This window comes from Hymenobacter bucti (assembly GCF_042681145.1).
Taxonomy (GTDB): Bacteria; Bacteroidota; Bacteroidia; order Cytophagales; family Hymenobacteraceae; genus Hymenobacter; species Hymenobacter bucti.
Genome location: NZ_JBHUFD010000003.1, coordinates 445,954 through 503,624 on the forward strand (window position 1 = coordinate 445,954; position 57,671 = coordinate 503,624).

General features: G+C 62.9%; 46 protein-coding genes (1 of these 46 running past the window's edge). 18 read left to right on the forward strand and 28 right to left on the reverse strand.

Going from position 1 to position 57,671, the window contains the following annotated elements; genetic code table 11:
• The 14 genes from ACFSDX_RS09555 to ACFSDX_RS09620 form a co-directional block, all read right to left on the reverse strand.
• A partial coding sequence (locus ACFSDX_RS09555) for a contractile injection system tape measure protein (protein ID WP_382313124.1) occupies positions 1-2,312 on the reverse strand: 2,312 nt, incomplete at its 3' end.
• A 6-nt stretch (positions 2,313-2,318) separates the two neighbouring features.
• Complete coding sequence (locus tag ACFSDX_RS09560; RefSeq protein ID WP_382313125.1) at positions 2,319-4,610, reverse strand: hypothetical protein; 2,292 nt, start codon at positions 4,608-4,610, stop codon at positions 2,319-2,321.
• A 177-nt stretch (positions 4,611-4,787) separates the two neighbouring features.
• On the reverse strand, positions 4,788-5,672 hold the full coding sequence (locus ACFSDX_RS09565; protein WP_382313127.1) for a hypothetical protein: 885 nt from the start codon (positions 5,670-5,672) through the stop codon (positions 4,788-4,790).
• Between the two features lie 51 nt (positions 5,673-5,723).
• Positions 5,724-9,479 (reverse strand): hypothetical protein, encoded by a 3,756-nt coding sequence (locus ACFSDX_RS09570; protein WP_382313128.1) that lies wholly within the window; start codon positions 9,477-9,479, stop codon positions 5,724-5,726.
• Positions 9,479-9,916 carry a GPW/gp25 family protein gene (locus tag ACFSDX_RS09575; RefSeq protein ID WP_382313129.1) on the reverse strand — a complete coding sequence of 146 codons (438 nt, stop codon included), beginning with the start codon at positions 9,914-9,916 and terminating at the stop codon, positions 9,479-9,481. The genes ACFSDX_RS09570 and ACFSDX_RS09575 overlap by 1 nt, the downstream gene beginning before the upstream one ends.
• Before the next feature lie 5 nt (positions 9,917-9,921).
• Entirely contained in the window at positions 9,922-10,221 is a 300-nt protein-coding gene (locus ACFSDX_RS09580; RefSeq protein WP_382313131.1) for a PAAR domain-containing protein, read from the reverse strand.
• A 52-nt stretch (positions 10,222-10,273) separates the two neighbouring features.
• Positions 10,274-12,022, reverse strand: coding sequence for a type VI secretion system tip protein VgrG (gene vgrG / locus ACFSDX_RS09585; RefSeq protein ID WP_382313785.1), 1,749 nt, complete (start codon positions 12,020-12,022; stop codon positions 10,274-10,276).
• Positions 11,934-12,749 (reverse strand): CIS tube protein, encoded by an 816-nt coding sequence (locus tag ACFSDX_RS09590; RefSeq protein ID WP_382313132.1) that lies wholly within the window; start codon positions 12,747-12,749, stop codon positions 11,934-11,936. Before ACFSDX_RS09590 ends, vgrG begins: the two co-directional genes overlap by 89 nt.
• A gap of 58 nt (positions 12,750-12,807) precedes the next feature.
• On the reverse strand, positions 12,808-12,987 hold the full coding sequence (locus ACFSDX_RS09595; protein ID WP_382313133.1) for a DUF5908 family protein: 180 nt from the start codon (positions 12,985-12,987) through the stop codon (positions 12,808-12,810).
• 12 nt (positions 12,988-12,999) lie between these two features.
• On the reverse strand, positions 13,000-13,458 hold the full coding sequence (locus tag ACFSDX_RS09600) for a phage tail protein (protein ID WP_382313134.1): 459 nt from the start codon (positions 13,456-13,458) through the stop codon (positions 13,000-13,002).
• A 2-nt stretch (positions 13,459-13,460) separates the two neighbouring features.
• Positions 13,461-13,925 (reverse strand): phage tail protein, encoded by a 465-nt coding sequence (locus tag ACFSDX_RS09605; protein WP_382313135.1) that lies wholly within the window; start codon positions 13,923-13,925, stop codon positions 13,461-13,463.
• Positions 13,926-13,978: 53 nt separating this feature from the next.
• A complete protein-coding gene (locus ACFSDX_RS09610; RefSeq protein ID WP_382313136.1) occupies positions 13,979-16,000 on the reverse strand; it encodes a phage tail sheath C-terminal domain-containing protein in 2,022 nt (673 codons plus the stop codon).
• Positions 16,001-16,038: 38 nt separating this feature from the next.
• A complete protein-coding gene (locus ACFSDX_RS09615) occupies positions 16,039-17,229 on the reverse strand; it encodes a hypothetical protein (RefSeq protein ID WP_382313137.1) in 1,191 nt (396 codons plus the stop codon).
• A gap of 5 nt (positions 17,230-17,234) precedes the next feature.
• Complete coding sequence (locus ACFSDX_RS09620; protein WP_382313138.1) at positions 17,235-17,810, reverse strand: Pvc16 family protein; 576 nt, start codon at positions 17,808-17,810, stop codon at positions 17,235-17,237.
• A 381-nt stretch (positions 17,811-18,191) separates the two neighbouring features.
• Here ACFSDX_RS09620 and ACFSDX_RS09625 point away from each other — a divergent pair, with 381 nt between their 5' ends.
• The gene (locus ACFSDX_RS09625) at positions 18,192-18,950 is read left to right on the forward strand and encodes a GAF domain-containing protein (RefSeq protein WP_382313139.1); all 759 of its coding nucleotides are present in this window, start codon (positions 18,192-18,194) and stop codon (positions 18,948-18,950) included.
• Positions 18,951-19,032: 82 nt separating this feature from the next.
• On the opposite strand, the gene ACFSDX_RS09630 is transcribed toward ACFSDX_RS09625, so the two are convergent.
• Positions 19,033-19,365, reverse strand: coding sequence for a hypothetical protein (locus ACFSDX_RS09630; protein ID WP_382313141.1), 333 nt, complete (start codon positions 19,363-19,365; stop codon positions 19,033-19,035).
• A gap of 744 nt (positions 19,366-20,109) precedes the next feature.
• Here ACFSDX_RS09630 and ACFSDX_RS09635 point away from each other — a divergent pair.
• Positions 20,110-20,391 (forward strand): hypothetical protein, encoded by a 282-nt coding sequence (locus tag ACFSDX_RS09635; protein ID WP_382313142.1) that lies wholly within the window; start codon positions 20,110-20,112, stop codon positions 20,389-20,391.
• Positions 20,392-20,413: 22 nt separating this feature from the next.
• Here ACFSDX_RS09635 and ACFSDX_RS09640 read toward each other — a convergent pair whose 3' ends face one another.
• Genes ACFSDX_RS09640 through ACFSDX_RS09650 form a run of 3 tightly spaced genes read right to left on the reverse strand, consistent with a single transcriptional unit; the run spans position 20,414 to position 21,484 of the window.
• A complete protein-coding gene (locus ACFSDX_RS09640) occupies positions 20,414-20,815 on the reverse strand; it encodes a hypothetical protein (RefSeq protein ID WP_382313143.1) in 402 nt (133 codons plus the stop codon).
• 26 nt (positions 20,816-20,841) lie between these two features.
• A complete protein-coding gene (locus ACFSDX_RS09645) occupies positions 20,842-21,213 on the reverse strand; it encodes a cupin domain-containing protein (RefSeq protein ID WP_382313144.1) in 372 nt (123 codons plus the stop codon).
• Between the two features lie 10 nt (positions 21,214-21,223).
• A complete protein-coding gene (locus ACFSDX_RS09650; RefSeq protein WP_382313145.1) occupies positions 21,224-21,484 on the reverse strand; it encodes a Kazal-type serine protease inhibitor family protein in 261 nt (86 codons plus the stop codon).
• Positions 21,485-21,650: 166 nt separating this feature from the next.
• Between ACFSDX_RS09650 and ACFSDX_RS09655 the strand changes: the two genes are divergently transcribed.
• Positions 21,651-22,235 carry a CsbD family protein gene (locus ACFSDX_RS09655; protein WP_382313146.1) on the forward strand — a complete coding sequence of 195 codons (585 nt, stop codon included), beginning with the start codon at positions 21,651-21,653 and terminating at the stop codon, positions 22,233-22,235.
• Between the two features lie 149 nt (positions 22,236-22,384).
• On the forward strand, positions 22,385-22,807 hold the full coding sequence (locus ACFSDX_RS09660) for a YtxH domain-containing protein (RefSeq protein WP_382313147.1): 423 nt from the start codon (positions 22,385-22,387) through the stop codon (positions 22,805-22,807).
• Positions 22,808-23,173: 366 nt separating this feature from the next.
• Here the strand turns inward: ACFSDX_RS09660 and lysS are convergent, their stop codons facing one another.
• The 3 genes from lysS to ACFSDX_RS09675 all read right to left on the reverse strand — a co-directional run bounded on the left by lysS (position 23,174) and on the right by ACFSDX_RS09675 (position 28,543).
• Entirely contained in the window at positions 23,174-24,700 is a 1,527-nt protein-coding gene (gene lysS / locus ACFSDX_RS09665) for a lysine--tRNA ligase (RefSeq protein ID WP_382313148.1), read from the reverse strand.
• Positions 24,701-24,963: 263 nt separating this feature from the next.
• Positions 24,964-26,070, reverse strand: a complete 1,107-nt coding sequence (locus tag ACFSDX_RS09670) for a hypothetical protein (protein ID WP_382313150.1) — start codon at positions 26,068-26,070, stop codon at positions 24,964-24,966.
• 328 nt (positions 26,071-26,398) lie between these two features.
• The gene (locus ACFSDX_RS09675; protein WP_382313151.1) at positions 26,399-28,543 is read right to left on the reverse strand and encodes a carboxy terminal-processing peptidase; all 2,145 of its coding nucleotides are present in this window, start codon (positions 28,541-28,543) and stop codon (positions 26,399-26,401) included.
• 245 nt (positions 28,544-28,788) lie between these two features.
• Here ACFSDX_RS09675 and ACFSDX_RS09680 point away from each other — a divergent pair, with 245 nt between their 5' ends.
• Positions 28,789-29,763 (forward strand): ADP-ribosylglycohydrolase family protein, encoded by a 975-nt coding sequence (locus ACFSDX_RS09680; protein ID WP_382313153.1) that lies wholly within the window; start codon positions 28,789-28,791, stop codon positions 29,761-29,763.
• Between the two features lie 60 nt (positions 29,764-29,823).
• Here the strand turns inward: ACFSDX_RS09680 and ACFSDX_RS09685 are convergent, their stop codons facing one another.
• The 5 genes from ACFSDX_RS09685 to ACFSDX_RS09705 all read right to left on the reverse strand — a co-directional run bounded on the left by ACFSDX_RS09685 (position 29,824) and on the right by ACFSDX_RS09705 (position 36,526).
• Positions 29,824-30,696: an EamA family transporter gene (locus ACFSDX_RS09685; protein WP_382313154.1), complete on the reverse strand. Its 873-nt coding sequence runs from the start codon at positions 30,694-30,696 to the stop codon at positions 29,824-29,826.
• Positions 30,697-31,279: 583 nt separating this feature from the next.
• A complete protein-coding gene (locus tag ACFSDX_RS09690) occupies positions 31,280-31,537 on the reverse strand; it encodes a VOC family protein (protein WP_382313155.1) in 258 nt (85 codons plus the stop codon).
• Positions 31,538-31,770: 233 nt separating this feature from the next.
• Positions 31,771-35,223 (reverse strand): gliding motility-associated C-terminal domain-containing protein, encoded by a 3,453-nt coding sequence (locus ACFSDX_RS09695; protein WP_382313156.1) that lies wholly within the window; start codon positions 35,221-35,223, stop codon positions 31,771-31,773.
• A 642-nt stretch (positions 35,224-35,865) separates the two neighbouring features.
• Positions 35,866-36,003, reverse strand: coding sequence for a hypothetical protein (locus ACFSDX_RS09700; protein ID WP_382313157.1), 138 nt, complete (start codon positions 36,001-36,003; stop codon positions 35,866-35,868).
• Positions 35,951-36,526: a hypothetical protein gene (locus ACFSDX_RS09705; RefSeq protein ID WP_382313158.1), complete on the reverse strand. Its 576-nt coding sequence runs from the start codon at positions 36,524-36,526 to the stop codon at positions 35,951-35,953. Before ACFSDX_RS09705 ends, ACFSDX_RS09700 begins: the two co-directional genes overlap by 53 nt.
• A gap of 602 nt (positions 36,527-37,128) precedes the next feature.
• On the opposite strand from ACFSDX_RS09705, the gene ACFSDX_RS09710 reads away from it, so the two are divergent.
• From ACFSDX_RS09710 to ACFSDX_RS09745, 8 genes are all read left to right on the forward strand, one after another.
• On the forward strand, positions 37,129-39,672 hold the full coding sequence (locus ACFSDX_RS09710; protein ID WP_382313159.1) for a BamA/TamA family outer membrane protein: 2,544 nt from the start codon (positions 37,129-37,131) through the stop codon (positions 39,670-39,672).
• Positions 39,673-39,772: 100 nt separating this feature from the next.
• A complete protein-coding gene (locus tag ACFSDX_RS09715; protein WP_382313160.1) occupies positions 39,773-40,219 on the forward strand; it encodes a MarR family winged helix-turn-helix transcriptional regulator in 447 nt (148 codons plus the stop codon).
• Between the two features lie 209 nt (positions 40,220-40,428).
• Positions 40,429-41,748: an inositol-3-phosphate synthase gene (locus ACFSDX_RS09720; RefSeq protein ID WP_382313162.1), complete on the forward strand. Its 1,320-nt coding sequence runs from the start codon at positions 40,429-40,431 to the stop codon at positions 41,746-41,748.
• Between the two features lie 25 nt (positions 41,749-41,773).
• Positions 41,774-42,223 (forward strand): phosphatidylglycerophosphatase A family protein, encoded by a 450-nt coding sequence (locus ACFSDX_RS09725; protein ID WP_382313163.1) that lies wholly within the window; start codon positions 41,774-41,776, stop codon positions 42,221-42,223.
• Positions 42,224-42,227: 4 nt separating this feature from the next.
• Positions 42,228-42,611 carry a GtrA family protein gene (locus ACFSDX_RS09730; RefSeq protein WP_382313164.1) on the forward strand — a complete coding sequence of 128 codons (384 nt, stop codon included), beginning with the start codon at positions 42,228-42,230 and terminating at the stop codon, positions 42,609-42,611.
• Complete coding sequence (locus tag ACFSDX_RS09735; protein ID WP_382313165.1) at positions 42,608-45,181, forward strand: DUF5686 and carboxypeptidase-like regulatory domain-containing protein; 2,574 nt, start codon at positions 42,608-42,610, stop codon at positions 45,179-45,181. The genes ACFSDX_RS09730 and ACFSDX_RS09735 overlap by 4 nt, the downstream gene beginning before the upstream one ends.
• A 13-nt stretch (positions 45,182-45,194) precedes the next feature.
• Complete coding sequence (locus ACFSDX_RS09740) at positions 45,195-46,499, forward strand: DUF4833 domain-containing protein (RefSeq protein WP_382313166.1); 1,305 nt, start codon at positions 45,195-45,197, stop codon at positions 46,497-46,499.
• A gap of 24 nt (positions 46,500-46,523) precedes the next feature.
• On the forward strand, positions 46,524-47,465 hold the full coding sequence (locus tag ACFSDX_RS09745) for a phosphatase PAP2 family protein (protein ID WP_382313167.1): 942 nt from the start codon (positions 46,524-46,526) through the stop codon (positions 47,463-47,465).
• Between the two features lie 137 nt (positions 47,466-47,602).
• On the opposite strand, the gene ACFSDX_RS09750 is transcribed toward ACFSDX_RS09745, so the two are convergent.
• Together ACFSDX_RS09750 and ACFSDX_RS09755 are read right to left on the reverse strand one after the other, a co-directional pair.
• Complete coding sequence (locus ACFSDX_RS09750; protein WP_382313168.1) at positions 47,603-49,066, reverse strand: S41 family peptidase; 1,464 nt, start codon at positions 49,064-49,066, stop codon at positions 47,603-47,605.
• 72 nt (positions 49,067-49,138) lie between these two features.
• The gene (locus ACFSDX_RS09755) at positions 49,139-49,774 is read right to left on the reverse strand and encodes an MOSC domain-containing protein (protein ID WP_382313169.1); all 636 of its coding nucleotides are present in this window, start codon (positions 49,772-49,774) and stop codon (positions 49,139-49,141) included.
• An 89-nt stretch (positions 49,775-49,863) separates the two neighbouring features.
• Between ACFSDX_RS09755 and ACFSDX_RS09760 the strand changes: the two genes are divergently transcribed.
• The 5 genes from ACFSDX_RS09760 to ACFSDX_RS09780 all read left to right on the forward strand — a co-directional run.
• On the forward strand, positions 49,864-51,114 hold the full coding sequence (locus tag ACFSDX_RS09760) for a M1 family aminopeptidase (protein ID WP_382313171.1): 1,251 nt from the start codon (positions 49,864-49,866) through the stop codon (positions 51,112-51,114).
• A gap of 270 nt (positions 51,115-51,384) precedes the next feature.
• Positions 51,385-53,472 (forward strand): glycoside hydrolase family 97 protein, encoded by a 2,088-nt coding sequence (locus ACFSDX_RS09765; RefSeq protein WP_382313787.1) that lies wholly within the window; start codon positions 51,385-51,387, stop codon positions 53,470-53,472.
• 159 nt (positions 53,473-53,631) lie between these two features.
• Positions 53,632-54,204 (forward strand): DUF4112 domain-containing protein, encoded by a 573-nt coding sequence (locus ACFSDX_RS09770; protein ID WP_382313172.1) that lies wholly within the window; start codon positions 53,632-53,634, stop codon positions 54,202-54,204.
• 235 nt (positions 54,205-54,439) lie between these two features.
• Positions 54,440-57,454 (forward strand): glycosyltransferase family 117 protein, encoded by a 3,015-nt coding sequence (locus ACFSDX_RS09775; RefSeq protein WP_382313173.1) that lies wholly within the window; start codon positions 54,440-54,442, stop codon positions 57,452-57,454.
• Between the two features lie 206 nt (positions 57,455-57,660).
• Positions 57,661-57,671, forward strand: the 5' end (the start) of a protein-coding gene (locus ACFSDX_RS09780) for an acyltransferase family protein (protein ID WP_382313174.1). Its footprint extends 1,102 nt past the window's final position; 11 of the gene's 1,113 nt are visible here — the first part of the coding sequence; its start codon is at positions 57,661-57,663; its stop codon lies off the right edge, out of view.

The following is a 57,671-nucleotide window of genomic DNA, read 5'->3' on the forward strand; positions in this document are numbered from 1 at the left end:
CTGGGCGCCAGCGCGGCGGCGGCGCTGGTAGGCGCAGCGCTGGCAAAAGCTAGGTAAGCCTCGCGCAGAAATTGGCCCAGGCGAGCTCCCCCGGCCGCCTGGCCGAGGTAGCGGTCGAGGGCCGCCAGGGCGGGGCGGGCCACCTGCCGCCGCCCGCGCCCCACACCAGGGGTCGGCAGTAGGGCGTGCAGCAAGCTAAAATCGGCCAGCCGGGCCAACTGCTGCTGCACGGTGGCCTCGTGAGCGTGCTGCCGCAAAAACCCGTGCAACACTGCCGGCTGCCGGGCCAGCTGCTGCAGCGTGCGCCCTAGGGTCTTGGCCGCCACGGGGGCCGGCTGCCACCATGGGGCCTGCCCGTGCCGCAGGTAGTGCAGTAGCAGGTTCTGGGCCGCTAGCGCGGGCGCCGCCTGTGGCCCTGCGCCGGGCGGCTCCGTGGGTGGCGCGGCCCGCAACAGCCCGGCAAAAGGCGCGGCCGCTAGCGCTGGCCACTGCGGGGTCAACCCGCTGAGCTTGTGCCAAGTAGCTCGCCTAGGTAGACCCTGGGTGGCGGCCAGCTGCCATACCACTGCCTCCGACAACGCCCCGGCCGGGCCGAAATGGGCGATTAGGTACAGCGTTTTTAAGAAAGCCGCTAGGCGCGGACTACCTACCGCGCCCGTGGTCAGCGTTGCCAGCCCGGCCGGGTCACCAGCCCGCCGGCCGGCCCGCACCGGGCCCGCCAGCAGCAGATGCAGCGTTGCCCCGTTGGCTACGGCCAGCAAGCGCGGCCACACCGCACTGGTGGCCGCTTGCCGCCGTAGCAGCAAGGCCACGGCTGCCGGCTGCCGTGCTACCACCCAGCGCATCAGGGGCCTTAGCCAAGCCAGCGTCGCCGTGGTCCCGCCCGCCAGCAGGTAGCGAAAAACGGCGGCCTGCGCCTCGGTCAGGCTGCCCGTCCCGGCTAGCTCGTAAGCCGGGGCGGGCACAAAGCGCTTGGCCGGCCGTAGCAGCCGCCCTAGGGTGGCGCGACGGGCCATTTCAAAGCTGCTAGCACTCCGCGGGTTGCTAGCAGATAATGAGTAAGTCTCCGGCGACAGCAGCGGCGTGGGGAGCGGGCGCTCAGGTCGGCTTTCTAAATGGCTGCCGTACCCGCCAGGCGGCGGCAACGTGGGGCGCGGGGCTGGGTGCAGCAGTAGCTGCTGCTGGGCCGGGGGCAAGGCCCCCGCCAGGGCGAGGGCGGCGGGACCTAGGCCGCCCACCTGCTGCCCCAGCCGCCCCAGCGCCAGCCGGCCCCGGCGCAGCACAGCCGCCAGCGTGGCCACCAGGGCCGCCTGCGTCAGCGGCGGGCCGACGGGTGGCAGCGAGCCGTGCCGCAAGTAGTAGACCAGCGCCGCGTAGTTGTCGGTTGCGGAAACAACATTTCCGCTAACAAGTAGCTGGCTGGTGGCAGCGTGCGAAACTTCAGCTGCGGCCTGCGCCTTTTGCAGCCCCTGAATGATGCCGGGTAGCGTGGCTGCCCTGGCGGCTACCGGCAGGCTGACCAGGGCGTAAGCAGCCGCTAGCTGGCGTAGCAGGGCCGGGTAGCTCAGGTTGTAGCGCGTGGCCAGCTGGCGAAGCTGACGCTCCACAAAAGCCGACCGGTTGAATTGGGTTTGCCGGCCCAGCAGGTCGGCCAGTGCCAGCTCGTGCAGCACCCGGCGCAGGGTCACGGTGCTAGCCGCCAGCAGCGGGCGGTGGTAGTGGGCCAGCAGCGTGTCGCGCAGGTAAGCTTGTACGAAGGCCGCGTGCGTGGGCTCTACCAAGCCTAGCAACTGACCCAGCGTGGGCAGCGCCAGCTGCTGGGCCAGCCGCTGCCGAGGCGGCAGCCAGCGGCCCACCTGCGCCAGCAGCGCGCGCAGCGCGGCCGGCTGCTGGCGTAGGGCGTGGTCGATGGCCGTATCCAAGTCAAAATCAACGGCATTGGTTGACCAGGGCAGCCGGCCATTCAGCAAGAAGTAGCGAAGCGAAACCAGCCCCTCAGTGGCCAGCGCGGCGGGGTTGGCGGCGGGCGCGGGGGGCAGTGCCGCCAAGGCTTGGCGGAGCGCGGTGCGGAGGTAGTCGGGCAGGTCGAGGGCCAGGCGGTGGGCTGCCACGGGCGGCAGCTCCAGCACTAGCTGGGGCAGGCGCAGCAGCAGGTCGTGCAGGTCGTGCTGGGTTAGCTCACTGCTGAGCACGGCTAGCAGGCTAGCCTGAAAAAGCTGGCTGAGGCGCTCGGGTAGCGGCCGGGCTAGAGCGGCATCGGGGGCGCCTACTTCCAAGCGCACCTGCTGGATATGAATGCGGGACGGGGCCATGCGGGGCTACGCGGGGGCGGCTAGCCGTGCTAGCCGTTGCAGAAAGTGGTGGGCGGCGGCCTGCGCGGCGGGTAGCGCCGCCTGGTCTTCGCCGCTGGCATTGAGCAGGCCGCTGGCGGCGGCCAGCGCCGCGTACAGCGCCTCCCACTCGCGCATGGCCGGGCCACCGAGCCACCGAATATTGACCAGCATATAGGCCGGTGCATGCTGCCGGATGAGCTCTTCGAGAAAAGCCTGGCTGTCGGCCACCCGCGGCGCGCCCGCGCCCGCTGCCTCGGGCTGAAAGCGGCCGGCCTCGGCCGGCAGCAGTACCGTGGCTTGGTAATGGTAGAAATCGGCGTGGTCCGCGTCCGCGTTGTCGTCGGGGGCAGTTTTGGTGGGCCCGGGAGCCGGCGCGGCTGCTTCCGTATCGGGCAGTTCGGCCGCCGCTGCGGGGGCGGGCAGCTCGGCCGTAGGCTTGAGTACTAGGTGGTCGAGCAGGCTGAAATACTCGTCCTCAGCCTCGCGCTCGGCCGAAGCCGGGGCCGCCGCTTTGCGTGGTAGCGGCACCAGCCCCGTCAACAAAAACAGAAACAGCTCCAAGCCCGATTCGGCGGTAGCGCCGGCCTCGGTAGTGGCCGGTAGCCGCGCCGCCGCCCGGTGGTAGGTGGCCCGGTTGAGGTGGTGCAGCAGCTGCTCGTAGGCAGCGTTGGTAGGGTCGGGGTCGGTGGCCGGCCGGTGGCCCTGAGTAGCGGGCCGGTGCAGCTGCGCGGTGTAGCCGAAGCGGGCCAGCAGGTGCGCCAGAAAGCGGTGGCGGCGGTCAGGCGCGTCGTGCGTAGTGGCGGCCGCTATCCTAGGTAGGCTCTGGCGATAGGCGTTGGCCGGCTGGTCTTTATACGCCTGCCAGCGGTCCTCGGCGGCGGGGTCGCGCTGCCAGCTTTCGTCGGGGCTGATGCCGGTGCCCGGTAGCAGTGGGGCCACGTAAGGCACCTCATAAAGTGAGCCCGGGTAGTAGGTAGCCGGCTGCGGACGGGCCGAAAAAAAGTCGCCCACGTGCTCGAGCTGCGCGCAAAAATCGGCCAGCAGCTGGTCAAACAGCAGCAAATACCCCTTGAGCTGCATGATGTAAGCGCGGTCGGGGGCCGGGGCCTGGGGAGGCGGCCCCTCTTCGCCCACGCCGTAGAGCACGGGCAGCAGCCGCTGCACCGAGTCGTACTGCCCTAGGGCGGCGTACGGGGCCGCAGGCAGGGGCGGCAGGCGCAGCTGGTCGGGCCGAGCCAGCAGTACCCGGTTGGCGGTGCTGCGCAGCTTACCATAAGCCCGCAGCACGCGCGCGGGGTCGAAGGCCAGCGGCAGGCCGTGCTGACTGACGCGCAGCTGCTGCAAGGTGTCGGCCGCCGCCAGCTCACCTAGCTCGGTGGGGCCCAGCGTGAGCCGCGCTACTTGGGCGGGGCGTTGCGAGTTAGCCCCGGGGGTGATGAAGTGTAGCTCGTGCAACAAGTAGACGCCCGGCACCTGCTCCACTTGGCGCAGCAGCGCGCCCACTTCCAGGTTGGTGGGGCGGGGCGCAAAGAAATTCTCCGCAAGCAGCAGGTAATGGGCCCGCGGCCCGGCAAACAGCTCGTCGGGCGTGTGGCCCTGGGCCAGCAGCTCAGCCACTGTGGTGGTGGGTACGGCGGGGGCCAGGGCCTGGCCCAGGGCCAGCAGCAGCTGGGCCAGCACCGGCGTGGGCTGGTGCCCGGCCGCCAGCTCGAGGTGGCCGCCCACCACCACCGGGCGGGGTTGCAGCACCGTGGCCCGCCCAAACAGCTCGCCTAGGTTGCGATGCCGGTTGAGAAAGCCGAGCACCTGGGCCGCCAGCGCGCCGTCCGCCACCACGTCCTCACCGGGCAGCGGCGAGCGCCGCGCCAGCACCACTTCGTAGTGGCCGGGGGCGGCCGGGGCCGCCAGCACGCTCACCCAGGCATTGCGGAGCTGGCCGGGGAACTGGTCGAGCAGCAGCTTCTTGTAGTCGTTGGGCGTGACGGGGTGGTTGGCGAAGGCGTGGTGGGCGGGCACCAGCAGGCCGGCGGCGGGCGGCCCGGGGGCGGCCGGGGCCAGCAGGGTGGGCACCGGCAGCGCGGCCCGGTAGCCCACATCGGTGAGGGCAAAGCACAGGGCTTCGAGCAGCGTCACGCCGGGGTCGTGGTCGTTGTAGTCCGTCCAGGTCTGGCCGCTCAGCCGCTGGAGGCAGGCCAGCCCTTCGGCCCGCAGGGCGGCGTAGTCCAGGGCCGGCGGTAGCGCCTGGTCTTTGATAATGGGCTGGTAGGAGTGGAGCACAGGAATAGCGTAGAGGGCGGAAAAGCAGCGAAAAATGACCCTATGCAATGTTCGAGATGGTGTACACCTCTTTGTTGAATTAAAAATTAAGAATGATAGATTAAAAATTTATAGCTCAATGACTTGCGCTTTTTTAATTTATCATTTTTAGTTCTGTTTATGAAGGTAAAAACCACCCTAGGTGGTCGCTGGTGCGGCCGGCGCGTTCGGGGCCGGGGCCGCCCAGCCGGCCGGGCGGCGGTCATCAAAAAGCTGGGTGATGTGGTACACGATGGTGGAGCCCTCGCCGAAGTTGCTGGCCGTGCGCATTTCCAGGTTGTAGCTGTGCATCTCGCCGGTCCAGCAAAACTGAATTTTCTGAAACCAGCCCCAGAACCAGGCATTCTTGCGGTAGACGCGGCTGCGCGACTTGCCAAAGGCGCTCAGCGCAATGGCGTGGGTGAGGGCGTAGCGGCCCCGGCCCTCCTGGCCGTAGGCGGCGGCCACTATCTCGAAGGCGTGCAGGCCGTTCAGGTTTGTCAGAATCGGGTGCCACTCGCCGTCGGCTTTTACTTCGGTGGGGCGGTTGGCATCCAGGTAGTTGCCCATGCGGCCCTGGCTGGCCACAAAGCCCCGCACATCGAGCTGCTCAGCCGGGGCGGCGGTGCCCACGCCCACTTTGCCGTCGGCTTGCAGGTGCAGCCGGGGCTCGGGGGTAGGCAGTGGGGTGTCGGCGGTGCCGGGGGCCGGCTCGCCGGTCGGCACCGAGGAGAAGCTCAGCCCGGCCTGGGTGCCGGCGGGCGGCAGCTCCATCAGCCAGGCGGGGGTGTTGGCCTGCTTGGCCTGGTCGTTTTGGTACAGCGCGAGCAGGCGGGCGTTGTCGTCGGCGGCCACCACCTGCCAGCCTTCGTCGGGGGTGTAGGCAAAGCCGTCGTCCACGCGGTTAATGGCCGAGTCGATGAGGGCCGCGAAGTTTTCTTCCGTGGGCAGGCTGCCTTTGCGGAAGTAGGCTTTGAGCTTTTCGCGGCTCTGCACCAGGCCGAACGACGGCTTGGCGGGGGCGGGGCTACCGGGGGCTTCCATAGTAATGGCGAGGAGTTAGTATGCTAAAGAACAATTGGTAAGCGAGCGGGCTCAAAAGTCGCAGGCCACGATAAATTCCGTGCCCACGCCCAGGCTGCCGATGCCCGTGGGGGCCGGCTCGGCGGCCGGCAGCGGCAGCTTCTGAAACCCGAAGTGGTGGCTGGGGGCCGGTACCAGCACGGCCCAGGGTACCAGCGCGCCCAGCTCGGGGCCGGGCTGGGTGGCGGGCGGGCGGGCCGAGTCGTAGAGGCGGTGCCGCTGGTCGAGCAGACCCATCTTGAGCACCGAGAGCTCCGCCGTGCCGGCTACGTAGGGCAGCTGGTTGATGAAGGCCTCGATGGCCGGGGTGGTGAGGTGGCGGTGGAAGCCCCCGCGCTGGGCATGGCCTTGCCAGGGCGACAAAAAGGCGCTGACGGCCTGCCGGAGCAGCCGCTCGTAGTGGGTGGCCGGGCCATCGGGGCCCGCCTTCAGCGCCACCAGGCTGCGCACCTGCACCTGCTCGTAGCTGGCATTGATGACCTGGAGCTGCACGGCGGCCGGGGCCAGCGCTTGCAGGTAGGCCTGCATTTCGGCCAGCTGCCCGGCCCCGAACAGCGGCCGCGGGCTGCCCGGCACTAGGTGGGGCTGGGGCAGCACCACCAGCCACACCTCGCCCGGCCGCCGCGGCCGGTAGGTGCCGGGCGCCTGGCCCAGGCCATCGGCGGGCACGGGCTGGTCGGCCGTCAGGCACTTGGCGCTGTGCACCATCGCAAACTGGCCCAGCACTAGGCGCTCGTAGTCGGAGGGCGTGAGGGCGCGGCCGCGGTGGCGCAGCTGCTCGCTCACGCGGGTGTAGTAGGCGGGCAGCAGCTCGGCCGCCCGCCCCCCAAACGAGGGCCGGGGCTGCACCACCGCCGCCAGGCGCGGCTGCGGCACCGGCAGGCGCGTGAGCTGGCCGGCGGCCAGCGGCTGCTGGTAGGGGGCGGCGGGCGTGGGGCCATCGGTGGTGCGCCGGGCCCGCACCAGCTGCGCATAGATACCCTGCACCTGCCCAAACCAGGCATTGTCGCCGTCCGCGCAGGCCCGCAGCCAGCACTGGTCGGGCGGCAGCAGGGTTTGGGGCGTGGTAAATGCATCGTCGGGCAGCTGCACCTGCACCGCCAGGCTGTTGGCAAAGCCCGGCGTGGTGAGGGTGGTTTCGCTGGGGGCAATGGGGACCCACGCGTTGCCGTGCAGGTATTCCCAGGTCGGCATGGCCGGGGCGCCTAGGTCGGCCTCGGCAGGCACGCTCAGGTCAAGCACCAGGGTCACGAGCTGGCCCGCCGCCTCGGGGCTGAGCCCCACTAGCAGCCGCCGGTCGTGGTCGAAGGTAGTGAGCAGTAGTATCTTGTCCGTGGTGGGCTTGTATTCGCCCAGCGGAAACAAGTGGTAGAAGCCCGTGGGGCCCGCCGCCTGCTGCTGCTGGCTGGGCACCAGCGTTTCCTCGGCCTCGTAGCCCAGGCTGAGCTGGCCCAGCAGCGGGGCCAGGGGCGGGGACGGCAGCGGCCGAGGCTGCGCCGGGTGGCGGGCATTGTAGCGGGCGGCCTCGGCCAGCGCCGCCGGGTACTGCGCGGCCCCGAAGCCCTGGGCTGGGCCCACCAGCTCGAGGCGCACCAGGCACGCCGCGTCGAGGGGGGCCGGGGCGGGGTTGAGGTAGCCGGGGTGCGCCAGGTGCAGCACTACCTGGCTGGCCCAGCGCCCCTCGGCCCGGCTCGGTAGCAGGCGCTGGGGGCGGGGCGGCATGGGCTGCCAGCGGTAGCCGGCCTGGTAGCTGGCCGCCACCCGAAAGTCGTCGTCGGTCACCGCCGCGCCGTAGCTCGCGTAGTACGCCCCTAGGCCTTCGGGCGGTAGCTGCTGCCACCCTAGGGACAGGGTGAGGTGCGTGAGCTTTTTGCCCAGTACCTCGGGCACGGCCACTTGTAGAAAAGCCCCCGGCAGCGCCTGCGCGCCAAACGGGTAAAACGGCGCCTGGGCGTTGAGGCGGCCCACCTGGTTGCTCAGCGCGGCCGGGCGCAGCTGCTCGACCCGCACGCCGATGGTCAGCAGGCGCGGCTCCAGGTCGGCCAGGTACGAATAGCCGTAAGGAGTGGCGGCGGGGTTAAGCAAAAACCGCAGTACCGGCTGGGTGGTAGTCAGGCGGCGGCCATGCCGGGCGGCCACGTAGCCCCCCACGGCCGGCTGGCCGGGACCTAGGTGCAGGGTCCAGGTGAGGGTGTGGGCGCGGGTATCGAGGGCTAGGTGCTGCACGGTTAGCGGTAGCCAGCCGGCTGGCCCGGTGGCGTGCACCTGAAAAACCCCGAACAGCAAGTCCTCCGCGGCTTTGACCTGCCGGCTGCGCTGTGCGGCGGCGGGCGTGGCGGCTTGGGCGGGCGCAGGCGCCACCAGCGGCTCGCCGGGTTTCAGGCCGATGGTGAGCAGCCGCTCCAGGCTTTCGGCGGTGGTGTGCAGGCGCACCGTGATGGTGCGGTAGCCTTCGCGCAGCGCCAGCACGGGCGCGGCCACCGCAAAGCCTACTTCGGCCGCCGTCATGGGCGGGCTGCCCGGCAGCGGCCCGGCCGGGTCGGCCCCGAATACCGGCCAGCCCGTGGCCGCCGGGTCGGGGTAGTGCGCCATGTAAATGCCTTCGACGGGCCGCTCAACCGGCGTTTGGGTTGCCCCGTGGGCGGGCAGCAGCGAGCTGGTGGCGACCGGCGGGGGCGCGGGCGAGCCCACCGGCGGGGGCGCGGGCGCGGGCGGGCGCACCAGCAGCAGCGTGGCCAGGGAGGCGACGCGCCAGTTGGCCAGGGGCGCTTCTTCGAGGGTGGCAAACCGGATGCGCCGGCCGGCCTCGTCCTTGCCCGCCTCCACCAGCGTGCGGGCCGGCAGCCGGTAGTGGGTGGTGCCCTTGGCCAGGCTGAAGCTCAGGTACACCTCGTCGGGTTGGCTGGGGCGGGGTTGCATGCCCAGCACCTGCTGGTAGTAGTGCTGGAGGTGCCGGCGCGGAATGTCGTTCAGCACCTGCTGCGCGTGGCCGTAGAGCTTCAGAAAAGCCACCAGCAGCGCCACTTCGGGGTGGTGGTCGTGGCGGGAGTCGAGGTCGTGCGCCAGCTGCTCGGCGGCCACTTCGGCCAGCCCGGCCTGCACCTGGCTTACCTCTTGCAGCACCTGCGCGAGGGTGTCGATGCTGGCGGGCAGCGGCGGGCCTGACCTCAGGGCCGGTACGCCGGCCGGGGCCACGCCAAACTCGGCCAGCAGCGCGGGCGTGAGGTAGGCGGGGCCGGCCGGGGCCGCCGGGTTGGCCAGCCGCTCGAGCTGGGCCTCTAGCCGCGCGGCCTGGCGCAGGTAGGGCCCTAGGTGCTGCATCGCCTGCCGCAGGGCGCTGGCAAAGCCGCGCGGCTGGTGGTCTTCCTGCTGGTGCTGCCAGCTGCTGAGGGTGGTGGCCTCGGCGTGCAGCTGGGCTAGCAGATACTGCGCCTGCGGCAGCGGCCCGGCCACGCCGGGGGCGGCCGGCGCTTGCAGGTAGGCGGCCGCGGCGGCCGCCCGCTGCTCGGTGGGGTGGGTGGCCGCCAGGGCCAGCAGCAGCAGGCTGCGGTGCTGGGCCAGTGCCCAGCCGCCGGGGTCGTGGGCCGCCGGGCTGGTGTAAAACTGCACCTGCTCGGAGAACTGCGCTACGTAGGCCAGCAGCTCGGCCAGGGTGCGCCCGTCGAGGGTGAGCTGCGTGGGCAGCAGGGCCGGCGGCTGGCGCTCGGCCTGCGAGGTGCCGCCGTTGCGAAAAAATGGCGCGGCCGCAGGAGCATCGGCGGGCGTCATTAGAGCGGGGCGGTGGTGGGGGGCAGCAGCGTGGCCTCCTGCAAGTAAAAGGGAAACACCACGTTGTGCCGGCTATTGAGCGTGCGAATGGTGTACGCTACTTCCAGCAGCAGCACGCCATCAGTCAGGTGGCTGGTATTCACCTGCACCGGCCCGGCCACCACGCGCGGCTCGAAGCGCAGAATGGCTTTGTTCACGACATCCTGCAAGCGCGTGAGCTGCGATGACACCATGTTTTCAAACAAAAACTGCCGTAGGGCGCAGCCGTACTCCGGGTTCATCACCCGCTCGCCCGGCTCGGTGTGCAGCAAAATGTGCAGGCTCTGGTCGATGTCGGCCTGGGCCTGCACTAGCGCCAGCTCCTTGCTTTCGCCGTCGAAGCGGGGCGGGAAATTCCAGCCCTGGCCCAGAAAAGACGGATAGTTTTCCTCAGTCATGGCGCTTAGCCCCCGATTAGTACTGTGAAACAACCTAGCTCGATGGCGCCACCGTGGGCGGTGGCATCGCCCAGGCGGGCCGCCGGGCGCCCCCCAATCAGCACCGTAGTCGAGCCGGCCACCACCACGTCGGGCGGCCCCACGCACAGGGCCTCGTCGCCCAGCACGGCCGCGGGCAGCTTGCCAATGAGCACCGTGGGCACGCCCGGCCCCAGCACCGGGCCGCCCACGTGCGGAATGGGGGGTACGCCCGGCGTTACCATCGGGCACACGTGCAGGTCGGTGAGGCGGGCAGCGGGCGGCATTATATGGTAGAACAAGTGGTTAGGTGAAGTGGTGAAGCTGGGGCGGGACCGCTCAATTAATCATGACCAGCGCGCCCTTCACGGTGGTCATGGCCTCGCCCGTGAGCGCGGCGGTGCCGCTGCTGCTCAGCGCCAGCTCGGCCTCGGCGGTGGCGCTTATGGTGAGGGCCGTGGCTTGCAGCGACTCGCCGGCTTGCAGCGTGAGGCTGCCCAGCGCTTTGATGGTAATGTTGGTGTCGGCGCTCAGGCTCAGGCTGGTTTTGCTGGCAATGGCGACGCCCTCTGCCGACAGCGTGACGGTGTTGCCCTGCTGGTCGGTGAGCGTCAGCCCCAGGGCTTCATCGCTGATGACTAGTTTGTTGCCGCCGGGGGTTTTAAGGGTTATGATTTTCTGCTCGTCGTCGAGCTCCAGGGTGAGCTGGCCTTTGGTGACGATGGCTTTTTTGCTGTTTTCCTGGTCGGGGGTGTAGGCGGGGGCGCGGCCGCTGCTGTAGAGGCTGCCCAGGATGACGGGGTAATGCACGTCGTCGCCCAGGAAGCCCAGTAGTACTTCATCGCCCACTTCGGGGTAAAAAAACAGCCCCGCGCCGGCCGAGGCGTAGGGCTGCGCCAGGCGCACCCACAGCTGGGCATTGGCGAGGGTGGCCACGGTTACGTGCACCCGAAATTCGCCCTGCTCGTCGTTGTGGGTGGCTTTTACCACGGCGCTGTACAGGCCGTGCATGCCGGTGGCCAGGTTATTGGCCGGGGCCGGCGGGGCCACGTCGTGGTGGCGCTCAACAAACCACTGCTCGTCAGTGCCCAGCGTGGCGTGGGTTTTCCAGTCGCCGCCCCCGATGGTGTGCGTCACGCCCGCCACAAAGCCGGTGCCGTCGAAGCTGCTGCCCAGGCCGCTGAGGCTCACCAGGCAGCCGGGCACCACTAGCGCGGTGCCGGCCAGCTCCACGGTGCCCTGCACCTTGGCCAGCACGCGCTTGGCCAGGCAGGCATCGGCTAGGGCTTGCAGGGTAGCCTGGCTCACGTTGGCCGCCGTGCGGATGACGTAGGTGGTCTGGCCTAGCGCCCCGGCCAGCGCGGCGCTGGTGGCGGTGCCGGGCGTGGTCAGGCCGGGCTCGTTGGCGGTGGCCGTCAGCTGCTGCTGGGTGGCCGCCGACCACGAGTGCGCCTCAACGCCCGCAAACTGGGTGCGGGCGTCGAGACGCAGCGCGAAGCTGTAAAGGTTGGTGCCGTTCACGAGGGCCGCCACCGGCTGGCCGGCCGTCGTCAGCGGCAAGGTCGAAAACTTGCCTAGGTCGCTGAGTACCAGCTGGCCGTTGGCCTCGGCCTGGGTCACGACGAAGTCCCAGTCGGTGCGGTTGAACTGCACCAGGTCCGCGGCCTCGCCCGCGGTGGCCGCAATGTCGGCCTCTAGGTCGGAGTACGTGTCGAGTATTTGCCCGATGGCGTCGCTGGTGGTCTGGGCCAGGAAGGCGGCGGTTTTGCGGCCGCCCATCATTTTCACGGCCGCGTCCTTGCACACCACCCGCAGCAGCATGCCCTGAGTGCCCTGCGAGGTAATGGCTACTTCCACCACTAGGCCTTTAAAGAGCAGTTGGTTTTGGCTGTCGTAGCCGGCCTGCACCTCCACCAGGGTTCCGGCGGCCAGGTTGTCGGCCTGGCTTTGCAGGGGCACGCCGGTGGCGGGGTCGCCGTCGAGTAGCTCTAGCCGGGCCTCACTGAGGCGATTGATGCCCTTGGTAATCGTAATCGTCAGGATGCCGGGCAGCGCCTGGCCATTGGCCGTGACTGCGAACGTGACCAGGCCGGCCGATAGTGGAGTGGGAGGAAGAGGCATGGACAGCCGGACCCAGCGGGCCCGGAGTAGAAGCGGAAAGAACGAGGGGTGGGAAGTACAGCACCGTGCCCGGCACCAGCCGGCCTAGGTGCATCAGGTGGTTGCGCTGCGCCACCTGCAAGTAGTACTGCGCGCTGCCGTAGATGCGGAAGCAGAGCTGCGGCAGCGTGTCGCCAGCCTTCACTAGGTGGCGGTGCGAGAGGTCGGCCGACTGGTTGTTGGCGTGCAGGGCGAGGTCGGCGGGGTCGGTGTAGCTCACAAACGCCAGGTCTACCTTGGCCCGCAGGGGCGTGCCATCGGGCCGAAATAGGCTGTAGTTGACCGTGAACGTGGTGAGCCGGCCCTTAAATAGCAGCGTGCCCCAGCTCACCTGCACGAAGTACGGGCTGTGCTCGGCGCCCTGGTAGTCGAAGGCCAGGTCCTTGAGCTGCTTGATTTCGGCGCTGACCTCGATGGTCTTACCATCGATGGCGCGGGTGCCATCAAGCAGCAGGCTAAACGAGAGCGGCCCTTCGCTGGCATTGATGAAGCGCGGCGTCTCGCCGCCCACCCCCGTCGGCTGCGACGAGTCGTAGGCGTTGGTGCTGGTGCGCGAAAACGACTCCGGGTTCAGAAACACGTAGTACGGCGCGGTCGCCGGCTTCTCAAACTTGCCGTCGAAGAAGCCTTGCAGCGACATCTTAACTAAGCCCATGCTAAATAAGTAGTTGGGAGAAAACTCAATAAGCCAAAGTCAACCACTAGGTGGCCACCTAGCGCTCGCGCCGCCGCTGCAATTCGGCCAGCACTTGCTGCACGCAGGTGCGCGCCAGCTCCTGCTGCCACTGGCGCAGCTCGGCGGTAGGGGCGGGTGGGGTAGCGGGCGCACTCGAGCCCGCCACCTGGTCTTGCACGGTTACTTTGATTACTAGCTCCCGGATTTCGATGGGCATACCTAGGACGTACTATACTTTTTGAAAGTCGGAAAAGGCAAATTCCAGGGTTTCGATGGCCAGCGCGTTTTCCTGCGCCTTGAAGTCGCTCATACTCCACTTCACCGGCCAGGCCTCCCGGAATGACCAGGCGGCCAGCGGCGTGCCGTCGGCTCCGAGCAGGCTCAGCAGCACGTTGCGGGGCATGATGGGCGTGGTGAAGTTGCTGCTCAGCGTGGCATTGCACCAGCTGGCCAGCTCCGACTGGCTGCTCACGAAGCCGCGCTTCAGCACTAGGTTGCTGTGCCTGGCCACGGTGGGTAGGCGGTGCTTGTAGGCGTTTTGGCCGCCCTCGCGCACTTCCTCCACTTCCCATTCCACGCCAAGCCCGGTCGCTTCCTGAAAGGCATTGTCGAGGCCCGAGCGAATGCCCTCGAACTGCACCTGAAAGTAAAACGCGCCCGGCGGGTAGTAGGTAGGGTCGTCGGCCATGCTTAGCCGTTGGCAATGACGAGCGACTCGTAGGCCAGCTCGATGGTTTCGATGGCCGCCTCGTTGCCATCGGCCTTCAGGTCGGTGCCCTGGATTTTGGTGGGCCAGGCGTTGTTGAGCGTCCAGGTCATGGTGGGCGAGCCCGATTCGTCGAGCAGCTTGATAACCACGGTGGTGCGCTTGATGGTATTCATCTTAAAGGTCGAATACCAGGCCCAGAACTTGTTGTCCTTCACAAAGATACCCTTCTTGAGCGTCACGTTGCCCACCTTTTGCAGGCCGGGCATTTTGATGGGCGAAAACACCTTGCTGTTGCCGTGCCGGTACTCGATGGCCTGCGTCTCGGAGTCGAGGCCACTCACTTCATGAAACGCGCTGCCGATGCCCTCGCCCAGGCCGTCGACCTGAAAATAGAATTTGGGGAGGGGCCACACTGTCTGACTTTGGGCGCTGCCGTCGTCTGCCATGGTTGTAAACTAGTAAGGATGAGTTGGGTAAGTGAGTTGCTAGCTGAAGCAGGCTAGGAGGTTTGCATTTCCTGCTTGAAGGTGAGAACGATAAATTCGGCGGGGTGCACCAGGGCCACCAGCACGCTCACGTTGAGGTAGCCGTCGAGGATGTCGTTGGCGGTCATGGTGGTGCCTAGGCCTATTTGCACGGTGTAGGCCTCGGCGGGCGTAGCGCCGGCCAGGGCGCCCTGCTTCCAGAGATTGTTCAGGAAGTTGTTAATCATGCTCTTCATAGTCGTCCAGGTGTTGGCATCGTTGGGCTCGAAGACGTAGCTGCGGGCTGCCAACTTCACCGACTGCTCAATCATAATCATGGTGCGGCGCACGTTGATGAAGCGCCAGTCCTGGCTGTTGCCGTCGAGGGTGCGGCCGCCCCACACCATCGTGCCCATCCCCCGGAAGGTGCGAATGGCGTTGATGGACTTGCCAGTGAGGGCATCCACGTTCAGCGTCTCCTGGTTCAGGTCGCTCAGCGAGATAGTAGGAGCCACCACGGCGTTCAGGCTCACGTTGGCGGGGGCTTTCCACACGCCCCGGCTGTTGTCCACGGCCGTGTACACGCCGGCCATGGCTGGGGCCACGGGCATGGTATTGAGGTAGCGGGCCACCACCGTCATGGCTAGGGCATACGCCGGAAACTGCGCCACCAGGGCGTTGTTGATGTACAGCTGCTTGTCTTTTAGCGCTTTGCTATTTTCAGTATCGCTATTTTTAGGGTTGGCCTTGGCTATTTCTGTGGTATCAAACAGGATTTTGGCCTGCTCAAAAATATTTTGCTTAGGGTCGCCCAACTTCAGGCCCGCCACCTGCGCGGTGATAGTACTACCACCCGCCAGCGCCGCGCCTACGCTGACAATGTTGGCCGTGATAGCCGCCGCCGCCGCCGCCGCGTCGCTGTCAGCCTTGATGGCCGCCGCGGCGCTTTGTGCGGCTTGTTGCTTGGATTGGGCCGCCGTATTGGCCGAGGCTGCCGCTTTGGTTTGAGCGGCGGCGAAATCTTGCTGCGCCTGCGTATCCGCGGGATTGGTTGCCAGGGTAGCGCCCTTCTTGTCCCGGTCCGTGGCATCGGTGGCGGCCGTGTCAGCATCGGTAGCGGCCGCGTCAGCATCGGTGGCAGCTTGCGTAGCGGCCGTGGCGGCATCGGCGGCAGCTTGCGTAGCCTTCCCGGTAAGGGTCGCATTCAGGCCCGTAACAGCCTTGACACTACCAGTAAGGGGGCCAGCGGGCGCCTGGTCGGGGTTCAGCGCCGTTTTCAGCGCATCCAGCGCGGCCGGCGTCAGGTTCAGAAACGATACATCCGCTTTACTATCCAGGATGCTGGTTTGCACCCACGGGAAATAGGCAATGCCGTAGTTCAGGTTATTCTGGCCTACGCCCTCCCGAAAGTTGTTGATGGTACCCTGCTGGTCCATCTGCGTAGGCTTCGTCACGGCACCCTGGTACACGTCGAACAGCGCCACCCGGCTTTGCACCTGCGCGCAGTGGGCGAGCATGTACGTCATTACCTGGTTGTAGCCATCCTTGTCGAGGCGCATGGCATCGGGGCACAGCAGCATGGTCGGGTCCTGCTCATACACCAGCAGGTCGATGGCATCCTCAAAATGCTTGGCATCGCTGTCGCTGTCATCATAAGGGCCTACCGACACGACATAGCAAGTCGAGCCCCCATTCTGATAAAACAGCTGCATGGCGCTGTAGAGGTAGTAAGGCGTAGTAGCTGGCACCAGGTACTGGGGCTGCGTGGCCGTGCTCGATAGTTTGAGGCTGCCCGCCTCCACCACGCCGGTACCAGCACTGGCAGGCAGGGTATTTTGCAGGTCGAATGTCTGCGTATAGCCCGCCCCAAAATAGTCCTGAAATTCTTTCAGCGACTCCACTTTCGTCGGGACATTGCTGAGGTCTTTGCCCTTGTAGCTGGCCCGCTGCGTGTAGCCGATAAAGGCCGGAATGGCCGTGTCTACTCCTACTACCGAATTGGGGAAAGCATTCTGCTCAATGGTGTAAACACCAGGGGTTTTGTACTGAGGTTGCATGAAGCGAGAGTGAGGAGAGTTTGCCAGTTGTTTTCAGGTTACAAGTGTACAAACAGGTCCGTGATTCCCAAGCTTTCTCTACAATTATTTCTATATTTATTTATATTGTCATGATTTTGAGGCCGGAAGCCAGTTGGGCCCGCCTGGGGCAGGGCGGGGCACAGCACCTGCGGCGGGTTATTGCCCGGCTGCGGCAGCACCAGCCGGTAGGGCAGCGTGCGGTAGCGCTGGCGTAGGGGCTGCGCGGCGGTGGCCCGCCAGCTGGCCACTGCCCCGCGGGGTACTTCGGCCGCCGGCCGCCGCTCGAAGTGCACCGCGGGGCCAGCCGCGGCGCCCACTACGGTGGCCCGCTCAAGCACCGCGGCCGGCTGGTGGTGGGCCCACAGCGTGTACTGCCAATACGTGGCGCGCGCTGCAAAGCCCAGGGTATACTCGGCAGCGGATAGGGGCGCGGGCGGCGCCGGGCCATCCAGCACCAGCACGCCCCAGGGCGCGGGGCTAGGTAGGTCATCGGCGTAAAAGCGCAGGGGCGCGGCGCTGCCAGCCTGCAACTGATAAAAGCCGCTACCTAGGCCCCGCAAATCGAGCAGCAAGCTGGCGCTTTGCACGAGCGCGGCTGGTGGCGGGCCCTGGCCCGGGCTCACCGGCACCAGCTGCCAGGCTTGCCCCGCCGGCACTAGCTGCAGCTGCTGGCCCGCCGGGGTTAGTAGCCTAGGTGGCACCCCCGGCCCCACTAGCAGCAATTCTTGCAGGGGCCGCCGAGCCACCTGCGTCAGGGTGCCGGCCGTGAGGCCGTCGGGCGCGGGCTCGTAGGTGGTGGGCAGCGGGCCATCTGGTGGGGGCGGGTCGGCGTCGGGGAGCGGCCCGTCGGGTGAGGGCGGGTCGGTGGTGGGCAGCCTCAGTTGCGGATGCAGGCAGAAAATGTGCCCCGCCGCCGGGCGCAGGGCCACGTCGCTGTACGCAAAAAACGCCGGGTCTTGCGGATACAGGCCAAACAGCAGCGGAAACAGCCCGGCCAGCTGAGCCGGCGGCGGGGTAGCCGCGTCCTCTGCCGGGCTGCCGTACAGCACCACGAAGCCATCGGGCTGCGGCTTGAAGAGCAAGCCGGCCCGGCGCAGGCGCTCGGCGCAGGCGGGCAGGGGCCGGGCCACCAGCCCGAGCAGGCGCTGGTCCAGGAAATAGTCGTGGCGCAGCACCACGCGGCGCAGCACCTGGTAGCGGGTGGGCATGGCAGCTAGGGGCGAGTGCTGGTGGTGGTGAGGCCAGGGATAAGAATGGGCCGGGCACTGGGCTGCCCCACGCCGTCCTGAATGCTGATGAGCTTGAGCTTGTACACGGCGCCGGGCATGTACTTGGTACCCAGCATGCCCCACAGGTAGCTCCACTCTTGGTAGCTCGTCGTTTCCAACTCCACCACCAGGCGCTCAATGTCTTTATCAAGGCGCGGGGCATTCTGCGGCGTAAAAACGCTGTGTCCCTGAAAGAAAGCCAGCGTACTGCTCAAAAACCGCAGCGCATCCTGGTACTCGCTGAAATTAGCGGCCACCAGCACCCGCAGGCTAAGCCGCAGGGGCGGGTTGAGGCGCAGCTCGGAGCTGCTGCTGCCGCGCTCGGCCGGCAGGTTGCGCATGGTAGCTTCCGGCTCCAGGTTGATGAGCGTCAGGCTCACCTTGTTCAGGAGGTCGGTAGCGGCTGAGCCATCAGCGTTTACGTGCGCCGACAGCACCGCCTTAGGCTCCAGGGGCTGGTACACCGTGTTGAAATAGTCGTTCAGCTCATTCGTGAGGAACGATAACGCTTTGTAAATCACAGCTGGAAGATTAGGTGGTTTTCGCTGGTGCGGGTAGCTGCGTTGCCCGGTTGCCCGGGCTCCTAGGCAGCGGCAGCGCCTAGGTAGCGGTTTTTATCAGCAGAGTAGGCAGCCGGTTGCAGCGGGCGGGCAAGGTAAGCTTGCGCCCTGATTATCTGTGGCTGACTTGCTTATCTCAAGACGCTTCGAGCTTTAAGCAGTTACTCCAAAAGCCGCGTACTTCCTCCGTAAATATTGAATTAAGGGTGGAATGATGATGAAGTAAAAGGGGGGTTAATTGAACATTATGCCACTTAAGTTTGTGGTTAGCAGTATATAGTACTATAAGTTATTAATAATTGTATTTATCATTTTTTCAGTTGTTCTTTCCCAGGCTTTGTTATGATGCCACTTGCTGCTGCTTCCTGGCTACTACCAGCTAATGAAACTGAGCGCCTACGAGCGCTGCACCACTACGACGTGATGCCCACGCAACAAGAGCCGGTTTTTGATGCGTTGGCCCGGCTCACCGCCCAAATCTTTAGCCTGCCAATTTCGCTGATTGCGCTGGTTGATGCCAATGAAGTAGCTTATAAGGCCAATCAGGGCTTGCCGGGGTTACGGCACCAGCCCCGCGAGGAGGCTATTTGTGCCTTGGTAGTGAGCCAGCGCACCTCGTTGATATTAACGGACTTAACCAGGCCTGACCAGCTGCAGCGCTTAACCACGACGGCCTTGGTAGCCGCCCAGAACAAGAACCTGCAGTTCTACGCCGGGGCTCCGCTGCACACGCCCATTCGCCACCTCATTGGCACGCTCTGCGTGATAGGGTACCAGCCGCGCAGCTTCGGGGAGGAGGAGCGGCACCTGCTGGAGCAGCTCGCCGGGCTGGTGAGCGAGCTGATTACGATTCGGCACGTCTGCCTCACCCATCAAAAAGTAACCCAGCAGGAGCGGTGGCAGCGGCTGCAAACGCTGCTGGCAGAAGAAGTAGGGCAGCTGGGCGTGCTCGTGCACTACTTGCAGGCTCAGTTTGGCACCAAGCCGCCCGCGTGCCTAGGTGTGCTAAAGCCCGTGGCCCGGCGCCTCGAAGACCTGCACCAGCTCCTGCAAAAAAACCATCCCGGTCCTATTTGGTATGCGCCAGCTGCCGTGGCCTAGGGCCGCGGGGACATCCGCCAGCGGCAACGCGCACTTGCCGCTCACGGCGGCAGCGGGAACTCAGATTAAGATTGAAGAGCGGCTAGTGCCTGCTACGAGCAGGGGCAGCCACCTTAAAAGTACCCCGCACGGTGCTGCCCGCGCCGGTAGCAGTAGCCGGCAGGACACCCGAAAACCGGCCGGTGAGCCCCCCGCTCCGCAGGCGCGTAAGCTTGCCGCGCAGGTCGAGGGTGTAGCTCACACTGGTGTAGCTATCCGCCACGTTGCAGGTGTAGGTGAGGAGCGATAAGCGGTACGCTGCATCGGGGGCGTCGGCGGGCTTTTCGTAGCTGACCAAAAAAACGCCATTTCCCGCGCTGAAGGGGCGGTGCCCAATCTCAACGTCGAGGCCCTGGCGGGCAGCAGGGGTACCCATGCCAGGCAAGGCCCTAGCCGGTACGCGGAAGTGTCGGCCTCCTAGGGAGTAGCTAGCCGAATTAATTGCTTCAGGCGCACAGGCGGTCAGAAACAAGCAGGCTACTAGCAAGGGAAAAGACTTGCACATGGGAATGTAACGGAAACAGACAAGAAAAAAGGGTAGAGGTACCAAATAACTATATAAACCAGCGCTTGGGCCGCGCCAGCCCCGCCGGAGGCACTGCCGAGGAGCAGTGGCCCAGGGGCTTAATCATTGGTAATGAGCGGACTCTAGGCACCCGGCGGCCCGTCAATAAACCTGCGCAGTGCCGCTGGTGCTGATATGGTAGCTACCACCACGGGCGAGCAGATGAGCAAGCCTAGGAGCCATGCTAACGCCAGGCAAGCTGATGCTAGCGATAAAAAATAAAAAGATTAAAAAATTATTGCGGCACCGGTGGTAATTGCAGATTACAAAGGCGGTTTTGAAGTATGCTAATCCGGCCCTGGAATAGTAGTTAACTCATGGTAATCACAATGGAGAAAATAGTATTTTTATAATAAGCATCAGCACGGCGAACAGGACTTAACTGCTAAGCTTTGGTAGTATTATAAGCCAATAAGCGGCCTATTTTTGGCTGCTTGCCAGGCCGCATAGGAGGTGTTAGGGTAATGTAATTATTTGCAGTAACTTGGTCACACCAACAGTTCCTGCCCACTATAATTATTCAGGTCCGTGCATTACTCATCCTACTCCGTCGCTGTGCCCGCCCAGTCTGACAACACCGTCTACCGATTTCGCCTGAATGCCTGGGGGATTATATTGATTTACCAATGCCTGGTAATGACGCTGCCCGCGCTCAAGCTCCTGCACGTACCAACGGTAAGCAGCTGGTCCTGGCTCTGGATTACGCTGCCCATCTGGGCCCCAAGCGCGCTGCTGGCCCTGGTTTTGGGCGCGGAGCAACTGGCCAGGCTGGGCAAAGCCAAGGCGGATGGCCAAGAGCACAGCTTGGCCATGGAGCCCAGCGCGGCAACCTACTAAAGGGCCCGGCGCCCCCCAATGCCTAGCCGGCGGCCCAGGCGCGGGCTTCGGCCAGCAGAGTAAAATGCCGAAACTCGTAGGCCAGCCCCGGCACGGCCGTCTGGTACATACCGTTGATGATGAGGCGGTTCAGCGCCTCTTCCGATTCCAGGTGCGCAAAGCGCAGCACCCCCAGCTCGGATAGGGGCTGCAACACGGCGCTGTGGGTCCACTCCAGGTCTTTGGGCCGCACGGGCCCTAGGTGGCGGTCGTCGGCGACCCAGCCCGTTACGCGGTGCTGCCGCGCCAGCCGCAGTGCTTCCACGAGCGCGGTCCGAAAATCGGTGCTCCCGGCAAAGCCTAACCATTCGGTTTCGAGCACGTTGCGGGGGCCGGTGTGCAGCAAGATGTTGAGGAAGGGATAGGTAGCCAGGGTGGTCGTCATCAGAGCAAGAATAGTGTGGGAGGTCCTTATTCTTCCCGGTGCACGGTGGCCGGGCTGAAAGCCGGAACGCACACCGACCAGTATTCACATTCGGCGTCGAAGGGGTTGGAATACCGCACCCGCGCGCCCGCCCGAATCAGCAGCGACTCGCCGGCCTGCAGCTCCACCACGTCGCCGTCGATTTCGAAGCGCTTGCGCCCGCGCACCACGATGGTTATCTCGTCAAATTCGGGGCGCTGGTGCGGCTCGCTCCACTGCGGCGGGGCCACCATATGGGCCAGGCTGTAGGCGGCCGTACCGGTGCTGGCCAGGCCTAGGTGCTCCTCAATGAGCTTGCCATCGGTAGTAGGCACGCGGAAGGGCTGCGGATTGCGAAAGTAGTTTTTGGGGGTGGCCATGGGGGTGAGGCTAGGGGCGGGGAGGGCAGGGGCCTTGGGTAAACGTGCGGACGCCCGCGTTGCGGGCCACGCATGGGTTGGCATACGTTTGGCCGTTGCAGCCGCACACTGGTGTATACTCCATCGTGCAAATTCCGTTTGGGTTGACGCGGGCCGGGTCGATACAAGCGGTGGCGGGAGCTGCGGCCTGGGTGGCCGGGCGCTGGCAGCCCAGCGCTAAGAAAGTAGTAGCCAGCAGACCAAGCGTGCTAGCGCGGAATAAATAAGCCATAGGTGAAGGTAACGTAACGGTGGAGTAATGAAATGACTATTTCGGTCGAAAATTTACCCCGCCGCCCAACCCCTCCGAATAGGTGCCGTATAGCTGCCTACCAACGGGCGAAAGGGCCCCCTCGCCCTTCTCCACTAAAACACCTCATCACCTTTTTTTACTTCCCATGTCGTACCGCGAAGAAGATAATAACGCAGGTAAAATTGTTCTCGCTGCCCTGGCTGGCGCTAGCGCTGGCATCCTGGCCGGCATCTTGCTGGCGCCCGATAAAGGCTCGGTAACCCTCGATAACTGGAAAAGCACTGCCAAAGACTACGGTACCAAGCTGGGCGACCAATACAAAGAATACAGCGCTGAACTCGAAACGAAGTTCAAAGGCCTATCGGAGAAATTAGAAGACCTAGGCATTTTGGGTGCGGGCGGTAGCCTCAATATTGCCGGTAACTGGGACGATATCAAAGGCAAGCTGAAGCAGCAGTATGCGCAGCTGACCGACGAAGACCTAACCTACGCCGAAGGCAAAGGTGACGAGCTGCTCGGTAAGCTGCAGGAGAAGCTGGGCAAAGGCAAAGCTGAAGTAACCAAAATCATTAACGACCTCACGGGCAAAAGCGATAACCTGGCCGCCAAAGCTAAGGATGCTGTTAGCGAAGGTGCCGACAAAGCCAAAAGTGCGGTTAGCGAAGGCGCCGATAAGGCCAAGGATATTGCCGATAAAGGCGCTGACGCAGCTAAGAACGCAGCTAGCTAAGCTAGTGCTTCTTAATTAGTTTGATGAGAAGCCCCGTGCCAGCTGGTACGGGGCTTTTTTGTGGCCTACCTCAACCTCCAGGGGCACTTCGCCGTTAGCCAGCTACTTCGGTTCTCTCCTCTTTCTCACCCTTTTACTTCGTTTTACTCATGCCTAAGGACAACGGAAAAGTTATCGTTTCACTGCTGGCTGGCGCCACGGCTGGCATTGTTACCGGCCTGCTGCTAGCCCCCGAAACCGGCGAAGAATTGCGCAAGAGCCTGCGCGAGGCGGCGGGCAAATGGGGTGGTAGCCTCAGCAAGCTCGCTCAGGATGCCCTAGGTAAGCTGCCGCAGCCAGCGCCCGGCCACACCAACCCCGATGCCGCCGTGAGCGAAGACCGCAGCGCGGCCGATGCTCTCTTCAACTCGATGGGCGATGAAAGCAAAGCTGGCCGCCCCGAGCCCGGCGACCTCACCACCAGCGCCACCGGCAATGGCCGCTCGGTAGGGGGCGACGACTACACGGCCGGAGATAACACCCTCGATTACGACGGCGATGGCAGCGATGGCCGCCACCGGGGCTTTCTGTAACAAGCAGTTAGCGAGTTGCCGTAGAAATAATGCAACTATTTTTGTAGCTTTCGCAACCTCGCTGGTAGGGCACCGTTAAATATCTTACAAACGGCTTAAGTTTCAGACCTTAGGACGTTGGTCGTAAAATTGCCGATTATAGGAGCTTCTGCTGGTAAGTGGTTTAACATGCCAGTCGTAAAATCAGATAATCCATCGCAAGCTTCTACCAACTAGCTCTGGTTTAGATTTGGTTAGTCGTTTAAAAGAAAAGCCCGATACTTCTATAGTATCGGGCTTTTCGATTTTTAAGGCCGTAGCGCGAACTTCGTAGTCCGCGTTCGCTAGCGAGCAGCCAGCCAAACGCAAACTACAAAGCTCGCGCTACTATAACGCTTCGGGGCGCATTTGCGGGAAGAACAGTACCTCCTGGATGGAAGGCGAGTTGGTCATAATCATGCTCAGGCGGTCAATGCCGATACCTAGGCCCGCCGTGGGCGGCATACCGTATTCGAGGGCGCGCAGGAAGTCATCGTCCAGCACCATAGCCTCGGTGTCGCCGCGCTTGCCGAGCTCCAGCTGGTCTTCGAAACGCTGGCGCTGGTCGATGGGGTCGTTGAGCTCGGAGAAGGCGTTGCAGATTTCCTTGCCGTTGCAGATGGCTTCGAAGCGCTCGACGAGGCCGGGGTGGTCGCGGTGCTTTTTGGCCAGTGGCGACATCTCGACGGGATAGTCGGTGATGAAAGTGGGCTGGATGAGCTTGGGCTCGACGTGCTCGCCGAATATCTCATCGATGATTTTGGCTTTGCCCATGCTGGGGTCGAGGCCCACGTTGAGCTTGGTGGCCGTTTCGCGCAATGCCGCCTCGTCCATCTCGCCGATGGCCACGCCGGTGTACTTCTCGATGGCCTCAAACATGGTGTAGCGCTGCCAGGGCCGCTGGAAGTTGATTAGGTTGTCGCCCACCTGCACCTCGGTTTTGCCGTGCAGCTCCAGGGCCACGCGCTCCACCATTTCCTCCACCAGGTCCATCATCCAGGCGTAGTCTTTGTAGGCCACGTAGAGCTCCATCTGGGTGAACTCGGGGTTGTGAAACCGGCTCATGCCCTCGTTGCGGAAGTCTTTCGAGAACTCGTACACGCCATCGAAGCCGCCCACAATGAGGCGCTTGAGGTACAGCTCGTTGGCAATGCGCAGGTACAGCGTCATGTCCAGCGTGTTGTGGTGCGTTTTGAAGGGCCGCGCCGCCGCGCCGCCGTACAGCGGCTGCAGGATGGGCGTTTCCACTTCCAGGTAACCTTTGTCGTTCAGGTAGTTGCGCATCGACTGCACCAGCTGCGTGCGCTTGATGAACGTCTCGCGCACGTGCGGGTTCACCACCATATCCACGTAGCGCTGTCGGTAGCGCTGCTCGGGGTCGGTAAATGCATCGTAGGTAACCTCTTCGCCAGTAACTTCATCTTTTACGCGTCGAACCACCGGTAGCGGCCGCAGAGCCTTTGCCAGCAACGTTAGCCCCGTCACGTGCACCGAGATTTCGCCCACCTGCGTGGTGAACACGTGGCCTTTCACGCCGATGAAGTCACCTAGGTCGAGCAGCTTCTTAAATACGGTGTTGTACAGCGTCTTGTCTTCGCCAGGGCAAATCTCGTCGCGGTTAACGTAGAGCTGAATGCGGCCCGACGAGTCCATGAGCTCGGCAAAGGAGGCCTTGCCCATCACGCGCACCGACATCAGGCGTCCGGCCAACGATACTTCCTGAAAGTTGTTGAGCTCGGGGCGGTAGTTGTCGAGAATTTCCTGGGCATGAAAACTCACATCGAATAACTCCGACGGATATGGCTCAACGCCAAGCTCTTGTAGTTGCGTCAGTTTCTGGCGGCGCAGCTGCTCTTGTTCACTAAGGTGATGCATAAGTTGTCTGGACCACGAATTTGTCGGATTCTTCAGATGAGTCGGATTTTAGCTGCGCTGACTTGCAGTTGTAGCCGGCGTATCCAAAAAACCAGCCTGCGTGCCACAGGCAGCCACGTGGTATGGTAGGTAAGTAAAATGAAGTGTAAAAGTACGGCACGAAAAAAGCCGCCCCGAAAAGGAGCAGCCTTTTAATTGCACGAACCCACTTAGCCAGCCCGGCGCAGCCGGGCGTATCTGCACAATCCGCTAAATCTGCGGTTTTAGGCGGCCATTTTGAGCTCAGGGGCGGGCTCGGTGTTAAGCAAGGTGGGTTGCACCCGCGTGCGTAGGCGCTCCTGCACAAAGCTGCCCTGCAAGTGGCTGGGTAGCTCGCGCACCAGTTGCTCATAGCGCTCGAGACCTAGGGCCTTGGCCACGTAGGTTTCGTGCACGCCGTTGAGGTAGCTCACGATGTTGAGCAACGAGCTGTGAAACAGGCGGAAATCAATGTCGGACTCCACGTAGCGCTCAATCTCGCGGCTGGTTTGCGAGATGCGCAGGCGACCCAGCAAATCGAAGATGGTGGTGTAACCCAGGCGCCAGGTTACCTGCTGCCAGTGGGCGCTGGTCCACTTATCGAGCGGGCGGCCGGTTTTCTGGCTGCGGATAGCGGTATTGGGGTTGGCCTGCACCTGCTGGCGCACGGCGATGGCCTTTTGCTTGCGCGTGGTGCGCAAAAACTGGCCAATCTGAGCTTGGGCGTCAATCTCCTGCGAGGCGATGTGCAGCCCGGCCTTGTAACCGGCCAGCGGCAGGCGGTGGATGTTGAAGTCGCCGTAGGCCCCGGCCGCGTAAAACGATACCGGGCGCGGGTAGGCATTCTTCACTACTAAGCGGCCCACCTCGCGGCGAATAACCTGGCCGTTGCTGGAGCGCACGCCGGTAGTATACAAGAAGGCTTGCAGGCCCGAAAGAATGGTGTGGTAGGCCTGCGGGAACGTCCAGTGCAGGGCATTACGCAGGAAGTTGTCATCGCCCAGCTCGGCGGTGGCACGCAGGGCGTACTCAGTGCTCCAGCAGGTGTGCAGCAGCTTGGTGAGCACGGTCACATCAGCTTCGTTCAACTCGGCTTGGTGCTGGCGGAAGTAGGGCAGATGACCTAGGCCACCCAGCGGACCCTCGGCTTCCTGCAAGTGGTAGTTGATGGCGAAAAAGTAGTTGAGAAACACCTGCGCCGGAATGGAGCGGCGCCAGCTTTCGTCGGCAAGGCGCTGCTGTTCCTGCTCCTCGGGCGTGAGCAGCGCTTCAGCAGCAGAGACAGTCATCGGAGCCTGATAAGGCTCGGTGGGGATGAGCGGAATAATGCGGGCTTCGGTTTTCGTAGTCATACCAGATAAACCCGTAGCCAAGAAAATTAGTTGCTGTTTACTAAAAATAATCGCAGATTAAACGGATTTAACGGATTGCACGGATTCGGACGTTAAAATGCTTCAGACAGGCAATGCGGGTTGTTTTTGAAACGAGTGCCAGGCACGCTGTCCAGCGTAGATACCGGTTTCAACTATGCGCAATATGAGGGCGATTTACTAAAAAAATAAGCAACAAAAAAGGCTGCCCGCAGGCAGCCTTTTTTAGTACTTCAAACCTCATCCACTTAGTCAGCTTGCCGCAGGCAAGCGTATCTGTGCAATCCGTTAAATCAGTTAAATCTGCGATTTACATTTGGTCCTTCAGCACGTTCACAGCTTCACCTAGGGTGATGTCCTTGTTCAGGCCGCGGGTAAAGCGCATCGAGCGATTTACTTTCACCGTATCGCCGGCCAAGGGCTTGGTATCGGCAGCCAGGGGCTTGATGACCAAGGCCGTGGCCGTCTTCTGAATGGACTCGTACTTGTCCGATACGGCTTTGAGAGCCTGCTGCTCGGCGCGGTAGGAGTTGAGTTTCAGCGATACCACGTTCTCGTCCTTACGCTTGCGCAGGGTCTGCACCAGCTCCGTCATTTGCTTGAAGCTGGGGCTGGCGGCCACGCGGGCTTTGCTGTTGGCTTCGAGCTTGGTGTAGTTGGGCTGCTGGTCCCAGGCGCGGAAGGGCGCGGGCTTAATCTCGTCCCACTTCAGCGGGTAGTCCGACTCCTTTTCACCCTGGTCGAGGTAGGAATAAATGTCCGGTAGCACGATGTCGGAAGCCACGCCCTTAAACTGGGTTGAAGCGCCGGTAACGCGGTAAAACTTCTGCATCGTGAACTTGAGCGAGCCAAAAGGCTTGAGCGAGTTCAACTCGGCGGGCAGCGTTTCGTCGAGGTCTACCACGCGCTGCACGGTGCCTTTGCCGTAGGTGCTGGTGGTGCCCATGATGATACCGCGCTTGTAGTCCTGCACGGCCGCCGCCAAAATCTCGGAGGCCGAGGCGCTGTGCTTATTCACCAGCACTACCAGCGGGCCGGTGTACTGCACGCGGGGGTCTTTGTCGTTGAGTACTTGCGTCATGCCCTGGCTGGAGTGCACCTGCACCATCGGGCCGCTCGGCATAAATAAGCCCGCCATCTCAACGGCATCGCTGAGCGAGCCGCCGCCGTTTTCGCGCAAATCGAATACCACGCCCTGCACGCCTTCGGCGTTGAGCTTGGCCAGTTCCTTCTTCACGTCGTCGGCCGAGGAGCGGCCACCGTTGTTGTTGTTGAAGTCAGCGTAGAAGCCAGGTAGGCGCAGATAGCCGATTTTCTTACCGCTCGGGTCGTTGATGACGGCCGACTGAGCGTAGGTTTCTTCGTTAACCACCACATCGCGGATGATGGGGATGACCTTGGTCGAGCCATCGGGCTTTTTCACCGTCAGGCGCACCTCCGTACCCTTCTTACCACGGATGAGTGGTAAGGCCTTCGCCGTATGCCAGCCTTCAATACTCACGGGCTCAGCGGCCCCCTGCGCTACGCGCAGAATAGCGTCACCTTTCTTGAGTTGACCCTGGCGGAATGAAGCCGAGCCAGGCACGATTTCCTCTATGCAAATCAGGCCATCTTTCTCGCGCAGCGTAGCCCCAATGCCTTCGAGCCGGCCGGTGAGTTGATAATCAAACTCTTCCTTGTCTTTAGGTGCGAAGTATTCGGTATGCGGGTCGTACGTGTTAGCAATGGTGTTTGCGTAGTTGGCCAGCGTCTCGTTGGCGTCGGGCATGTCAGCAAACTGCTCATCGTAGTACTTCTGTACGCGCTTGCGGGCCTCCACCTCCATTTGGGCGGGGGTGCGGTCGGGCTCGGCGGTGGCGGGCTCCTTGGCCTGGCCGGCAGTTTTGGCGCGGTCGTGGCGCTTATCCTGCTCGTCCATCATCTCGGCCACGCGGGTCATGGTTTCGTACTTCAGCAGCTTGCGCCACTGCTCGCGCTGGTCAGTAGCGTTGAGCGGGAAGGTGGCCTTCTCGAAGTCCGTCTGAAACGTTTCGTCGGTGTCGAACGCAAAAGGCTGGGCCAGAATCTGGTGTGTTAGGTCCTGCATCTGCTTGGTGCGGTCGGCAATAAGCTTAGTGCTCAGGTCCAGAAAGCCGTGGCTACCAGCCTTGGTTTCGTCGTCAATCTTGGTTTCGAACTGGCGCAACTGCGTCACGTCGGCCTGCGTTAAGAGCTTCTTGCGATAGTCGATGCGCTTGAGATACAAGTCAAACACCCGCTTGCTGAACGCATCGTCGATGCGCTCGGGCTGGTAGTGGGCCGAGGAGAGGCCCTGCACCAGCGTACCCACCAGCACCTGCTCCTTGGTGGGCAGCGCCGTGGGGTCGTTGTGGCGGTAAAAGCGGTAGGAGGCCAGTCCAAACACGGCCCCGACCATACCCGCATACATACCTATTTTAAAACGGGAGGAAAGCATCTAGAAAGAATAATAGGATGAATAAGCCAAATGTAGGAGGCAGCAACCAACCTAGCACCATGTACGAGGAAAACGCCGCCCAAGGGCAGAATAGTGCCGACAAACGGCGGGAATAGCGCCCTCATTTCGAACCCCATTGGCTAAGGACTACGCTAGCCCCCAGCCGGCCGCAAAGCCCCAGCTTATGGGCGCTAATACTTTCCTTTGCCGGACTATAAACGCGCCACGGTGGCCAACAGTTTTCTATGTCAGCTTCTCTGCTACCCGCGGCCCGCGCCGCCTTGCTCGGCCTGGCGGTGGGCGATGCCCTAGGGGTGCCCGTCGAGTTTATTGGCCGCGAGGCCCGCCGCCACGACCCGGTGGTGGGAATGCGCGGCTACGGCACTCACCACCAGCCGCCCGGTACGTGGTCGGATGACTCTTCGCTCACATTTTGCCTGGCCGAAACGCTGGTGACGGTGGGCTACGACGTAGCAGATGTAGCCCAGCGCTTTGTGCGGTGGCAGGATGAAGCTTACTGGACGGCGCACGGGAAGGTGTTCGATATTGGTATTGCTACGGCCGACGCATTGCAACGCCTGCGTCGTGGGGTTGCCCCATCGCAAGCGGGTGGTAGGGGTGAATATGACAATGGCAACGGCTCGCTAATGCGGATTCTGCCGCTGGCATTCGCTAGTAAGGACTGGCCAATAGCTGCGCGATTTAAGGCAGCCCGTGAAATATCGGGCATTACTCATGCGCACATTCGTGCTATCATGGCTTGCTTTATATACCTAGAGGTAGCCCGGCACTTGGTGATTGGGCTCGACAAGCAGGCGGCATATAATGCCATGCAACTAGAGGTAAACGAATTCTTCGAAACCGAAGGTATCGGGTCGGAACTGGAATTGCGGCAGTTCCATCGAATCCTGGAAAATTCTTATGGGGATTATGTAATTCAACCCTTAGCTACGTATCACGCAGCCGAAATCAAGTCTTCCGGCTACGTGGTGCACACCTTGGAAGCGGCGCTTTGGTGCCTGCTCACGCACGACACGTACCCGGCCACGGTGCTGGCGGCCGTGAACCTGGGCGATGACACCGATACCACCGGCGCGGTAGCCGGCGGCCTGGCCGGGCTGGCGTATGGCGAGGCCGCCATCCCGGCCGAATGGCTGAGCGCCCTGGCCCGCCGGGCCGATATTGAGGACCTAGCCGCTCGATTAGTTACTAGTATTTAGTGCTTAATTGTTAGTGCTCAATCAAACTAACAACTAAGCACTAATAACTGAACACTACCCTCACTCGCCGCCGACGGCCGCTACGGCTGGGCGGGCGGTCAGCGTTGAGCCGGCGCTGGCTATTACTACCAGGCCCACGGCCAGCCACTGACTCGGCGTGAGGCGCTCGTGCAAAAAAAGCCAGCCGCACAAGGCCGCCGCCGCGGGCTCGATGCTCATCAGGATACTGAAGGTGCGGGTGGGCAGGCTTTTGAGGGCTTGCATTTCGAGGGTGAAGGGGAGGGCGCTCGATAGCAAAGCCAGGGCCGCGCCCGTGGCCAGCAGGCCTGGGGTGAGGTGAAGCAGCTGGCCCCCAGCCACGCCAAAGGGTAGCACGGCCACGGTGGCAAACAGCATGCCCACGGCCACGGCGGTGTTGCCGGGTAGCACCTGCGCCACACGCCCGCCCAGCACGATGTACACGGCCCAGCACCCACCCGCCGCCAGCGCAAACAGCATGCCCACCAGGTCGATGCCCTGCCCGTGCCAGGGCGCAATGAGCGCAATGCCCACGCCCGCCAGCACGGCCCAAGCCACATCGAGCACCCGGCGCGAGCCCGCTAGCGCCACCAGCAGCGGCCCCACAAACTCCAGCGTGACGCCCAGCCCCAGCGGAATGCGGGCCAGTGCGCAGTAAAACAAGCAGTTCATGGCCCCCAGGGCCACGCCGTAGGGCACTACGGCTCGCCACTGCGCCGCCTGTAGCTGCCCAAGCTTGGGGCGCACGGCTACGAAGAGTATCACGGCCGCCAGGCCAATACGCAGGCTGGCCGTGCCCGCCGCGCCCACCACCGGAAAAAGGCCTTTGGCAATGGCCGCGCCGGCCTGTACGCTGATAATGGCTAAGAGCACCGCCGGCACCGGCGGCACAGAAAAACGAGAAGAATTAGCCACTAGGCGGGTAATGAAGCAGAAGGAAGGTAGGGCCGGCGCCGCCCCAGAATCGACGGGCGGCGGCCGGTGCGAGCGCCGTAGTTAGCGGAGGCAAAGCGGGCCTGAACTCCGCAAAATTAAGCTTTGCTTGGTGCCCAGGCTGTTTGAGGCCCCAAAATGACGAGGTTTGAGCTAGGCAAAGAAGAATCTGGCTGGTATCGAAGGCGAAGCCCAGGCTGCCGCAGCTGCTAAAATATGCGGCTACTAAGCCCGGCCTTAGAAGCCCGCCACGGGGCGCCTGCCCCAGTGCAGCGCGAAACTTGACCCTAGGCGAGGCCTGAGTGGCCGCCACCGTGCACCGCAGCTGCGCGCCGCCGCTGGCAGGCGGCGGGCCCTAGGGGTAGGTGTAGGAGCCGCACCTAGGGCCTGAAAACCGCTCTTCTCGCCGTACGGCGTACAGTTGGTTTAGCTTATCAGCTTGAAGGTGTGGACGGGAACGGCAATCTCCTATTGGTTAACGCCGGGCTGTATCCGGCGCAAGCTGAGGAAGCGTAGCCCGACCTACTTGAATGCGCTAGCTGTCTACGCAGCCTTGAGGAATCCACTAGGCTTTGGTAAACTCGCCGATGTGCCACAGGATGCCGGAGGGGTCGTGAACGAAACCCTCCTTGCCCCAGGCTTGCTGTTGGATAGGCATAATGCGTACGCCCTGGTACTTACCGGGTAAGTCCAGCGCCGCCAGTTCAGTCCAATACTGCTCTACATCCGCTACTTCCAGAAACAGCATCGTGTTATCAACCCAATCTTGCACGTAGGCATCCTGTAGGTAAAAGCCCACGTTCTGTAGCGCAAAATAGGACATACCTGGTGAGATAACTATTTCGGTGAAGCCGAAGGTACCGTAGAAGCTACGCGAAACGGCGAAGTCCCGGGCGCCGATAAAGGGACGGATATAGAGGGCTTGTGAAAGCATGTTAGTAGAGAAGACCCTTGTGGAAGGTGACCAGCATTAAAGGGTAAAATGGGGCTTCGTCACTATAAGCATCCAGGCAGGAGCGAGCAATAACCTTCTGGTTATTTACTGTCCGCGCAGGCCTAGTACACCACCGTGAGCGGCCCGCTGTACGACTTGCCGTTGCCCAGCGTGATGACGTAGTAGTAGGTGCCCACGGGGGCGGGCTGCCCGCTGATGGCACCGTTCCACTCATTGCCGCGGCGGTAGCCCGAGGTTTCAAAAATCTTGCTGCCCCAGCGGTTGAAAACCAGCACGTGGTTGCCGGGGTAGGCCCCGATATTGTCGATTTGCCAGGTGTCGTCGTTGCCGTCGCCGTTGGGGCTGAGGGCGTTGGGGATGCGCAGGCGTGGCGTTACGGTCACCGTCACCGAGCTTTGGTCGGGGCAGTTGCCCAGCTGGGCCGACAGCGTGTAGGTAGTCGTTACGGCCGGCGCGGCCGTGGGCCGCAGTTGGTTGGTGGCGCTGGCAAAGGTCAGGCCCAGGCCGGGCGCCCAGGTTACGGGGTAGGGGCCATCGGCCGAGCCTTCGAGCACTACCTGCTCGCCTTCCATGATGGTTTTATCGGGGCCGGCCTCCACGTTCGGCGTGGGGCTGATGGCCACCGCAATGGCATTGGAAACGACCCTAACCGGCCCGCAGGGCGTGGTGGTGAGCACGGCCAGCGTCACTACCTGGCCATCGCGCAGGGTGCTGGTGGTGAAGGTAGTGCCGGCCGAAGTGGTTTGGGCCCCGCCCACGGCCGCGCCATCGACCTGCCACTGGTACTGCGTGCCCGTGCCGAGGTTGGCGACGCCACTGACCCGGAAGGTAACCGGGGAGCCGGCGCAGGCCGGCAGCGCTGTTTGCACGCTTACGGCGGCCGTGGGCAGGGCCACGGGTATCAAGCTCACCGTGGCGGTGGCGGCGGCCGAGTTGGTGGCGCAAAACCCGGCGGCGGGCGTCAGCTCCACGCGCACCTGGTCGCCATTGGCCAGGGTCGAGCTGGTGAAGGTGGCCGAGGTAGCCACCTGGGTGTTGTTGACAAACCAGCGGTAGGTGGGGGCCGCGCCGGCGTTGGTGGGCACCGGGGTGAAGGTCATGGCCGTGCCGGCGCACTGCGCGGCGGGCGCGGGCAGCGCCACGCCCGATACCAGCGGCGTTTGCGAGCGCACGGTCACGACGTTGGAGATTAGCGTGCCGCACCCCGCATCGGTGGCCACGCGCCGGTAGTAAAGCAGCGTGGTCACGGGGCCGGGCGCGTAGGTAGGGCTGGTGGCGCCGGGTATCGCCGTCCAGGTCCCGTTGTCGGGCGAAACCTGCCATTGGTAGCTGATAGTGCCGGTGCCGCCGCTGGCCGCGGCCGTGCTCGTGAGCGGGGCGGGGGCAACACCTAGGCACACCGTTTGGTCGGCGCCGATGGTGCCCGGCGTTACGGCCGGCCGCACGGTGGCGGCCACCGTGCCGGTGCTGGCGCAGCCGGTGGCGGCGTTGGTCACGGTCAGCGTGTAGGTTTGGGTGATGTCCGCCGTGGTCGTATTGGTGAGCGTGATGGTGGGGTTGGCGCTGGTGGCATTGCTCAGGCCGGTGGCCGGGCTCCAGCTATAGGTGAGCCCGGCCACCGGCGCAGCCCCGAGCTGCCCCGCGCTGCCCGCGCACAGCGTGAGGGCGGCGCCCGGCGCGGCCACGGGCAGCGGGTTCACGGTTATCGTTACCTGGCCGGTGGCCCCGCAGGTGCTGCCCAGCGCGGCCCCGGTGATGGTGTAGGTAGTGGTTTGGGTGGGGCTAAGCTCGAAGGGCCCGTTGCCGGTGATGGGGCTGGCGCCGCCCGTGATGGTGTAGGGTGCCGCCCCACCCGCGATGGTGAGGGTAGTGCGCCCACCCTGGCAAATACTCAGCGCGCCGCTGGCCACCAGGGTGCCGGCCTGGGCCACTACCACGCGCTGCACCACCGAGTCGATGAGGCAGCCCGACTGCGCGATGCCCCGCACGGCTACCGTGCCGGTGCCGACCGTGGGCCAGTTCACCTGCACCGAATTGCCGGTGTTGCTACCCACGATGGTGCCGCCCACCACGCGCCAGCTCAGCCTAGGGGCCGCGCTGCCGGTGCTGCCGCCGCTGGCCACGTAGGTGCGCACCGTGTTTAGCCCGCACACCGTAGCGTCGCCGCTGATGGAAGTCGGCCCTTTGGGCTTGGTCACGGTAATGTGCAGCACGTCAACCACGGTTTTGCCCGCGCAGCCGGTGTCTTTTACCAGCAGGGCCACGTCATAGGGCGTGGTGCGGGCGTCGCTGCAGGTGGTGTTCAGGGTTAGCGTGCCCGTCACCGTGCCGTTGGTGCCCGCGATGGTAGCCGTACCAGTGGGGTTGCCCGGCGTCACGGTGCCCACCTGGCCATCGAGGGCCGCGTCGTAGCCGCCCGCCCCGTCGAGCAGAATGCTGTTCAGGGTCAGCGATAGCGGGTGGCCATCGGCCTGGGTGGCGCTCACGGGCACGCTCAGGCTGGTGCCCGCCTCAATGGTGTAGTTGCGCGGCATTACGGCCACGGGCGCCAGCACCGGCGACTTGGTAGTGGGGCACGAGGCCACCACGAGCTGCAAGTCGCGCCGGGTGGTGCCAATAAGCACTTCCTGGCCATTCACGGTGCGGTACTCGCTCACGTCCACGGCCACGGCATACTTGGCGCCCACCTTTGTGGAGGAATACTTGGCGATGCCGCTCGCCGGGTCGAGCTCCGCAAAATTGCCCGCCGTGGTGCCGAAGGGCGTCGTCGCCGAGTAGCCAAACCCCGCGGTATACCCTAGGATGGGCGGCGGCGGGCTAAAGGTGGACAGCGGCAGCACGCCCAAGCCAGCCGTAGTGCCGTAGGGCTGGCCAAACGAATACACCAGCCGGTCGCCGTCGGCGTCCACGGCGTTGTTGAGCAGATAAGTGGTGTCGTTGGCGCAGATGATGGCCACGGCCAGGTCCGAAAACACCGGCGAGCGGTTGGGCAGGGCCGGGGGCGCCAGGGCCGCGTACAGCGTCAGGGCCTGCCCGCCCGCGTTGAAGAGGTTGGTAATGTCGATATTGCGGTTGCCGTCCGTAAACAAGGCATAGTAGCCCGTCGTGGTTTGGGGCAGGTTCACAACGCCCACAAACTTTTGCAGCTGGTAGGGCTGCGACACCCCCGAAATGGTGCAGCCCGGCGGAATAGCCGGCTGCACGCACGCCGAGAGCGACGTTTGCGGAATGCTCATCATGCCCGCCTGGGCCGAGTTGGTGTTGGTAACGGCGTAGTTGACGCTGGTCAGGATGACGCGGCTACCCGTGCCCTGGTTATAAATGCCTACCGAAGCCGCCGGCCGGATAGCCGCGTTGCCGCAGTTATTATACACCGATACGGTTATCTCGTAGCGCAGCGGGGCCGCGGCGGGGCCGTTGGCATCGAGGTAGCGGTAAGTCATTTCCCCGCCCAGCAAGTGCGTGGCCAGGGCCGGGTGGGCCGCCCCCAGCCCCAGCAGAAACAGCACCAGCCCTGGCACCAAACCCACGCGGCGCAGTAAAATTGCAAGCATAAAAAGCAGAAGAGAGGGCAGAGAAAGAGCTGCTCGGGCAACTCGCAAGAAGTTTAATAGCGTATTGGTCGAGCCGCCAGCCGCCGTGGCGCGGAGGTTTTTGCCGGCCAGCGTAGCGGGTGTCGTCCGGGGCGGGTGCTTGGCGCTAGCGGTAGGTCACCCGTTTGGCAGCCGCCCCGGCCGCACACTAGCGCCGGCGCTGGCAAGCACCACCTAGGAGGCCCAGAAAGCAGAGAAGGCTAGCCGCATCGCGGCCGGGGACGCCAGGGCCGGGCGGCGTCAGCCGCGCGGTGTCGGCCTCGGCTGGCGCGGCCAGCGGGCAGCCCCAGCGCCACGAGCATCGAAAAGATGCTGACTAGTAATTTGTAGCGATAGGGGCATAGGGGTGGGAAGGTTGAATTCGGCGTGAAAATACAAGTTTCTCACCGAATAAGTATAGCTATTTCTGCTGGGGTATAAAAAAACTTCCGAACCCTTTGCTGCCTCAGTAGCAAGGAGTTCGGAAGTAATTGCCCCTAGGTAGGCCGCGAGTTCAATTTGGCTAACCGCGAGCCGGAATAAGTGCCTTGACAGGCAAGGAGTTTGCCCCCGGGCCCGGCCAAGTGGGCCGCCTATAGTACTATCGGGTGGCCGCCGCGGGCCCTAGCCAAAGGTGTAGTGCGCACCCACCTGCACGTTGAGAAAAGCGCGGTCGGTGAAGTGGGCCAGCGAGTAGCCAATCACGGCATTAACCAGGGCGTGGGCCGTGAGGTCCAGGTGCGGAGCAAGGGCGCAGCGCAAACCCGGGCCCAGTGAAATATTGCCGGTAATGGTGTTGTCGCGGCGCGTTTCTTGAAAGGGCGGCTGCCCCGTGGCGGCGGGCGGGGTGGCCGTGTACAGGTAGGTAGAGGCCGCCCGCAGCACCGTGAGCCCCCCCTAGGGCATCGACGTGGAAGCGCTTGGCCGAGGGCGCAAACGTGTAGCGCGCCAGCACCGGCACCGTGAGAGTAGCGATGCGCACGTCGTAGGTCTGCAGGATGGGTGAGGGGCCGCTTGGGAGCGAGTAAGTGGTCGAGTAGTTTTGGTTGCGCCAGGCCAGGGCTGCCCCCGCCTGTACGGCCCAGCGCGGGCTCAGCTGCACGCCGGCCGCCAGCGCCGGCCCTAGGATGGTGCTGGAGCCGCTGCCCACAAACGGCGCATCAGTGAGTAGCGACACGCCCAGGCCCGCGTAAAAGCGGGGCGCCGGAGTAGTGGTTTGGGCAACGCTGGTCAGGGGCAAGCTGGCCGCCAGCAGGCCCGTAGCGAAGAGGGTACGAAAGCACATAGTAGAACCGGTAGAGGGTGGAAAAGGATGGGTGCAAGGTAGAGCTTTTTAGCTAGTCCGCGCGGCCGCTGCGCGTAGCTTCTGCCCCTCATGCTCATTGGCCTACTCGTGCCGGGGCCGGCCTAGCTGGCCGGCCCCGGCACGAGTAGGCCAATGAGCTTACTTGCAGGATGTTCTGTAAGCAATTCTTTGTTTGGTCCTCATGCTAGGTTGCTGGGTTCGCCACCTCTCAACTGGCCGCCTGGGCACCCGGAAGCTGGTGCTTTGTAACGGCAAGGCAACCCGCGAAACGGGAGCGGAGAGTAGCTGGTTTTCGGCGCCTCACTATCGGCTTGCAAGCCATCGAAAGCTAGCTGCCAAGCCCGGCGGGCGCCGTTCGCCGGGCTTAGCAGGCGTGGATGCTCGGCCGCAGTAGGGCCTAAGGTGCTATTGGTCACGAGGGGTAGATGCTGGGGGCCGGGTGCGTATTTTTGCGGCCGAGAAATCCAAGCACCTACTTTAGCCGTTTGAGCTTCGTATTTCCTCCAAGTTTCCTTCAAAGTTTGTTTGCTCTAGCGTTGTACTTTTTCCCTTCTTCTGCAAAAACGTTTGGCTTAGCTACCGTGCTCACGGTCCTGGCGGGGCAAGTGCTTGCCCAAGGCAGCCGCCCGGCCACCGATAGCATCACCGTGGCCATCGAGCCTACATACAACGAGGTGTCGGCCGCGCACCGGCGCTTGCTCGGCGATAGCTACCGGGCGGCCTGGGCCGCGCCGGTGCGGCTGCCCGTCTTTCACCTGGCGCAGGCCAAGGGCGGCCTCACCATCCTGGAGCGGGGCGGCGGCCTCCAGACCAAGTCGCTGCGCATGAAAGATGCCAGCGGCCAGCAGTGGGTGCTGCGCACCATCCAGAAATACCCCGAGCGGGGCCTGCCGCCCACGCTGCGCCCCACCATTGCCAAAGACATCTTGCAGGACCAGGTGTCGGCTTCGCACCCCTACGCGGCGCTGGTGGTGCCGCCGCTGGCCGCGGCGCTGGGCATTCCGCACGCCAACCCCGAGGTGGTGTTCGTGCCCGACGACCCGGCCCTAGGTGAGTTTCGCAAGGACTTTGCCAACCAGGTGTTCTTGCTGGAAGAGCGCGAGCCCCTCGACGCCGACAAAACCGACAACACCGAAAAAGCGCAGGCCCGCCTCCAAAAAGACAACGACAACCGCGTGGACCAGCCTACCGTGCTGCGCGCCCGCCTGCTCGACATGCTGCTCGGCGACTACGACCGCCACGAGGACCAGTGGCGCTGGCAGCGCGTGGCCACCGACAAGGGCACGCTCTACGAGCCCGTGCCGCGCGACCGCGACCACGTATTCTACCGGCCTTCGGGGGCGCTGCCCACCGCGCTCTCGCTGCACCTGCTGCAGGCCAGTACCCAGGGCTACCGCGACCACATCCGGTCCATCAACCGCTGGAATTTTAAGGCCCGCTACTTCGACCGCTACTTCCTGAACGGGCTGAGCGAGGCGGACTGGCGCGCCCAAATCGCGCTGGTGCAGCGCACGCTCAGCGATAGCCTCATTACCAGCGCCGTGGCCCGGCTGCCCCGGCCTACGTACCAGCTCAACGGTCCCAAAATCATTCGGGACCTCATCACCCGCCGCAATATCCTGGCCAAGCAGGCTCTGAAATACTACCGCTTCCTGGCCCGCACCGTGGACGTGCCGGGCTCTGACAAGCGCGAACTGCTGGCGGTGGAGCGCCAGCCCGGCGGGCTGGTGCAGGTCACGATTGCGAAGCTCAAAAAGGACGGCAGCACCGGCCAAACCATCTACGAGCGCACCTTCGACCCGGCCGACACGCGCGAGGTGCGGCTATACGGCCTAGGGGGCGAGGACCGCTTTGAGGTGACGGGCAGCGCCCGCTCGCCCATCTTGGTACGCCTGATTGGGGGCGACCAGAACGACGCGTTTGCCGTGGCCCCCGAGGTGCGGCAGAAGGGCAAGCTGCGCATCTACGACCGCGCCGACGAGCCCAACCAACTGCCTGCGCCCAGCCAGGCTCGCCTGCTCACCTCGACCGACACGACGGTTAATCAGTTCGATAAAACCAGCTTCCGGTACGGGTTCTTCCAGCCGCTGCTGCTGGCGGGCTACAACCGCGACTACGGCTTTCAGCTGATTGGCGATTTTATTTTTCAGAAATCGGGCTTTCGCAAAGACCCTTACGCCGCCCGCCAAAGCCTAGGTGTGAACTACGGCTTCGCCAACAGCTCGCTGCTGCTCAGCTACACCGGCGATTTTAAGCGGGCGCTCGGCCCTCATGACCTCCTGGTGAATGTGGTCTCGAAAGGCCCCAACTATACCAGCCACTTTTTCGGCGTCGGCAACGAAACCGAGTTTATCAACGAGGGCGAGGAGCGCATTCGGTACTACCGCAACGGCTACAACCTGCTGCACGCCGACGTGCGCATCAGCCACACCTACCAGCTCTGGAAGCTGAGCGGCGGCGTGGTGGGCCAGTACTACAACAGCTCGCAGTCGAAGAACCGCGACCGCCTGTTGAACACCTACAACGCCCAGCGCCCCGACGAGGAGGTATTCAGCCACCAGACGTTTGCGGGCCTGGCGGCGGGCATCACTTTCGACACCCGCGACAAAGCCCTGGTGGCCCACCGCGGCGTGCTCTGGACCACCAGCCTGCTAGGCCTGCACCGCCTCGACGCCGGCCGGGGCACCTTTGGGCAGGCCCTCACCGAGTTCACATTCTACGCCAGCCCTGCCCGCGACTCCAGCCTCGTTATTGCCAACCGCACGGGCGGCGGCACCACGCTCGGCCGGGCAGCTTACTACCAGCAGTTTAACCTGGGCGGCAACCAGAACCTGCGGGGCTTCTACTTGTGGCGCTTCACGGGTAAGAGCGTGGCCTACAATAACCTAGAGGTGCGCCTCAAGCTCCTCGACTTCACTTCCTACCTGCTACCCGGCACCCTAGGGCTGGTCGCCTTTAATGACGTAGGGCGGGTGTGGTCGCCGGGCGAAGTGTCGAAGACCTGGCACGTGGGCTACGGTGGCGGCATCTACTTCCTGCCCGCGCAGCTGCTGCTCGTGCAGGCGGTGGTCGGGTTTTCGAAGGAAGGGGCGTATCCGTACATCTCCGGCGGCTTCCGGTTTTAACGGGTAGTAGCAAGTTGATATAATGCTCGCCGGGCGAGTAACCCGATGGTTAGATAACTAACCATAAGTACACTAACTTTGCGGTCTGATTTTTCAAAAAATGGCTCCTAGCGACTTGTTTGCGACATTTATGGATGCGGTGCCGCTCACGGGTAGCGCCTTTCGGGCGTACTTACGGCGGCGCTTTCGCGACTACCACCTAGACCTGACGCTCGAAATGATGCAGGTGCTGCACTACCTCTGGGGCCACGATGGGGTGAGCCAGCAGGAAATAGCCCGCGCCGCTAACCGCGACAAAGCCACCATGACGGCGATGCTCGACAACCTAGTGCGCCGCGACCTGGTAGAGCGCCGCGCCGACCTGCACGACCGCCGCACCAACCGCGTGGTGCTCACGCCCAAAGGCCAGGCCCTGGAGCAGCAAGTGAAGCCTTTGGTGGCGGAGATGTTTGGGGTGGCCGGGCAGGGCGTGGCCCCCGACCAGCTGCGCACCTGCCTCGACGTGCTGACAAAAATTACCAAAAATCTTACGCCGCCCGAAAAATAAAATGCGCCGCTTTGCGTCTGGTATGCCTCGCTCTTACGCGGTAGCGCGGCCGAGCTTTCGGCGCTCAGGCAAAACATTCCGCTTCCACCCGGTTATACCTTCCCGCCGCGGATGAGATGACCGTGAAGATGTTTCCCACTGGTGGCGCTAAATCAGGCCTGGCCCCACTACCACCTACCGTTAAAGTGGCCTTCGAACACCAACCTCAAATGACAGAACAGAAAGTACAGCTGGCCCCCGCCACTGGTAAGCTGGGCATCCTGCTGCCCGGTATGGGCGCCGTCGCCACTACCCTCATCGCCGGCGTAATGGCCGTGCGCAAGGGCAACGGGCAGCCCATCGGCGCGCTCACCCAGATGGGTAAGCTGCGCACGGCGGCCGGCAACCAAAAAATCAAGGACTTTGTGCCCCTGACCGACCTCAACGACATCGAGTTCGGTGGTTGGGACGTGTATGAGGACAACGTGTACCAGGCCGCCGTGAAGGCCGCCGTGCTGGAAGACAGACTGTTGGAGTCGGTGCGCCCCGAGCTGGAGGCGCTGGTGCCCATGAAGGCCGCTTTCGACCCGCACTACGTAAAGAACCTCGACGGCACGCACGTTAAGAGCTTCACCACCAAACTCGACCTAGCCGAGCAGGTGATTGCCGATATCCGCAACTTCAAAGCCGAGCGCGGTTGCGAACGCCTCGTGATGGTGTGGTGCGGCTCGACCGAAATCTACCACGAGTCGGGGGAGATGCACCGCACGCTGGCGGGCTTCGAAGAAGGCCTGCGCACCAACGCGGCCAACATCGCCCCGAGCATGATATATGCTTACGCCGCCCTCAAAGAAGGTATTCCCTTCGTGAACGGCGCGCCCAACCTGACCGTGGACGTGCCCGCCCTGCTGGAGCTAGCCGCTACGACTCAGACACCAGTAGCCGGCAAAGACTTTAAAACCGGCCAGACGCTGATGAAAACCATCGTGGCGCCCGGCCTGAGCGCCCGCTCGCTGGGCGTGAAAGGCTGGTTCTCGACCAACATCCTGGGCAACCGCGATGGCTTGGTGCTCGATGACCCAGATAACTTCAAAACCAAGGAAGTATCGAAGCTGAGCGTGCTCGACAGCGTGTTTCACCCCGAGGAAAACCCGGAGCTGTACGGTGATATGTACCACAAGGTGCGCATCAACTACTACCCGCCCGCCGGCGACAACAAGGAGAGCTGGGACAACATCGACATCTTCGGCTGGCTCGGCTACCCGATGCAGATTAAGATTAACTTCCTCTGCCGCGACTCCATCCTGGCCGCGCCGCTGGTACTCGACCTAGCCCTGTTCATGGACCTCGCCAAGCGCGCCGGCATGTCGGGCATTCAGGAGTGGCTCTCATTCTACCTCAAGTCGCCCCAAGCCGACCCCGGCATCCGCCCCGAGCACGACATCTTCAAGCAGCTCGTGAACCTGCACAATACCCTGCGCCTGCTCATGAACGAGCCGCCCGTAGAAGCCGCTACCGAAGAAGAATACCAGGATGGCCCCGCGGTCTAACTACTGGTAAACTAGTTAAGGATACATGTTTAAGCTAATCGCCACCGTGCTGGGCATCGGGTACGTGAAGGGCGGCGGCACGGTGGCGGCCGTGGCCTGCTGCGTCCTGCTGTACCTGGCCCGGCCCGGTGGCGTTTTGCTGCACCTAGGGCCCGCCGCCCTGCTCACGGCGGGGCTACTGGGTGTGGGCACGCTGGCCGCCCAGCGCGTCGAAGGCGTGTGGGGCAAGGACAGCTACCGCGTCGTGATTGATGAGGTGGCGGGCATGTGGGTAGGTATGCTGCTGGTGCCCATCACGGGCCCGCGGCTGCTGGTAGGGCTGGTGCTGTTCCGGTTTTTTGATATCGTCAAGCCCTTGTTCATCCGAAAGATGGAGCAGCTGCCGGGTGGTGTGGGCGTGATGATGGACGACGTGCTGGCTGGCATCTACACCAACGTGCTGCTGCAAGCGGCCGTGCACTTAGGCTACCTCTAAGGCCGTGCGCACCCCTCGTTTTTTGAAGGCCCAAGCGGCCTCCGCGGCCGGCACGGTCCTCGATTTTTTGGTGACTATTGTCTGCGTCGAGGTGTTTCACAGCTGGTACCTGCTGGGTACGGTGCTGGGCAATGTGGCGGGTGGCCTCGCCAATTTTTACTTAGGGCGCTATTTTGTATTTAAAGTGCCGGAGCAGCGGGCACGCGCCCAGGGGGTTAGGTATTTTCTGGTGTGGCTCGGCAGCTTGCTGCTGAACGCGGCCGGAGTTTACTTGTTTACGCAGCTGCTGCACCTCAACTATGTGTATAGCAAAGTGGTTGTCTCGCTGCTAGTCGGCTTTGGGTTCAACTACTTTTTGCAGCTGCATTTCGTATTTCAGAAATCATGAAACGTCTGCCGCTTCGGCATTCCTACCCCGCCGTGCTCGGCTGGCTGCTTTGGCTGCTGGTGGTGCCCGCCGTGGCCGTGGCCCAAGGAGCCACTACTATTACGGGGGTAGTCACCGACGCCAAAACCCGCGAGAAGCTGCCCTTCGTCAGCGTGTCGGTGCCCCAGGCGGCCATCGGCACTAATACCGACCAGGACGGCCACTACACCCTGCAAGTGCCGGCGCAGTATACGGCGGTGGTTTTTACCTACCTAGGGTACCGCTCGGTCACGAAAGCCTTCGTGGCCGGCGCGCCGCAGACCATCAATGTAGCGCTGGCCACTAGCTCGTCGCAGCTCGGCGAAGTTGTAATTCGGGGCTCGAAGCCGCCGCGCTACAAGAACAAGGACAACCCGGCCGTGACGCTCATCCGGCAAGTGATTGCCAACAAGCCCCAGAACCGGCCCGAGAGCTACGACTACGTCGAGTACGATAAGTACGAGAAGATGACCTTCTCCTTCAGTAACTTATCGGAGAAATTCAAGAGCCGCAAGATATTCAAAAACTACCAGTTCCTGTTCAAAAAGCAGGATTCGACGGCGGCGGGCGGCGTCAATATTCTGCCCATCTACATCGAGGAGAAGCTGGCTAAGGAGTACTACCGCAAAAACCCGGAGGCGCGCAAAGCCGTGGAGCTGGGCAACAAGCAAGTTGAGTTTGACAAAAATTTTATTGATAATGAGGGTCTTAGCACCTATTTCAATAGAATGTACCAGGATATCGACATCTACGCCAACAACGTGTCGCTGCTGGGCAACCAGCTCCTAAGCCCAATTGCTGACAACGCGCCAGCGTTTTATCAATTCTACATCTCCGACACGCTGCGCCAGCACGTGCCGCAGCTCATCGAGCTCAGCTTTTTCCCGCGCAACAAGGGCGACATGCTCTTTGCTGGCAAGCTCTACGTGACGCTCGATGGCCACTACGCCGTGCAGCAAGCGCACTTGTCGGTGGATAAGCGCATCAACCTCAACTTCGTCAAGAGCCTGGATGCCAACTTAGAGTTTGCTCTCAACCCCGACCAGCGCTACCACCTCAGCAAAACCTTCCTAGGTATCGACTTTGGCGTAACCGACAAAGGATCCGGCTTTTATGGCGAGCGTACGGTGTCGTTCCAGAACTACCGCGTGAACCAGCCCGCGCCCGAAAGCGTGTACGCGGGCCCGGCGCGGGTGGCCTTGGCCGATAGCACCAGCAGGCGCAGCGTGGCTTTTCTGGAGCAAAACCGGCCCGACAGTCTCAGCCAGGTCGAGCGGGCAATCTATAAAAACGTTGATACCCTCCAGACTATCAAGTCGTTTCAGCGCTCGCTCACGCTGTTCACGTTCGTGCTGTCGGGCTACAAGTCGTTTGGTCCGTTCGAGCTGGGTCCGGCCAATACCTTCTACAGCTTTAATCCCGTGGAGGGCTTCCGGCTTCGGGTGGGGGGGCGCACCACGCCGGACTTTAGCAAGCGGATTTTCTTCGAAACCTACACCGCTTACGGCTTCAAGGACCAGCAGTGGAAGTACTTCCTCAGCAGCACGTATTCGCTTAACGGCCAGTCGATTTACAAGTTTCCGCAGCACTTGCTGCGGGCCAGCTTCCAGCGCGATACCCGTATTCCGGGGCAGGAGCTGGAGTTTGTGCAGGAAGACAATTTCCTGCTTTCCTTCAAGCGCGGTGTCAACGACAAGTACCTCTACAACGACGTGTACCGGCTCGACTACGTGCACGAGTTTAGCAACCACTTTTCGTACTCCCTAGGCTTCCGCAAGCTGCAGCAGTCGCCAGCGGGCGGGCTCTACTTCCGCGATTCGAATGTGGACACACCTGGCCTCATCAATCAGCTCACTACCAGTGAGGTGTCGCTGGGGTTGCGCTGGGCACCCAAGGAGGCCTTTTACCAGGGCAAGCTCTACCGCTCACCCATCATCAACCAGTACCCGATTTTTACGGCGCGGGCGGCGCGGGGCTTCAAGAGCCTGCTGGGCGGCGAGTACAACTATACTAACCTGTCGCTCAACGCCACCAAGCGCTTCTACCTCTCGCAGCTCGGCCACGCCGACGTGGCCTTGGAGGGCGGCTATGTGGTGGGGCAGGTGCCGTTTCCGCTGCTCGACATCCACCGGGCCAACCAGACGTATTCGTACCAACTGTACTCGTACAATCTGATGAATTTTCTGGAATTTGCCAGCGACCACTACGCCAGCTTGTTCATCGACCAAAATTTCAACGGCTTCTTCTTCAACAAGCTACCCGTTATCAAGCACCTTAAGCTGCGCGAAACCGCCTCGCTGAAAGTGCTCTACGGCGGCATTCGGGAAGAGAACAACCCGAATGCTCACCCCGACCTCTACCAGTTTTTACAGGATGCGTCGGGGCGGCCCGTTTCGTTTGCCCTAGGTAGCAAGCCCTACGTAGAAGGGAGCGTGGGCATCGCCAACATTTTCAAGCTCTTCCGTCTCGATATCGTGAAGCGCTTTACTTACCTTAACAACCCTAACGTGGCCGAATGGGGCCTGCGGGGACGTTTCAAAGTTGATTTTTAATTTGCCTGACCGTATGAATTTTGCTACCATCCGGGCGGCGCTCCAAGCCGGAATTTACAAAGTTATCAACCCGTTTGTGCGGCTGCTCATCAAGCTCGGTTTCACGCCTAACGCCGTGACCCTGACGGGCTTACTGCTAAATATTGGCGTGGCCGTGGTGTTTATCATGGGCGGCGAGGAAGGCAACCGCGGCGACCTGCGCTACGTGGGCTGGGGCGGCGCGCTCATCCTGTTTGCCGGCCTCTTCGACATGCTCGACGGCCAGGTGGCCCGCCTGGGCAACATGAAAAGCACCTACGGCGCCCTCTTCGATTCGGTGCTGGACCGCTACAGCGAGCTGTTTACCTTCCTGGGCATCTGCTACTACCTCGTGGCGCACCACTACCTCCTAGGGTCGCTGTTCACGTTCATCGCCCTCATCGGCTCGATGATGGTGAGTTACACCCGCGCCCGCGCCGAGGGCCTAGGCGTCGAGTCGAAGGGCGGCCTCATGCAGCGGCCCGAGCGGGTAGTATTGCTGGGCGTCAGCGCGTTGGCCTGTGGCCTCAGCTCGGCTTTCATCGGGGGCGACTACAAGCTGTTCGTGCCGGGCGTGCCGTTTCATGTCTTCGAAACCATGTCGATTCTGACGCTGCCGATAACGGTGCTGGCGGTGCTGGCCAATATTACGGCGGTGTCGCGGCTGCTGCAAGCCGGCAAGGCGCTGGATGCCAAGGATGCTGCCGAGGCCCAGGCGGCCCCGGTGCCAGCCCCGGTGCAGATACCGGCTCGGTCATCAGTAGCGGCTAAGGTACTGGCTATCGGGCTGTTTTTTTGCGGCTTGCCACTGGCTCAGGCCAGCGCGCCCGGCCTGGTATTTCCGGTGCCCACGGGGATTGTAAACCAGCTTTTTTACTTGCAGCGCGACCCCAACATCAACACGGTTATCTACCAGCTCAACGTGAATAACGCGGGCAAACTAGATGAAGATGAGCCGGTGCACGTGTTTTGGATACGCTACGGCGAGCACGGTGAGCACAAGGACCTGAACTTCATCCAGCGCAAGTTTGCCTACGGCCTCTCGGCCAAGAAGGTAGCCGCTGATAGGTACGTGCTCAAGTTTGCCGCGTACGACAAGGTGCCGTTCTACCTTCAAAAGACGAGCGCCGACAATGCCTTTCACGTGGTCACGGTCATCAACAACAAGCAGATTGTGATAAACCGGGTGTACCTGCGCATTGAGGGCGGCACGTTCTGGGTGCCCAACGTGAAGTACATCGAAGTCAAAGGTTGGAACGCCGCCACCCGCGAGCCCGTGGTGGAGCGGCTGAGCGTGTAGCGCGCCACCCTTTCTCAACTCTTTATGAATCAACTATCTGCCGAACCGGCACGCCCTGCCGGGCGCTGGCTCGTGCCGGCTATCTCGCTGGCGTACTTGCTGTTTTCGCGCTTTCTGATTGGCTTTCGGCCCGAGCAGTTGGTGCTGGTGGGGCTATGTAACGCCGGTTACTTTTTGTCGGCCACCACGCGGCGGTTCATCACCGGGTTTTCCATTTTTGTGGTCTTCTGGGTGCTCTACGACTACATGCGCGCCTTCCCCAACTACCTGTACCGGGCGGTGGACGTGGCGCAGCTCTACCATACCGAGAAGGGGTTGTTCGGCATCCACACCCAGGGCCAGCTGCTAACACCCAACGAGTTTTGGCTGCTGCACCACCAGCCCTGGCTCGATGTGCTGTGTGGTATCTTTTACCTCTGCTGGGTGCCGATTCCGCTGGCCTTCGCGGGCTACCTGTTTTTCAGTAATCGCCGGCTGTTCTTCGCGTTTTCGCTCACGTTTTTGCTGGTTAACATCCTGGGGTTCATCGTGTACTACCTGCACCCGGCCGCGCCGCCGTGGTACGTGCAGCAGCACGGCCTCCAGTTTCAGCCCCTCACGATGGGCAGCACGGCGGGCCTGGCCCGGTTCGATAACTTGCTGGGCGTGCACATCTTTCAGGGCATCTACGCCAAGAACGCCAATATTTTCGCGGCCATGCCCTCGCTGCACTCGGCCTACCCGGCCATCGTGCTATTTTACGCCCTCAAGAATAAGTCGGGTATCTTCAATGGCTTGTTCCTGGTGATTATGCTAGGTATTTGGTTTGCAGCGGTGTACACCAGCCACCACTACGTGCTAGACGTGCTGGCGGGCATCACTATTGCGCTCACGGGCATTGGCATTATTCGCTTTCTGCTGGCCAAAAGTCGAACGTTCAACCGCCTCATCGACGCCTTTATGCAGGCCACGGCGCCGGCTGCCTAGGGTGGTATTTGAGGTGCGGACTGGTTGCCATTGCGAGCGTTGGCGAGGTAATGGCACCAGAGTGGCTCGTCGTGCTGCGATTGCTTCGTTGCGCTTGCAAGGATGGCTCACTTTTCGAAAGTCCTACACAGGAAGACCTAGCGCAGCAGCGCGGGCAGCTGGCTGAGCACGGCATCGGTGTGCGCTGCCACCTGCTGGGGCGTGGGCACCACCTCCAGGTCGGGGCGCACGCCGCGGCCCAGCTGCGGGTGCGGGCAGGCCGTAAGTATGCGAAAGTGCGGCAGTTGAATCACCAGGTGCGTGGCGGGTAACTCTAGCTCCGAAATGGTGCCGCCGTTGCAACCGGCCTCCGCGCCGCCCGTTTCCTGGCCCACGACCGTGATACGCCGCTGCGCCCGCAGGCTGGCGGTGAAGTTAGAAGCGGCCGAAAACGTGCCGCCATCGACCAGCACCACGACCTGGCCCCGAAAATAGTGCCCCCGGTAGGGCTGCTGCGGGCCGATGTCGGGGTTAGCGAAACCGATAGTGCCATCGGGCAAGCGTTTGACACTGGCGGCGTGAAAGTAGTTGGGCTTGGTTGAGTCAGGTTGGGAAAAGTAAGGGAAAAGCACCGGGGCCAACGCGCTTTTATTCAGCACAAAACCGGACTTGCAGAGGTACTTCATCAGGTCCACCGAAATCTCCTGATTACCGCCCGCGTTGCCACGCAGGTCGATAACCAGCCGCTTGACGCGGCGCTGGGCCAGTTCGGTAAACAGCTGGCGGTGAAAGGCTTTGTAATCTTCCAGCTCGTCGTAGCTAAACTCGCGGATGCGCAAAATGGCCGTGGCGGGCAAGTCCTCGGGGTAGCGCACCCACCGCAGCCGGTCGAGCTGGCGGGTGCGTGCCTGCGCGGCCGTGAGGGGCGTGGGGGCGGGCGCGAGGGGCTTGGGTTTGGCGGGCCTAGGCAGGGGCGTGAGTGTCCGCTGCTGCCCCGTGCTGTCGCGCACCAGCACCGGGTAGGTGGGCTTGGCCTCGTAAAAACTCCAGTAGTAAGCGTCAAAAAAGCCCACTTCCAGCTCCTTGTCCTGAAAGCCGGTGCCGTAGCCATCGGCCGCAATGAGCGAGCGCAGGCGCGGCAGTACTTCGGCCGTGGGGTGCCCGTCGATGGCCAGCAGCTCAGTGCCGGGCCGTAGCTCGGGCGCGGTGCTCTGGTTTTCGGCCACGAAGAGTCGGTCGTGGCGCACGGCCACTGTGAACGGCAGGTAGGGGTGGGGCTGCCGCCGAAACCACGCCCGATAAGCGGCCGAGTGCTGCACTCGCGTGTGCCCGCAGTGCATCCGCCCCACCAGCGTTTGCAGCAGCTGCCAGTACTCGGGCTCGGCCATCGGGTGGGTGAGCGCGGCCGCCGTGCGGGCAAAGGCGCGGTCGAGCGAGTCCTTGGGCGTGTACCAGTACAGGCCGGGGTGCACTTCCTCCAGCGCCCGGCGCAGGTACGCGAAGTCGCTTTGCAGCTGCGCCACCTCGTAGCGCCGCGCCGGGTCGTAGGTGGCGGGCGGCGTTGGTTGGGCCGACGCCCCTAGGTGCCCGATGCAACAGAGTAGCAGGAGGAGTCGTTTCATGCAGTTAAGCGCCTTGTTTAGGAGAGTTTCGCGCATTCAGCCAGTAACTCGGGCTGCAAAGTCCAAGCTACATCAACCTAGTAGCAGACCTAGGCGCTCGCGCCAGCTGGGTGAGAGGGTCGGGAGCGCCAGCAGCGCCCGCACCTTGGCCAGGTCCGGGTAGCCGGGCGCCAGCATCTGCACCATGTCGTGAATGGTGACGGCGCAGGCCGACGCCTCGACCAGCGCAATGGCATCGCCCGCTTGCAAAAAGCCCTCCTGAACCACCCGGAAGTAGATGCCCGGCCGCTGCGCCTGCTCAAACTCGCGCACCAGGCTCGGCCGCTGCCACCGGATGCCCAGCTTCAGGCAGGGCCGCCGCGGCTGCACGGCCATGAGCACGGCCGTGCCGATTTGGAAGCAGTCGCCCACCCGCACCTGGGTTTCGAGCAGGCCGGTGGTGGTCAGGTTCTCGCCGAAGGCGCCGGCCCCGAGCTGCGCGGCGGGCAGGAATTGTTGCCAGTAGGCGTGGTGCTCGTGGGGGTAGGCGTACACGGCTTTGTCGGGGCCGCCGTGCACGCGCAGGTCGGCCTGGCCATCGCCGGCTAGGTGTTCGGCGTGCAGTTGCACCGGTCCCGCTACGGGCTGCTTAAAGATGCTGGTGCGGACGGTGTGGCCCTGCCACGCAACGTCTTGGGGCAGTGCCGCATTCAGGGAGAGGAGTTGCATGGCGCGAAGTAACGGCCGAGCTAGCGTAACGAAGGCCGGAGCCGGACAGTATCCGGCGGGGCCTACCTTCGGCTTTGCTTCTACTCGCTATGAAATTTCTTGTAATGCTGCTCGGGCTGGTCCTGGGCAGCGTATTGACCGGCTACGCCGTGCCCCGCGTGCGGGTGCAGCTGGCATTCGAGCCGGCCACGCGGGCTTTTACCTGCCGCTATACCTTCGCGCTGCCCGCGGGCGATACTACGTCGGTGCTGCGCCTTAATCTGAACAAAAATTTTCGGGTGCAGCGCGTGCAAAGCGGCTGGGGCGTGGCCCAGATGCGGCGCCTCTACTACCCCTTTTTTGCCGATACTATGCAGCAAGTAGTGGTGCGCTACCCGGCCGGCCGCCGGGCCCGCACGCTCACGCTAGTGTATGCGGGCATCCTAGGCCAGGAGCGTACTACGGCGCAAGTGCTGGAGTTTAGTGGCCATTCCAACTGGCTGCCCTTCCGGCCGCTGAGCGAGTTTGAGGTAGTAGAATATACCCTAGCGGTGCGCGTGCCGGCGGGCTACCAGGTGCGCAGCACGCGGCCGCCCCGACGCACGCGGCCGGGTAGCTATGAGTTTGAAGGCCAGGCGAGTGCCATTGAGCTGACTGCCATCATCGCCCCGCAGTTTCAGCAAGTGGTAGCGCGCACGGGGGCCGCCGTTAGCGTCGTGAAAGCGGGCGCGGCCCTAGGTCCTACCGAGGCTGCCATTCTGCCCAAAGCCCAGGATATTGTGGCTTTTTACAACCGCACCATCGGCCGCCAAGATTCCATCAGCCGTTTTACGGTGCTGCTCACGGGCACCCAACAAGACGCTTTTGGCCTGCTCGATAATGCCACCGTCATCACCTACGTCAGCCCGGATTTTGACCTAAGCCAGCGCGAAGATTTGCTGATACTGGCCCACGAAATCAGCCACAAATGGTGGGGCTACGGCTCGGTGCACGACGAAAGTGACTGGCTGAACGAGGCCTTCGCCACCTACTCCAGCATGCTTTATTTGCAAGCCAAAGGCGATACGGCCGGCTACCGCCAAAACTACACGAAGCTTGCCAAAACCACGGCCAATACGCCGCCCATCATCGGCTTCGACCGCATGAAGTACGAGCCCGGCATGTACCGCCGCGTCATCTACAACAAAGGCATGACCGTGCTGGCCGCGCTGCACACCCGCGTGGGCACCGCGCAGCTGTACAGCATCTTGGCTCGCACCGCGGCCCAGCGCGTGGGCACTACGCAAGCTTTTCTGGACGTAGTAGGGCAGGTGGCTGGTCCCGATAGCCGCGCCTGGCTACTTGCAAGATTGAGCGAATAAGCTATAATCGCCGGGTTATCTATTGAAGAGTTTGGTGAGTCAGCTAGCCGTCGCTGCAGGTTGTCCGGCATGCAGGGCTGCCCTGCGTTCGGGCCGTTTCATAGTAAATGCTTGCTGCGCAAACGCTCGGACGCGCAGCGGCCAAGCTACAAATGCTAAAAATTGCTGACGGACCTTTGCGGCTGGGTATCCTCCACTTTGCTCTTTCAAAATTCCCACGTGAAACAATTACACTCCACCAATCGCGGCCTGGCGGGCCGGGTACTCGTCGTGCTCTGCCTGAGCTGGCTGGGCCAGCAGGCGCGGGCCGAAGAAATCAAGTCGCCCAACCGTAACCTAACGCTCAATTTCTCGCTGCAAGCGGGCGGCGTGCCTACTTATAGCCTCACCTACAAGGGCCGCGCCGTTATCAAACTCAGCCACCTAGGGCTGGAATTGAAGCAAGGCCTGGCACTTACCAACGGCTTTGCCGTGACGAGCAGCAAAACCCGCGCTTTCGATGAAACCTGGACGCCGGTCTGGGGCGAGGTCAAAAACATTCGTAACCACTACAACGAGCTGACCGTCACGCTCACGCAGGCGGCCACCAAGCGCGTGATGCTGGTGCATTTTCGAGTGTTTGATGATGGCTTGGGCTTCCGCTACGACTTTCCGAAGCAGCCCGAGCTGGCGTATTTTGTGGTGAAGGAGGAGCGCACGCAGTTTGCGCTGGCCGGCGACCACAAGGCATTCTGGCTGCCTGGCGACTACGACACCCAGGAGTACAGCACCACTACCTCGAAGCTCTCGGAGGTGCGCGGCCTGATGAAAACGGCCGTGACCGATAACGCCTCGCAAACCACGTTTTCGCCCACCGGCGTGCAAACGCCGCTCATGCTCAAGAGCCCGGACGGCCTGTACATCAACCTGCACGAGGCGGCGCTGATTGACTACTCGACCATGTCGCTGGAGCTGGACGACAAGAACATGGTGCTCGAATCGCACCTCACGCCCGACGCGCAGGGCAACAAAGGCTACTTGCAGACGCCCTGCCTCTCGCCTTGGCGCACCATTATCGTGAGCGACCGGGCCGGCGACATCCTGGAGTCGAAGCTGGTGCTGAATCTCAACGAACCTACTAAATACACCGACGTTTCCTGGATTAAGCCCACCAAGTACGTGGGCGTGTGGTGGGAAATGATAACCGGCAAGAGCACCTGGTCTTACACCAACGCCACCAACATCAAGCTCGACTCCACCGACTATTCCAAGCTCAAGCCCAACGGCACGCACGGCGCCAATACGGCCCACGTGAAGGAGTACATCGACTTTGCGGCCCAGCACCACCTCGATGCGGTGCTCGTGGAAGGCTGGAACACGGGCTGGGAGGACTGGTTTGGCCAGAGCAAGGACTACGTGTTTGATTTCGTGACGCCTTACCCCGATTTTGACGTGCAGGAACTGCACCGCTACGCGGCTAGCAAAGACGTCAAAATCATCATGCACCACGAAACCAGCGGCTCGGTGCGCAACTACGAGCGCCACCTTGATAAGGCCTATAAATTCATGGCCGACAACGGCTACAGCGCCGTGAAGAGTGGCTACGTGGGCAACATCCTGCCCAGGGGCGAGCACCACTACGGGCAGTGGCTCAATAACCACTACCTCTACACCATCACGGAGGCCGCCAAGTATAAGATTATGGTGAACGCCCACGAGGCCGTGCGCCCCACCGGCCTGGCGCGCACCTACCCCAACCTCATCGGCAACGAGGCGGCGCGGGGCACCGAGTACGAGTCGTTTGGCGGCAACAATGCCGACCACACCACCATTTTGCCCTTCACCCGCCTCATCGGCGGGCCGATGGACTACACGCCGGGCATCTTCCAAACTAAAATCAGCGCCTACAATCCCGAGAACAAGTCCTTCGTGCACAGCACCCTGGCCCGCCAGTTGGCCCTGTACGTGACCATGTACTCGCCGCTGCAAATGGCCGCCGACCTGCCCGAGACCTACAATAAATTCCTCGACGCCTTCCAGTTTATCGAGGACGTGGCCGTGGACTGGGACGATAGCAAGGTGCTAGAAGCCGAGCCCGGCGACTACATCACCATCGCCCGCAAGGCCAAGGGCAAGCCCAACTGGTTTGTGGGCAGCACTTGCGACGAGCAGGGCCGCACCTCCACCATTAACCTAGGGTTCCTGGACCCCGGCAAGAAGTACGTGGCCACCATCTACGCTGACGGCAAGGACGCGCATTACGAGAAAAACCCACAGGCCTACGCCATCCGCAAAGTCAACGTGACCAGCAAAACCAAGCTTACGCAGTACTGCGCGCCGGGCGGCGGCTACGCCATCAGCCTGGTGCCGAGCCGGTAGGGCCTAGGGTTATTTTGGGAAGGAGCGTCGGGCTGGGTAGCCTGACGCTCTTTTTTATGGGCTCGCCAGGCGTGGGCACCTCACCCCCAGTCCCTACGCTATGTAGGCACCCGCCCGCCGCCCGCCAGCGTATACAAGCCACCACTTTACCCTGCCTCCATGCCGTTGCTCACTACTCGCCCCGTCGTTGACCCCAATCCCTTTGAAGCCGATGAGCGTCTGCGCTGGGTTGGGCGCGTAGCGCGCCTCATGGACAGCCAGTTTCAGCTGCCGGGCACGCGGTTTCGCTTCGGGCTGGACCCATTGCTGGGCTTGGTGCCCATCGTGGGCGACTTGTCGTCCACGGCCGTGTCGGTGGCCCTGCTGCTGACCATGATGCGCTACGGTGCCAGCGGGGCAGTAGTGGTGCGCATGGCACTCAATATTTTCGTTGACACCGTAGTAGGGGCTATTCCGCTGTTGGGCAACGTGTTCGACTTTGCCTATAAGAGCAACGAGCGCAATGTAGCGCTACTACGTAGCCACTACGCTGAGGGCCGGCACAATGGCAGCGGCAAAGGCCTGGTAGCGTTGCTGCTAGTGGCGTTTGTAGCGCTGGCAGGCCTGGTGGGTTGGGGCGGCGTGGAGCTGATACGCTGGGTGTGGCACTACTTCGAGGCGCAGCCTCAGGGCGCCGCGAGCTCCGTGGGGCCGGTAGCCGCAATGCTGCGTGGCTGGTACCGCGGGGCGTAAGCAGTGGCGCTGCCCTAGGTCGATAAAAAATAATATTCAAGAATAAGGGAAATTACTCCGCCGCTGGGCGCAACCCCGGCGGGCGCGGCGTGTCGTTTGGGCAGACAGCGTTTGCAGAAGGAGGGGTGAGTACTAGGCTAGCTAACTGGTGCCAATGACCAGCTTAGTCGGCTAGTTCGCGCCCACTCCGCAGCGGCTGGCCTGTTGCTTCCACCCTTATTTCTGAATATTGCCGATGCAGTCTTTCTCCAAAAAGAACAACCTCGTAGGCTGGCTAGTCTTTGCCGTAGCCCTAGGTACCTACCTCAAGACCCTGGAGCCCACGGCCTCGTACTGGGACTGCGGCGAGTTCATCGCCTGCGCCTACAAGCTGCTGGTGCCGCACCCGCCGGGCGCACCCACGTTTCTGCTGCTGGGCCGAGTGCTGTCGCTGCTGAGCTTCGGCAACCGCGAAGTAGTGGCCGTGCTCATCAACGCCTTATCGGGCCTGAGCAGCGCGTTTACGGTCTTGTTTCTGTTTTGGATAATTACCCACCTAGGGCGCAAGCTGCTGGTGCCAAGCGTGGTAGCAGGGGTCGATGCCCCGGCGCCCACGGCCGGGCAAACCTGGCTCATCCTGGGCGCGGGTGTGGTGGGCGCGCTCAGCTTCGCCTTTTCTGACTCGTTCTGGTTTAATGCGGTAGAGGGCGAAGTTTACGCCATGTCGAGCTTGTGCACGGCCGCCGTAGTCTGGATAATGCTGAAGTGGGAAGCCCGCGCCAGCGAGGCCGACTCCGATAAGTGGCTCATACTCATTGCCTACGTCATTGGTCTCAGCATCGGGGTGCACTTGCTGAATTTATTGGCCTTGCCGGCGTTGGCCTTCATCTACTACTACCGCCGCACGGCCAAACCGACTACCCTAGGGGGCATTATCACGCTGGTAGTGAGTATGGGTATCGTGGGCTCGGTGCTGGTGGGTATCATTCCGGGCCTGCCCACGCTGGCGGGTGGGTTTGAGGTGTTCTTTATCAATAACTTAGGGTTGCCTTTCAACTCAGGCTTGATAATCTTCCTGGGGCTGTTTGGCGGGCTTATTTACGCGGGGTTCAAGCTGTCGCAGCGGCGCCAGAGCCAGCTGCTGAACACGGCTATGCTGTGCTTCGTGTTCATTCTCATTGGGTATTCGAGCTACCTCATCGTACCCATTCGGGCCTCGTTTCACCCCACTATCAATGAGAATAATCCGTCGGACGTGCTCTCCTTTGTGAGCTACCTCAAGCGCGAGCAGTACGGTTCGCGGCCCCTGCTCTACGGCCCGCAGTTCAACGCCCAGCCCGACCACTACGAGGAGGGCACTCCGCGCTACCAGCGCAAGGCCGGCCACTACGAAGAGCTGCTGCCCCGCGCCCAGGAGCCCGGCTACGCCGACGCCGACAAGATGCTGCTGCCGCGTATTTACAGCACCATTCCGGCTCAAATTCAAGAGTATAACACCTGGCTGCCGGGCCTGAATGCCAACCCCAACGAACCCACCGCCAACCCCAAGCCCACGATGGGCCAGAACCTGAGCTTCCTGTTCAAGTATCAGTTGGGGCATATGTTCTGGCGCTACTTCGGCTGGAACTACCTCGGGCGCGAGTCCGACATTCAGCAGGCGGGCGTGCTCACGCCGTTTAGCACTGCGGCCAGTGAGCTGCCGGCGCGGGTGGGGCAGAGTGCGGCGCACAATAATTTCTTCGCGATTCCGCTCATCCTGGGGCTGATAGGCTTGGTGGTACAGCTGCGCCGCCGGGGCGCCGATGCGCTCATCGTGGGGCTGCTGTTCGTGTTCACGGGCCTGGCCATTGTGGTGTACCTCAACCAGCCACCCATCGAGCCCCGCGAGCGCGACTACACCTTCACGGGCGCCACGTTCGCCTTTGCCATCTGGATTGGCCTCGGAGTCATCGGGCTGGCGCAGGCCCTCGAAGCGGTGCTGCGGGCCGACCGCCTGCGCACTACCGTGGCCGTGCTGCTGGGGCTGGCCTCGCCCGCCATCCTGGCCTCGCAGGGCTGGGACGACCACGACCGCTCGGGCCGCTATGGCGCCGTGGACGCGGCCAAGAACATGCTCAATAGCTGTGCCCCGAACGCCATTCTGTTCACCAACGGCGACAACGACACCTTCCCGCTCTGGTACGCCCAGGAGGTCGAAGGCTTCCGCCCCGACGTGCGCGTGGCCGTGCTGCCCTACATGAACACCGATTGGTACATCCAGCAGCTCAAGCTCCAGGTCAATCAGTCGGACCCGCTGCCCCTCTCGATGGGCGACACGACCTACTCGCAGGGCAACAACGACATGCTGCCCTTCATGCCCAACGCGGCCGTGGACAGCCTCGACCTCAAGCAATTCCTGGCCCTCGTGGGCCAGGATAGCCCGCTGCTCCGCTACACCGACGGCACGTTTTCGACCAGCACCTTCCCCACGCCCAACTTCTTTCTGAAAGTAGACAAGGCTGCCGTGCAGCGCGCCGGCCTCGTGGCGCCCGAGCGCAAAGACCAGCTGGTGAGTGAACTGCATTGGAGCATGGGCAAGCGCACCATGGAAAAGAAAAACCTGGTGATGCTCGACATCATCGCCACCAACAACTGGAAGCGCCCTATTTACTTCAGCTCCACAGTGGCCTCCTCCGATTACATGAACCTGGAGCCCTACTTCCAGCTCGAAGGCATGGCATACCGCCTGCTGCCCTTCAAAAACCCCAGCCCCGCCGAAGCGCAGGAAGAAGGCTACGTAGCTACGAGCCTCAATGATAAGCAGCTGCTACACGAGTTCTCGTACCGGGGTCTCAACAACAAAACCATTTTCTACGACGAAAACAGCCTGCGCTACCCGTCGTACTACCGCGATAAATTTGCCCGCCTTGCCAATGCCTACCTCGCCAAAGGCAACGCCGCCAAGGCCAAGGAAGTAGCTGACTACTGCCTACAAGTGATGCCGCCCGACACGGTGCCCTACGATTCGTTTTCGCCCCTGCTGGCCCCGGCGCTGCTGGCCGGCGGCGAGCGCCAACGCGCCAACGTGCTGCTCGACACCACCCTGCGCGAGGCCACGCAGTCGCTGGACTACTACGCTACTCGCCCCGACGCGGCCCTGTTCGACTTCCCCCGCAACCTAAATCTGATGCAGGTGCAGAACGTGTACCGCGCCGCCGCCCAGATGCAAGACACCGCCCGCGCTCAGCGCGCCCTGGCCGTGTTGCAGCCCTACTTGCAGCGGCAGCGCTAGCTCATTAGCTCCATAACAACCCTATAAAAAAGCCCCGACCGCCAGGTCGGGGCTTTTTCGTAGCTTCGCCGCCCACGAAACATCTCTGAGTGTGCATCATGCCAATAAATGCGAGGCTAGACGAAAATGCGAAGGTATTCTGAGCGTATTCAGCCTGAGCCTTTGCCATTTAATTGATAAACCCTACGTTTCTTATTCAAGAACTAGTGACTACTGC

What these genes read in the sequence shown, in the direction of transcription:
- ACFSDX_RS09680 (WP_382313153.1), top strand. Translation starts at nt 28,789, where the DNA reads ATGTCAGCTTCTCTGCTACCCGCGGCCCGCGCCGCCTTGCTCGGCCTG.
- ACFSDX_RS09760 (WP_382313171.1), top strand. Translation starts at nt 49,864, where the DNA reads ATGAAATTTCTTGTAATGCTGCTCGGGCTGGTCCTGGGCAGCGTATTG.
- ACFSDX_RS09595 (WP_382313133.1), bottom strand. Translation starts at nt 12,987, where the DNA reads ATGCCCATCGAAATCCGGGAGCTAGTAATCAAAGTAACCGTGCAAGAC.
- ACFSDX_RS09755 (WP_382313169.1), bottom strand. Translation starts at nt 49,774, where the DNA reads ATGCAACTCCTCTCCCTGAATGCGGCACTGCCCCAAGACGTTGCGTGG.
- ACFSDX_RS09565 (WP_382313127.1), bottom strand. Translation starts at nt 5,672, where the DNA reads ATGGAAGCCCCCGGTAGCCCCGCCCCCGCCAAGCCGTCGTTCGGCCTG.
- ACFSDX_RS09770 (WP_382313172.1), top strand. Translation starts at nt 53,632, where the DNA reads ATGCCGTTGCTCACTACTCGCCCCGTCGTTGACCCCAATCCCTTTGAA.
- ACFSDX_RS09600 (WP_382313134.1), bottom strand. Translation starts at nt 13,458, where the DNA reads ATGGCCGACGACCCTACCTACTACCCGCCGGGCGCGTTTTACTTTCAG.
- ACFSDX_RS09715 (WP_382313160.1), top strand. Translation starts at nt 39,773, where the DNA reads ATGGCTCCTAGCGACTTGTTTGCGACATTTATGGATGCGGTGCCGCTC.
- ACFSDX_RS09670 (WP_382313150.1), bottom strand. Translation starts at nt 26,070, where the DNA reads ATGACTACGAAAACCGAAGCCCGCATTATTCCGCTCATCCCCACCGAG.
- ACFSDX_RS09650 (WP_382313145.1), bottom strand. Translation starts at nt 21,484, where the DNA reads ATGGCTTATTTATTCCGCGCTAGCACGCTTGGTCTGCTGGCTACTACT.
- ACFSDX_RS09725 (WP_382313163.1), top strand. Translation starts at nt 41,774, where the DNA reads ATGTTTAAGCTAATCGCCACCGTGCTGGGCATCGGGTACGTGAAGGGC.
- ACFSDX_RS09615 (WP_382313137.1), bottom strand. Translation starts at nt 17,229, where the DNA reads ATGCCCACCCGCTACCAGGTGCTGCGCCGCGTGGTGCTGCGCCACGAC.
- ACFSDX_RS09690 (WP_382313155.1), bottom strand. Translation starts at nt 31,537, where the DNA reads ATGTCCTATTTTGCGCTACAGAACGTGGGCTTTTACCTACAGGATGCC.
- ACFSDX_RS09645 (WP_382313144.1), bottom strand. Translation starts at nt 21,213, where the DNA reads ATGGCCACCCCCAAAAACTACTTTCGCAATCCGCAGCCCTTCCGCGTG.
- ACFSDX_RS09775 (WP_382313173.1), top strand. Translation starts at nt 54,440, where the DNA reads ATGCAGTCTTTCTCCAAAAAGAACAACCTCGTAGGCTGGCTAGTCTTT.
- ACFSDX_RS09580 (WP_382313131.1), bottom strand. Translation starts at nt 10,221, where the DNA reads ATGCCGCCCGCTGCCCGCCTCACCGACCTGCACGTGTGCCCGATGGTA.
- lysS (WP_382313148.1), bottom strand. Translation starts at nt 24,700, where the DNA reads ATGCATCACCTTAGTGAACAAGAGCAGCTGCGCCGCCAGAAACTGACG.
- ACFSDX_RS09720 (WP_382313162.1), top strand. Translation starts at nt 40,429, where the DNA reads ATGACAGAACAGAAAGTACAGCTGGCCCCCGCCACTGGTAAGCTGGGC.
- ACFSDX_RS09675 (WP_382313151.1), bottom strand. Translation starts at nt 28,543, where the DNA reads ATGCTTTCCTCCCGTTTTAAAATAGGTATGTATGCGGGTATGGTCGGG.
- ACFSDX_RS09640 (WP_382313143.1), bottom strand. Translation starts at nt 20,815, where the DNA reads ATGACGACCACCCTGGCTACCTATCCCTTCCTCAACATCTTGCTGCAC.
- ACFSDX_RS09750 (WP_382313168.1), bottom strand. Translation starts at nt 49,066, where the DNA reads ATGAAACGACTCCTCCTGCTACTCTGTTGCATCGGGCACCTAGGGGCG.
- ACFSDX_RS09735 (WP_382313165.1), top strand. Translation starts at nt 42,608, where the DNA reads ATGAAACGTCTGCCGCTTCGGCATTCCTACCCCGCCGTGCTCGGCTGG.
- ACFSDX_RS09590 (WP_382313132.1), bottom strand. Translation starts at nt 12,749, where the DNA reads ATGGGCTTAGTTAAGATGTCGCTGCAAGGCTTCTTCGACGGCAAGTTT.
- ACFSDX_RS09695 (WP_382313156.1), bottom strand. Translation starts at nt 35,223, where the DNA reads ATGCTTGCAATTTTACTGCGCCGCGTGGGTTTGGTGCCAGGGCTGGTG.
- ACFSDX_RS09740 (WP_382313166.1), top strand. Translation starts at nt 45,195, where the DNA reads ATGAATTTTGCTACCATCCGGGCGGCGCTCCAAGCCGGAATTTACAAA.
- ACFSDX_RS09610 (WP_382313136.1), bottom strand. Translation starts at nt 16,000, where the DNA reads ATGCAACCTCAGTACAAAACCCCTGGTGTTTACACCATTGAGCAGAAT.
- ACFSDX_RS09705 (WP_382313158.1), bottom strand. Translation starts at nt 36,526, where the DNA reads ATGTGCTTTCGTACCCTCTTCGCTACGGGCCTGCTGGCGGCCAGCTTG.
- ACFSDX_RS09745 (WP_382313167.1), top strand. Translation starts at nt 46,524, where the DNA reads ATGAATCAACTATCTGCCGAACCGGCACGCCCTGCCGGGCGCTGGCTC.
- ACFSDX_RS09660 (WP_382313147.1), top strand. Translation starts at nt 22,385, where the DNA reads ATGCCTAAGGACAACGGAAAAGTTATCGTTTCACTGCTGGCTGGCGCC.
- ACFSDX_RS09575 (WP_382313129.1), bottom strand. Translation starts at nt 9,916, where the DNA reads ATGACTGAGGAAAACTATCCGTCTTTTCTGGGCCAGGGCTGGAATTTC.
- ACFSDX_RS09605 (WP_382313135.1), bottom strand. Translation starts at nt 13,925, where the DNA reads ATGGCAGACGACGGCAGCGCCCAAAGTCAGACAGTGTGGCCCCTCCCC.
- ACFSDX_RS09570 (WP_382313128.1), bottom strand. Translation starts at nt 9,479, where the DNA reads ATGACGCCCGCCGATGCTCCTGCGGCCGCGCCATTTTTTCGCAACGGC.
- ACFSDX_RS09655 (WP_382313146.1), top strand. Translation starts at nt 21,651, where the DNA reads ATGTCGTACCGCGAAGAAGATAATAACGCAGGTAAAATTGTTCTCGCT.
- ACFSDX_RS09625 (WP_382313139.1), top strand. Translation starts at nt 18,192, where the DNA reads ATGATGCCACTTGCTGCTGCTTCCTGGCTACTACCAGCTAATGAAACT.
- ACFSDX_RS09630 (WP_382313141.1), bottom strand. Translation starts at nt 19,365, where the DNA reads ATGGGTACCCCTGCTGCCCGCCAGGGCCTCGACGTTGAGATTGGGCAC.